The organism is Aromatoleum anaerobium (assembly GCF_012910705.2).
Classification (GTDB): Bacteria; Pseudomonadota; Gammaproteobacteria; order Burkholderiales; family Rhodocyclaceae; genus Aromatoleum; species Aromatoleum anaerobium.
Window position 1 is genome coordinate 1 of record NZ_WTVG02000040.1, and the last position, 57671, is coordinate 57671.

The window sequence follows — 57671 nt, forward strand, 5'->3', positions numbered from 1 at the left end:
ACCGGGCAGTCGGCGCAGCCCGCGTAGGGTGGAAAAGCGCAGCGCCTTCCACCACTCCGGCGCCTGCACATGCACTGTCGCAATGCTTGGCGGATAACGCCTTCGGCTCATCCGCCCTTGCGGTGTGCGCTTGCGTCAAGCTGAGTCTCAAGTTCTAAAATCGGTCGCCAAACGTGCGCCGGGTATACTCCGCCCCCATGCCAAACCGCCCGCCCCCCTTCACGCATCCGCTCAACCTCGCCAAGTGGCTCGCTTTCGCGCTGTTCGCCGCGCTCGCGGCGTGGCGGATCGTCACGCTGAACCTCGCCGACCACTACACCGACGCCGGTGAAACGGTGGCCGCGACCGAACTGCCCGGCGTCGAACATCCGGTCGCGCTGACCCGCGAGGCGCGGCAGCTGCTCGACGCCGACCCGCAAGGGGGGGTCGCGCTGCTGCAGCGGGCGGTGCGCGCCGATCCGACTTACGGCTTGTCGTACGCGTTGCTGGGCGCGTTGTGGGAAAAGGCCGGCGACGAGCAGCATGCGAGGAGCGCGATCGACGCGGCAGTGGCCTTCGCGCCGGCGAAGGTGGATGTGCGCCTGATCGCGGCCGGGTTCGAGCTCGGGCGCAACGAGCTCGCCGCGGCACTGCGTCACTCGAGCGTAGCGCTGGCGCGCCGCAGCAGCCTGCACGCATCGACGTTCCCGGAACTGCTGCGCATCGCGGACGAACCCGCCAATCGCGCGGCGTTTTCGGCGCTGCTCGCGGAACCCGTGGCGTGGTGGCCGGCGTTCGTCGCTTTCGTGGCGAACAAGGGCGAGCGGCTGGAAACGGTGATGGCGCTGTATTCGCTGTCGGAACAGAGCGCGGCGAATTCGCTGCAGGGCCACGGCTTGGCGGCGGTGCTGCGGCGCTTGCAGCGCGAAGGCCTGTGGCTCGATGCGCGGCTGGCGTGGATGAGCGCGCTGCCGGTGGAGCAGCTCGAAGGAATGGGCAATGTGTTCAACGGCGGCTTTGAACAGCCGCTCTCGGGCGTCGGCTTCGACTGGGTCAGCGCGAAGGCGGGCCACGTGCTGGTCGAGCCGCTGCCTACACCCGGCGCGACCGGTGGCGCAGCGCTGAACGTCGTGTTTCGCGGCCCGCGCGTGCGCTACCGCCACCTGAGCCAGCACCTGATGCTGGAACCGGGAAGCTACGTGCTGCGCGGCCGCGTGCGCCCCGACGGGCTGGAAGCGGAACCGGGACTGGCGTGGGCGGTTTCGTGCCTCGGCGCGCGCGAGCGGCAGATCGGTGTCACGGAGCATTTTTCCGGCCGCTCGGCGTGGCGGAAGTTCGAGACGGCCTTCACCGTTCCCGCCGCGGATTGCGCGGCACAGGTGCTGCGGCTGCAGCTCGGTGGCCGGGTCGCGCTGGATTTCGAAGCCAAGGGGCCGATCTGGTTTGATGACATCGTGATCGAACAACTTGACGGTCATTGATGAGCCGTGTACCTTTCTACAAAGTTTTGTTACATCGAATTCACCAAGAGGCCAAACAATGAAAAAGATCACCGGAATTGCCGCCGCAATCACCCTGGTTGGCACCGCGATGGGTGCCGCACACGCCGCCGAGCCGCTGCAGGTTGCCGCGCTGACGGCGGTCGACGGGAAAGTTCTGATCCACAAGGGCAAGGACTACACCATCGCCAAGGCCGGTTCCACGCTGGTCGAAGGCGACCGCGTCATCACGCTGAAAGGTTCGAAGGCCGACGTCGCGTTTACCGAAGGCTGCGTGACCAACCTCAAGGAAAACGCGGTGCTGGCGATCGGCGGCGTGGATGTCTGCGCGACGGGTCCGCTGTCGGCGAACCCCGAACCGGTGAAGTATGCCGCCGCAATCGGCGCCCCGGGGGAGGCCGGCTCCGGACTCAAATCGGGCATCAGCCTGGCGGGCCTGAGTTCCGGCATGGGAGCAATCATCGGCGGCGGCGTGGTCTTGGCGGGCGCCACGGTCGGCATGAGCCGCGACGACGACAACAACGACGCCCCGATCAGCGGGCAATAAGCCGGGCGGCCTCGCGCCGCCGCCGGGCGAGCTTCCGAAGGGCTCCGCACAGCGCGGGGCCCTTTTCAATTGTGCAGGGGGAAAGCGCGCCGGGCGAGCGGACGGGTTTCAGCCCGCCCGCCCTGCCGGGTCAGTCCGAGGGCTTGTGGAACAGGCCGCTGATGAGCACGTCCTGGCCGCGCCGGGTGAGTTCCATGCGAATCGATCCGGCGAACACTTCCTCGCCGGCGTCGCCCCTGCGCCGGATCCGTACCAGGTAGCCGCCTTCGCCGCGCGCCGAGGCGCTGTCCGGCGACCAGCGCATGTCGAGGAGTTCGATGCGACGCGCCTGCGTAGACTCGAACAACTGCTCGTAGTCCTTGCGGATCTGCGCTTTGCGGCCGGTTTCGGAGCGTGCATCGTCGGTGAACAGCTTCATGAAGCGGTCGATGTCGCCGAGCTGGTAAGACGACGAGAACTGGCCCAGGACGCGCGCTGCGTCCGATACCGTCAGGCCCGCAGGAACGGGCGCTTCGGCCGGCGGGCTCGCGGGAGCAGGTGCCCCCACGGCGAGTGCGGGAATGATTTCGACTGGCGGGGGTTGCGTTTCCGGCTGCGGGAGCGGGCGCGGCGGCGGGGCTGCGACAGGCGCTGCGGCTACTTCGAGCGGTTTGTCGACGACGACCGGCGGACGCGCGGCGGGCATCGCCTTGGCCGGCACGGCTTCTGCCACCTTCGCCGGCACGGCTTCTGCCACCTTCGCCGGCGCCGCTGCGAGGGGGGCCTGCTGAACCGGGGCCTGCGGAACCGGGGCGGCACCTTCGGGGCGGACGACGGCGGCCGGGGCTTTCGACGCCGCCCGGGATGCGCCGATCGCGCCGGCAGGCGCGCGATTGAGATAGACGGCGAGGACGGCGACGAAGCCGACGAGCGCGACGCTGCCGAGCACGTACTGCGGGAAATTCCGCCGCACGGTCAGCGGCAGTTTTTCCGTCAGCGTGGGGGCGGCATCGGCGGCGCGTTTGCGTTCCGCCTGCGAGACGATCTTGATCGAGACGGACATCCGCGGCCGCGCCTGCATCCGCTCCAGGTCGTAGGCCGCGCGGCGGTGAGCGTCCCGCAGCACGTGGTGCGCGAGGTTGATCCGCGCCGAGAGTTTTTCCCGGTCGCTGTCGGCCCAGCCCTGACGATCGGGATGGAAAATGCCCATCATGACGCGGTAGTGCTCGCGCACCTGGTCGTCCGTCGCGTCCCGGTTCAGCCCGAGAGCGCGGTAATGGCCCGCTTCGTACGCCAGCAGTACATGCTCGACGAAGAACAGCGCCGCTCGCCGGTTCTCGTCGAGCCCGTGCTGCCTGCCGTCGCGAATCGCTTCGGCTGCCGCGCGCATGACGACGATCGTGTCCGCAGGCAGCGATCCGCCGCCGCGCACCAGTTCGCCGAAGCGCGTCGGCTCGGCGAACACGGCCAGCGCTAGCTCGGCGGCCCCCCCGCCGCCCTGCTGGTTGGCCGCGCTCATGCCGCGGAACGACTGCCTTCGGTGTCGCCGCCGTACTGGTAGTAGGAGTTGTAGTAGTAGCCCTGGGCGCCGCTGCGGGAGGCGATCTTCGTCAGCACGCCGCCGATGACGTGGGTCCGTGTGCTGCGCAGGCGCTTGAGCGCGCCGGCGAGGAAGTCCTTGCGCGTGCCACCCGCCTCGACGACGACGACGGTGGCATCGGTGATGCTGCCGAGCAGCGGCGCGTCGGCGAGGCCGAGCACCGGCGGGCCATCGACGATGACGCAGTCGAAACGGTCCTTGGCGACGTCGAGCAGCGCGACCATCTTGGCGCTGCCGAGGAGTTCCGCCGGGTTCGGCGGCAGCGGCCCGGACGTGATGACGAAGAGCTTGTCATAGGGCGTCGGCTGCGTGACGTCGACTGGCTTGGAGTCGCCCGCGAGGTAGTTCGTCAGCCCCGCCGTGTTGGGTATGCCGAGCTTGCGGTGCACCGAGGCCTTGCGCAGGTCGGCATCGACCAGCAGGACTTTCGCACCCATTTGCGACAGGTTGACCGCCAGCGCCAGCGCGGTGGTGCTCTTGCCTTCGCCCATCGACGCGCTGGTGACCATCAGCACTTTCGGTATCCCGTCCTGCGTCGAGAACTGCATCGCCGTTCGCAGCGAACGATAGGCTTCGGAGAAGGCCGAGCGCGGATCGTCGAGCTGGTCCAGCACGAGGTCGCGCGTGGCGTCGAGGCTCGGTTTGACCAGCGGCACCATGCCCAGCACCGGCAGGCCGAGCGCACGCTCCATGCTTTCGCCATCCTTGATCGTGTCGTCGAGATGCTCGAACAGCAGCGCCAGGCCGATGCCGCCGAACAGCCCGAGCATCGCGGCGATCAGCGCGTTGAGCAGCGTCTTGGGCTTGGACGGCTGGAGCGGGACTTCGGCCTTGTCGACGACCGACACGTTGTTCACGCCGACGCCGCCGGCGACGCCGACTTCCTTGTAGCGCTGCAGCAGGCCGTCGTACAGCTGGCGGTTGGTGTCGACTTCGCGCTTGAGGATGTTGTACTGGATGCTGCGGTCCTGCACGTTGAGCACGGTGCGCTTGCTCTCATCCATCTTCGCCTGCAGCATCGCCTCCTGCGCGCGCGCCGCCTGATAGGCGCTGCGGATGCCGCTGCGCACGTGGGCGAGTTCTTCGGCGATCTTGGCCTGCATCTCGTCGATCTGGCTCTGCAGCTGGACCATTTTCGGATAGCCGGGCTTGTAGATCTTGAGGTTTTCCTGGTACTCGGTTTCGAGCTTGGCCTTGTGCCCCTTGAACTCCTGGATCACCTTGTTTTCGAGCACCTGCGGGATGCCTTCGACGCTGCCGCTTTCGAGCTGCTGGTACAGCGCCTCGGCGCGGATGCGCTCCTGCTGCGCCTTGGCCAGCGCGGTGGTGAACTCCTGCATCACCTGGGTGTCGACGCTCGCTTCCTGCTCGCCGCCGCGGACGATCTGTTCCTCGCGCGCGAACGCGACGAGTTCCTTCTCGGTTTCGCCGAGCTTCACCTTGAGCTGCTGCAGCCGCTCTTCGAGGAACACTTTGGCGAACGACGACGCGTCCATGCGCCGCTCGAGGTTCACATTGATGAAGGCTTCCGAGATGGCGTTGACGATGCGGCTCGCGAGCACCGGGTCGGGGCTGTCGAAATGGATCTTGACGAGTCGCGAATTGCGCACCGGCTCGATCGTCAGGCTTGCCTGGAAAGCCTGGGTCAGCTTGAGCATGCGCACCTGTTCGGCGTCGCCTTCGACGGGTTCTTCTTCCTCGCCTGCGAAAAGCCCCTTGATGCTGGCGATCAGCGACGGATTGGCCCCCGCGAACAGCGGGTGGTCGCCGAGGTTGAGCTGGTCGATGACGCGCTGCGCGAGCGAGCGGCTTTTCAGCAGCTCGTACTGCGTCTCGTAGAAGTCCTTGGTGTCGCCCTGCATTTCGTTGGGCGTGACGCCCTGGTATTCGAGCACCTTGGCTTCCTGGCGCTCGATCTGCAGCGTGAGGCTGGCGCGGTAGATCGGCGTCATCAGGAAGGTCGCGGTCAGCACCGAGACCATGACGATGACGAAGAACGTGATCACCGTCCATTTGCGCTTGACGATGGTGTCCCAGATCGCGCGCAGGTCGATCGTGTCGTCGTCGTCCTCCTCGATATGGGAACGCCATTCGGTGGGGTGTGCGAGCGCAGTGCTTTCACGGCGCTCGATCAGCGCGTTGCGGCGCGGGACTTCCTGCCCGCGCTCGTCGCCGGCGTCCGGCTTTTCTGTGTTATCCATCATTTCCGGGGATTTTTTTGCGAATTTTTTGGAAGCGTGCGGAAGACTAGCGGACGGTGCCGAAGCCGATGAAGCCGCGCAGGGTGCCGGTCACGCTTTTGACCATCGACCGGGCCGTCGAGCTGCCGACCACAACGACGTCGTTGCCCTGGATGAGCGGGTCATCGACTTTGCCGGAGCGCACGGCTTCGAGGTCGAACACCAGCTGCTCCTTGTTGCCGTCGGTGAGCGTGCGAAAGATGCTGACCTGGTTGACGTCGGCGATCTCGCTGACGCCGGCAGCCAGCGCGATCGCCTGCAGCAGCGACGTGCGCCCGGACAGCGGAAAGATGCCCGGCTTGGTGACTTCGCCTTCGACGGTCACGCGCTGGCTGACGAACTCCTTGATGAAGATCGTGACCTGCGGATCCTGCAGGCAGCACTCGGTGAGGCGCCGCGCGATCTCCTCCTCGACGACGCGGGCGCTCAGCCCCGCGGCCTGGACCTGTCCGATCAGCGGCAGTCCGATGAGGCCGCGCGCATTGACGCGCACCGTGCGCGACAGGTCCTCGACCTGGAAGACGGTGATTTCGAGCAGGTCGTACGGCCCGATGTAGTAATCGTCGAACAGGGGGCCGGGGTCGTCGAGCGCGGTGCCCGCTGACGGGAGGACCGACGCCACGGGCGCTGGTGTTGACGGCGCCTGGGCGTGAAGGGGGGACGACAAAATCATTGCGCAGGACAACATCACGCCTGCAAGGTAAACACGCATTTACAACCACTCCCCGGACGACGGAGCCGAGACTCTAGGGCAAGAGCCTGCGGCCGGCGCGGAAAAATCTGACGTTTTCGACAAGGCAGGCTAATGCCGTCGAAACAGCCGGTTGAAGAAGCCGGGACGCGCATTCGCCGAAGAATGGCGGATTTGCGGCAACGGCGGCAGTTTCTCGGGCGAGAGGTCGCGGAGTATACCCGCGGGCCGGACCTCGACCAAATTATATGCTTCATGGGTACCGACCAGACGTTCGGCCGCCGCGCGCCCTTCCGCGAGCAGCGGCGGGCGGCGCCGTGCGCTGTGGGCGTCGGTCGCGAGAATATGCACGAGGCCTTCGTCGAGCATGCGCTCGCCCCAGTATTTCGCCTCCTTGCCGAAGCGCCCGGTTAGGCTGCCGGAAGTCACCTGCATCCACGCTCCCGAGCGGACGAGTTCGCCGAACATCGGGTAGTGGTTGTCGATCCACGTCAGCCGTTCCGGGTGGGTCACGACGGGGACGTAGCCGGACGCGAGCAGGTTGAAGACGAATTCCTCGAAGCGCGGCGGCGCGACGTGATGCGGCGGCTCAAGGAGAAAATAACGGCTGTCGCCCAGCCGCGGCACGCTGCCCGCCTTGAGCCGCGACAGCAGCTCCGGCGCGACGTGCGCGTCGGCGCCGCAGGTCAGCCGCAGGGGGATTCCGGCGGCGTCGATTTCCTGCTGCAGCGCATCGATCGCCGCGGCGATGCCGGCGCTGTCGTTGTCGAACATGCCGGGATAGATATGCGGCGTGCACGCCACGGTGGTGATGCCATCGGCCGCGGCGATGCGCGCCATGTCGAGCGCGGTCGCAAGGTCGGTCGCCCCGTCGTCGATACCCGGAAGCATGTGGCAGTGCAGGTCGATCATGCCGCGCGGGAGTCGAAAAAAATACGGGGAAGGATGCGGAGATGGAGACGGACGTAGAAACGGATGCGGAAAAGCCGGGTGGTGCGAGGGAAGAGACTCGAACTCTCACGCCTTGCGGCGCTGGAACCTAAATCCAGTGCGTCTACCAATTCCGCCACCCTCGCCCGCCAGGCGCTCGAACGACGCCCGGAGCGCGGATTATACATAGAAGGGGGGATACCAAACGTTACATCGACGCTACATTCTCAGGCGCTCGCCGTAGCCCGTCATCTCCAGGTAGCCGCGCCCGATCTCGCGGCCGTTTTCGACGAGGCGCACCGCACCTTCCCAGTAAACGGCGCCGGTCGTGCGGCGGCTGTCGAGCTCCTGGTCGTCCATCAGCGGCTGCAGCTGCAGGCGGCGGCCGTCGATGTCGAGCTGCCATTCGACCGGGTATTCGGTGCCGGTGCGCGGCGAGCGCCAGCGCCGCCCGGGGATGAACGTGACCTGTGCGGGAGCGAGCGCGCGCGCAGGCTCGTTGCCGCGGCGCAGCGTGCCGGCGGTCCACGTCGCTTCGCCGGTGGCGGTGCGCATGCGAAACGCCATCAGCGCGCCGCCGTCGGCGAGGTTGATGCCGATCCAGTCCCAGCCGCGCGCCTTTTCCGGCAGGTAAGCGCTCGACCATTCGTGGTCCAGCCACGCGTGGCCGGTGACGCGGTGCGTCTTGCCCCGCACGCGCAGGGTGCCGCTCACGCCGAGCTGCGGACGGCTGTAGTAATAGCTCGCGTGTCGCGGGTCGGGCGCTTTCTGGCTGAAGCCGTCCTGGCCGTTGGGCAGCGGCGGACCGGCGGGATCGAAGCGCAGGTCGTAGGCGAAGCTGTCGGCGTCGACCGAAGCGCGGTAATGGTCCTGCGACCATTCGAGCGCCCACTCGCCGATCCACGCGCGGGTGTGCCCGGTGGCGGCGCCGGCAAGCGGGTCGAGCGCGCGTTCGCCGCGTTCGGCGTGCAGCAGCCGGCCTTCGGCCGGATCGGCAACCGCGGCGTGCGCGAGGATCAGCTGGCGCGGCGCGAAGCGGCTCGGGTTGTCCTCGCCGATGCGCGTGCGCACGCGAAAGAACGTGACCTGGAAGCCGCGCTCGACGCCGTCCTCGTCGGTGACCCAGCCAGTCACGTACCACCACTCGGTGCGGTAATCGGGGTGCGCGCCGTGGTCGGCGGGAAACTGCAGCGGGCGGCCGGCGACGACCGGCGGATAGCCGGGCGGATCGCTCTCGTTATTGCTCCCGCTCGGCGCCGGCGGCGCCGCCGGCAGGCCCGACCCGAGGCACAGCAGCGCCGCGGCAAAATAGGCGCGCATCACCAGTCCTCCCGCACTGCGAGCACCGCTGACTGGCGCATCGCCTGGTAACCCGACAGCCGCGCGGCGACGGCCGCGAGCAGCACCAGCGTGACGGCGAACGCGGCCAACGCCGCCAGCGGCAGCCGGATGTCCATGCTCCAGTGAAAGCTCTGGCGATTGACGACTTCGACCAGCACCAGCGCGACCGCGCCGCCCGCCGCCAGGCCGACCGCGACGCCGACCGCCGCGCCGAGCGCGCCTTCGAGCGCGAGCAGCCGGCCGATGTCGCGCCGCGTGAGCCCGAGGTGGCGCAGCATGCCGAATTCCTTGCGCCGCGCGGTCGCGAGCGCGGCAAAGCTGGTGCTGACGCCAAAGAGACCGATCAGGATCGCGACGGCTTCCATCAGGTAGGTGACAAGGAAGGTGCGGTCGAAAACCGCCAGCGTCGTCGCGCGGATCTCGCCCGGCGCGGCGAGTTCGAAGTTCCGTCCGACGAACTGCGCCTGCAGCGCCGCGGCGACCGTTTCCGCCTGCACGCCGGGAGCGACGCGGATCGCGACGTTGTTCGAGCGGGAATCATTGGTCAGCGCCCGGTAGTCGGCGAGCTCGACGAGCACGGCGCCGTGCTGCCGCGCATAGTCGCGCCACACACCGGCGACGCGGAAGCGGTGCGGCGCGCCGCCGAACGGCAGCGACAGCGTGTCGCCGACGGCGAGGCGGAAAAGATCGGCCATCGCTTCGGACACCCACGCGGGCGGCAGGCCATCGGCTCCGCGCACGCTGGCGGCGTCGCCTTCGACGAGCGGCACCGGGGCGCCCTCGGCGACGGGGCGGGCGATCAGCGTCACCGGAAACTGCGCCTCGTCGAGACGCAGCGTGTCGAAACGCACCGGCTGCACTGACGAGACGCCGGGAGTCGCGGCCACCTGGGCGATGACTTCGGGCGTCAGGAACGCGCTCGCGCCCGACGAGGACGCGCGCAGGTAGAGATCCGCGGGCAGCACGTCGGACAGCCAGTCGTCGACCGAGGTGCGGAATGAACTCACCATGATCGCCATCGCGGCGGCGAGCGCGACGCTGGCGACGACGCCGGCTCCGGCGACCACGACCTGCCCGGGCGCGGCGGCGAGCCGGGCGTGCGCGAGGCGCAGCAGGACGAAACGCCCGCCGTCGAGGGCGCGCATCGCGAGCCGCACGACGGCCGGCAGGACCAGCACCGAGCCGGCGAGGATCAGCGCGATCGCCGCGTAGCCGAACACCGGGATGCCGCCGAGCGGCGGCAGCAGGCACAGCAGCAGCGCGAGCCCCAGCGACGCGAGCGCGGCCGGCCCGCGCGGGCGCGCCCGCAACACCTCGACGTCGTCGCTGGCGCGCAAGGCGCGGGCCGGCGCGACGCGGCTCGCTTCGCGCGCCGGCAGCCACGCCCCCGCGACACCGGCCGCGACGCCGAGCACGAGGTAGACCGCGGTGGCAAGCGGTTCGAAGCGCAGGCCGGGTTCGACGCCCTCGAAATAGCCGGCGCCGAGGTCCGCGCCGACGATCGAGAACGCGAGCGCGCTCAGCGCGTAGCCGAGCGCGACGCCGACCAGCCCGCCGACGAACCCGAGCAGCGCGCCTTCGGCGAGCAGGCCGCGCAGCAAGGTACGGCGGTCGAGGCCGAGCGCGCGCAGGAGCGCGAGCTCCTGGCGCCGGCGCACGACCGACAGCAGCTGCGTCGAGAACACGAGGAAGCCGCCCGTCAGCAGCGCGATCGCGGCGAGCATCGTGAGGTTCACGCGGTACGCGCGCGACAGCCCGGCGACCTGCGACGCGGCGGCTTCGGGGGCGAGCAGTTCGACGCCGGGCGGCAGCAGCGGACGCAGCCGCTCGATCGCCGCAGCGCGGTCGACGCCTTGCGCAAGGCGCAGATCGATGCGCGTGACGCGCCCGACCTGGTCGAACAGCCGCTGCGCGGCAGCGATGTCCATGACCGCAAGGCGCTGGCCGCGGCCGGCGCCGGGGACGCTGCCGAGGATGCGCAGGTGTTCTTCGCGCGGACCGGCGAGCACCGCGAGCGTGCCGCCCGTGCCCGGTCCGAGCGCGGCCTGCGCAGCGGGGCTGAGGAATACCCCGTCCGCGGCGAAGATGCCGAATTCGCCGGCAACTTCCGCCTCGGGCACCGGCATCAGCGCGGGCTGGACGCGCCGCACGCGCAGCGCGTCGACGCCGAACACGCGCAAGGAATCGTCGCGCTGCGGCAACGACGCCTCGACTTCGAGGATCGGGCTCGCGTCGGCCACTTCGGGGCGCTGCGCGAGCAGGACGTAGAGCGCGTCGTCGAATCCGGTGCGCGGGCCCATCACCTGCAGGTCCGCTTCGCCGGCGACGAGGCGCATGCCGCGGCCGAATTCGTCGAGTGCCGCGCCGTGGATCAGCTGCACCGCGAGGCCGAGCGCGACGCCGAGCGCGATCGCGAGCAAGGACAGCGCAGTCGCGAGCCGCCGCCGGGCGAGGCTCGCCAGGAACACGTGGCGCAGCCCGGCGTTCATTGGCGCTTCCTGGGACGGCCCGGCGAAGCGCTCACGCGGCCACCGCCTCCTCGGCGAGACCGGTCGCGGTCAGGCGCAGCACGCGGTCGGTACGCGCGGCCGCGGCGCGGGAATGCGTGACGAGGATGCCGATCGCGCCGGCGCTGCGGATACTGCCGAGCAGCAGCTCGAGGACGTCGGCGGCGCGCTCGGCGTCGAGGTTGCCGGTCGGCTCGTCGGCGAGCACCAGCGTCGGGCGATGCACCAGCGCGCGGGCGATCGCGACGCGCTGCATCTCGCCGCCGGACAAATGCCGCGGCCAGTCGTCGGCGCGGTCCCCAAGCCCGACCTGCGCGAGCATCGCTGTCGCCCGCTGCTGCGCCTCGGCAGCGGCGCAGTCGAGCAGCCACAGCGGCAACGCGACATTCTGCGCGAGCGTCAGGTGCGGCAGCAGGTGAAAAGCCTGGAACACGAAACCGTAGCTGCGCCGCCGCAGCCGGGCGAAGGCGTCGTCGTCGAGCGCGACGAGCTCAGTGCCGTCGAGCCGGATGCTGCCCGCATCGACGGCTTCGAGCCCGGCGATGCAGTTCAGGAGCGTCGACTTGCCGACGCCGGATTCCCCCATGATCGCGACGCACTCGCCGGGCGCGAGCCGCAGCGACACGTGCGAGAAAAGCGCCCGTCCGGCTTGCCCGTCGAAGCGTTTCGCCAGGCCGTCGAGTTCCAGCATCGATTCAACGCCCCCTCATTGACAAAAATGCCGCACAGCTCCACTCCCGCCCCCATCCCGGGACACGCCGCTCGCATGCAGCCCCGAACAATAATCCGAACGGCGGTGCTTGTCGCCCTGCTGTCGCGGTTGATGCGGCAGGCAGCGCAGGGGCCAATCGAACAAATAGGCGCCGAACAAATGGGTGCCGAACACCGGAAGGCGCCACGCTGATCGCGTATACTCCCGGCGCCCCGCCATGCCCGTCGATCACTACGAGAACTTTCCTGTCGCGTCGCTGCTGCTTCCGGCCCGTTTGCGCGAGCCGGTGGAAGCCATTTACGCGTTTGCCCGCAGCGCTGACGACATCGCCGACGAAGGCGACGCGCCGGCGATTGCACGGCTCGCGCGGCTCGACGACTACCGCCTCGAACTCGACGCGATCGGGCGCGGCGCGCCGCCCCGCGATGCCGGGCTCGCGCCGATGTTCGACCGCCTCGCCCGCAACATCCGCACCCACGCGCTGCCGCTGCCGCTGTTCCGCGATCTCCTCGACGCCTTCGGCCAGGACGTCGGCAAGACGCGCTACGCCGACTTCGCCGAGCTGGCCGATTATTGCCGCCGCTCGGCGAACCCGGTCGGGCGCCTGCTGCTGCATCTCTACGGCGCGGCAACGGCGGACAACCTGCGGCTGTCGGACAAGATCTGCACCAGCCTGCAGCTGATCAACTTCTGGCAGGACGTCGCGGTCGACTGGGCGAAGCGCCGCATCTACGTGCCGCAGGACGACCTCGCGCGCTTCGGCGTCGGCGAGGCGGACATCGACGCCGGCCGCTGCGACGAGCGGTGGCGCGCGTTGTTGACGTTCGAGGTGCAGCGCGCGCGCACGACGATGCTCGAAGGCGCGCCGCTCGCACGCCGCCTGCCCGGACGCATCGGCTGGGAGCTGCGCCTGATGGTCGCCGGCGGGCTGCGCATCCTCGAACTGATCGAAGCGGCGGACTACGACGTGTTCCGCCGCCGCCCGACGCTCGGCCGCAGCGACTGGCCGCGGCTCGCGTGGCGCGCGCTGCGATATGAAGGAACCGGATAACCGCCCATGACCCCTCACGAGTACTGCCAGGACAAGGCCGCAAAAAGCGGCTCCAGCTTCTATTACAGCTTCCTGTTCCTGCCGCCCGAACGGCGGCAGGCGATCATCGCGCTGTATGCGTTCTGCCGCGAGGTCGACGACGTCGTCGATGAATGCAACGACGTGCAGATCGCACAGAACACGCTCGACTGGTGGCGCCAGGAGATCGCGCGGGTGTATGCCGGCGACCCGAGCCATCCGGTCGGCCTCGCGCTGAAGGACGTGCTTGCCCGCTTCAATCTGCCGCGCGAGCAGATGTTCGAGGTCATCGACGGCATGGAGATGGACCTGCGGCAGACGCGCTACCTCGATTTCAAGGGGCTGCAGCTGTACTGCTACCGCGCGGCGAGCGTCGTCGGCCTGCTCGCGGCCGAGATCTTCGGCTACCAGGACCGCCAGACGCTGAAGTACGCGCACGACCTGGGCATCGCGCTGCAGCTCACGAACATCATCCGCGACGTCGGCGAGGACGCGCGGCGCGGGCGGATCTATCTGCCGATCGAGGACCTGCAGCGCTTCAAGGTGCCGGCGAGCCAGATCCTCGAAGGACACGGCGGCGACAACTTCCGCGCGCTGATGCAATTCCAGGCCGAACGGGCGCGCAAGTTCTACGACCAGGCGTTCCAGCACCTGCCCGCGGTCGATCGCAAGGCCCAGCGGCCCGGCCTGGTGATGGCGGCGATCTATCGCACGCTGCTCGACGAGATCGCGCGCGACGGCTTCCAGGTGCTCGACCGGCGCACGTCGCTGACACCGGTGAGGAAGATCTGGATCGCCGGCTCGACGTGGGTCCGGGCGTGACGCGCAGCGCGGGCGAACCGGCGACGGCCGCGGCGTGACGCAGCCCGTCGCGATCGTCGGCGCCGGCTACGCGGGCCTCGCGTGCGCGGTCGAGCTCGCGCGGCGGCATGTGCCGGTGACGGTGTTCGAGCGTTCGCACACCTTGGGCGGGCGCGCGCGGGTCGTCGCGAAGGACGGCTGGCGCGTCGATAACGGCCAACACATCCTGATCGGCGCGTACACCGAACTCACGCGCCTGCTGCGCCTGACCGGCGGCTCGCCGAAACTGCTCGAACACCTGCCGCTGACGCTGCACACCCCCGGCCACCTGCACCTGCAGGCGGCCCGGCTGCCGGCGCCGCTGCATCTGGCGGTCGGCCTGCTCCGCGCGACCGGGCTGGGCTGGGCGGACCGGCTCGCGATGCTGCGGCTGATGCGCTTCCTCAAAAAACAGCGTTTCCGCGTCGACGCGCAGTTGACGGTCGAGCGGCTGCTGCACGACACGCGCCAGCCGGAGCGGCTGTCGCGCCTGGTGTGGGAGCCGCTGTGCGTCGCGGCACTGAACACGCCGGTCGCCGAGGCGTCGGCGCAGGTCTTCGCGAGCGTCCTGCGCGACAGTCTCGCGGCGGGAGCTTCGGCAAGCGAGCTGCTGATCCCGCGCGTCGACCTGTCGGAACTCTTCCCGGTGCCGGCGGCGCGCTATCTGGCCGTGCGGCGCGGCAAGCTGCGCACCGGCACCGCGGTCGAGGCGATCCGCCCCGTCGCCGGCGGCGGATTCCGCCTCGAAGGCGATCCGGCCGACCAGCGCTACGCGCACGTCGTCGTCGCCGCCGCGCCGCATCACGCCGCGGCGCTGCTCGCCCCGCTCGATGGCTGCAGCCGGCTCGCAGCAAAGATCGACGCGCTGCCGAGCGAACCGATCACGACCGTGTACCTCGCGCTCGGCAAGCCGCTGCGGCTCGCGCACGTGATGATCGGCCTCGCCGACGGCCCCGCGCAGTGGGCTTTCGACCGCGGCCGGCTCGGCGGCCCGGCTGGCCTCATCGCCTGCGTGATCAGCGCGCACGGCGCACACGAGGCGCTGTCGCGCGAAGCGCTCGCACTCGCGGTGCATGCGCAGCTCGAACGCCAGTTGCAACGCCGCCTGCCCGCGGCCGAATGGTCGCAGGTCATCACCGAGAAACGCGCGACCTTCGCGTGCCGCCCGGGCCTCGCCCGCCCCGGCCCGCAGACGCCGATCGCCGGGCTGTGGCTCGCCGGCGACTATCTCGACCCGGACTATCCGGCTACGCTCGAATCGGCGGTGCGCTCGGGCGTCGACACCGCGGCGCGCGTATTGCAGGCGCTGGAGTCGCCGGCATCGCCACTAGGCGCGAAGCGCTAGGTTGCCGCCCCGAGCGCGATCGCGGGCTCGCTCAGCGCGCCGTTGTGCATCCGCAATATCCGCCCGCAGCGACGCGCCAGCGATTCGTCATGGGTCACGAGGATCAGCGTCGTACCCGCTTCGCGGTTCAGCGAAAAAATCAGCTCGATGATCGCCTCGCCGGTCGCGACGTCGAGGTTGCCGGTCGGCTCGTCGGCGAGCAGCAGCCGCGGGCTCGGCGCGAACGCGCGGGCGAGCGCGACGCGCTGCTGCTCGCCGCCGGAAAGATGCTTGGGGTAATGGCGCACGCGCGCGGCCAGCCCGACCCGCCCGAGCCACTGGCGCGCGATGGCGTCGGCATCGTCGGCGCCGGCGAGCTCGAGCGGCAACATGACATTTTCGAGCGCGGTCAGCGCCGGCAGCAGCTGGAACGACTGGAACACGAAGCCGACCGACTCGCCGCGCAACGCCGCGCGCGCATCCTCGTCGAGCGAGAAGATGTCGGTGCCCTGGATACGCACGGTGCCGGCGCTGGGAACATCGAGCCCGGCGAGCAATCCGAGCAGCGTGGATTTCCCGGAGCCGGACGCGCCGACGATCGCGACCGACTCGCCGGCGCCCACGCTGAACGAAACATCCTGCAGAATGCGCAGGCCCCCCGCGCCGTCGCCGAGCGGGACGCTTTTCGACAGGCCGGCGACCTCGATCACCGGAACGGAGAACTTTATGCTGTTGCGATCCATCGTGATCTTCTTCTTCGCAATAATGGTTTCGGGCGCCGCGCAGGCGGCAACGATACTGGTGTGGGGCGACAGCCTCTCGGCCGGCTACGGCCTGCGCCCGAAGCAGGACTGGCCTACCCTGCTGCAGACGCGCCTCGAACGCGAAGGGTTCCGCCACACGGTGATCAACGGCAGCGTCAGCGGCGAGACGTCCTCGGGCGGACGCTCGCGACTGCCGGCCGCGCTCGACCGCCACGCGCCGGACCTGCTGATCCTCGAACTCGGCGCCAACGACGGCCTGCGCGGACTGCCACCACGCCTGCTGGCCGAGAACCTCGCGGCGATGATCGAGGTCGCGCGCAGCCGCGGCGCCCGCGTGCTGCTGGTCGGCATGCAGATGCCGCCGAACTACGGCCCGGCCTACACGCAGCGCTTCGAACAGACTTTCGCCGACGTCGCCCGCAAGCACAAGGTGCCGCTAGTGCCTTTCCTGCTCGACGGCTTCGCCGACCGGCACGAGCTGTTCCAGTCCGACGGCATCCACCCGACCGCCGAAGCTCAGGAGCTCATCGTCGACACCGTCTGGAAGCAGCTCGTGTCGATGCTGAAGGGATAGCCGCTGCGCGCGGCCCGGGGTCGCACCGCGCCCCTCACACGATCCGCAGCAGCGGTTCGCCCGCCTCCATCCGGCCGATGACGCGGCCGTCGCTGCCCTGCTCCGCCCGGATCGCCGCGAGCACCTCGTCCACGGTGCCGGGCGTGCAGGCGATCAGGAGCCCGCCGCTGGTCTGCGGATCGGTGATGAGCTTGCGCTGCCACTCCGGCGCTTCGGGCGCGAAGCGGATCGATTCGCCGTAGCTCGCCCAGTTGCGCGTCGAGGCGCCGGTCGCGATGCCGTCGCGCACGAGCCGCAGCGCCGCTTCGATCGTCGGCAGCTCGTCGAACGCCACGCTCGCTGCGAGGCTCGAGCCGCGGCAGATTTCGAGCAGGTGGCCGGCCAGCCCGAAGCCGGTGACATCGGTCACCGCATGCACGCCGGCCATACCGGCCAGGCGCATCCCGACCCGGTTCAAGAGCGTCGTCCAGTGCAGCATCGCGGCATAGTCGGCATCTTTGATCAGGCCTTTCTTGAGCCCGGCCGACAGGATGCCGATGCCGAGCGGCTTGGTCAGGATCAGCACGTCGCCGGCCTGCGCGCCGGCGTTGGTCTTGACCTGGGCGGGGTCGACAACGCCCAGGCCGACGAGCCCGTAGATCGGTTCGAGGACGTCGATCGAATGCCCGCCGGCGATCGGGATGCCGGCGTCGCGGCACACCGACGCGCCGCCTTCGAGGATGCGGCCGATGACTTCGGGCGGCAGCTTGTCGATCGGCATGCCGACGATCGCGAGCGCCATGATCGGGCGCCCGCCCATCGCGTAGACGTCGGACAGCGCGTTGGTCGCGGCGATGCGGCCGAAATCATACGGGTCGTCGACGATCGGCGTGAAGAAGTCGGTCGTCGCGACGATCGCCTGGCGGTCGTTGAGGCGATACACCGCGGCGTCGTCGGCGGTCTCGGTGCCGACCAGCAGATCCGGCGGGACCAGGCCCGCCGGGGCGTGCGCGAGCAGCTTCGACAGCACGGCGGGAGCGATTTTGCAGCCGCATCCGCCGCCGTGGGAGAATTGCGTGAGTTTGATCTGATCCATGGATTCCAGGGGGAGAAACGGTTGCCCGGCGCAGGCCGGAGCACCGCGACAACGCATGAAAAAAGGCATCGCGACCGTAGCACAGCTGTCCGCCTTTGACGAGGTCATCGACGCCCGCAGCCCGGCCGAATTCGACGAAGACCGCATTCCCGGCGCGATCAGCTGCCCGGTGCTCGACAACGCCCAGCGTGTCGTCGTCGGCACGATCTACAAGCAACAGTCCGCGTTCGAGGCGCGGCGCATCGGCGCGGCGATGGTCGCCGAGAACATCGCGCATCACCTGAAAACCCGCTTCCACGATAAACCGAAGAACTGGCGGCCGCTGGTGTATTGCTGGCGCGGCGGCCAGCGCAGCGGCGCGTTCGTCACCTGGCTGCGGCTGATCGGCTGGGATGCGTGCCAGCTCGAAGGCGGCTACAAGACGTGGCGCCGGATGGTGGTCGCGGAACTCGAAGAACTCCCGGCGCGCTTCGACCTGCGCGTCGTGTGCGGGGCCACGGGCAGCGCCAAGACGCGCGTCCTCGACGCGCTGGCAAAGCTCGGCGCGCAGGTGCTCGATCTCGAGCATCTCGCCGCGCACAAGGGCTCCGTGCTCGGCGCGCTGCCGGACCGTCCGCAGCCGACGCAGAAATCGTTCGAAACCGAACTGTTCCGCACCCTGCACGCGCTCGACCCGGCGCGGCCGGTGTTCGTCGAGGCCGAAAGCCGCAAGATCGGCCGCATCCAGGTGCCCGAGGCGCTGATCCGGCAGATGCGCGCGAGCCCTTGCGTCGCGATCGAAGCCAGCCGCGAAGCGCGCCTCGAGTTCCTCGTGCGCGACTACGCGTACCTCGGCGACGACATCGCCGACCTGCAGAAGAAAATCGACTTCCTCAAGGGCCTGCAGAGCAACGAGACGCTGGAACGCTGGAAGACCCTTGCCGCGGCGCACGACCTGCCGACGCTTTTCGCCGAGTTCATCGAGCTGCACTACGATCCGCTCTACCACCGCTCGCAGAACAGGAATTTCACCCGCTTTCCGAGCGCGCCGATCTTCACGAGCGACGACCTGTCGCCGGCCGGGATCGAGGCGCTGGCACGGCGCATACTCGCTGCCGCCGCGGCGCAGCCCGAAGCGCTTACTCGGGTGGCCGATCCGGCAACACCGTGAGGCCCTGCCCCTTGACGGCGCACACGCGCTGCACGACCGCCGGCCGCGGCCGGGCGACTTCGCCCTGCTCGAAGGCGACGATCGTGTAATCGCCGGCGAGGCGTTCGAGCAGTTCGCCGGGGCGCAGCAGAAATTCGGGGTTGGCGGGCCTGCCGAAGCGCTCGTTGCCGAGCATGAAGGTTTCGTAAATCAGCACGCCGTCCGCGGCGAGGCAGTCGAGCAGCAGTCCGAGACGCGGCCGGTAGAGATAATTGGTCACGACGATCGCGTCGAAGCACGCCGTCCCGTAAGGCCAGTCTCCGCCTTCGAGGTCCGCCTGGGTGACGCTGACGCGCGGCTCGCCGGCGAACGTCGCCAGCGCCGCCACGTCCCGGTCCACCGCCTCGACTTCCCATCCATGGCGGGCCAGCCAGCGCGCATGCCGGCCATGGCCGCACGCGAAATCGAGCACGCGGCCGCCGACGGGGATCAGTGGCGCAAAGCGCGCGACCCACGCCGAAGGATCGGCAACGGCTGAATCAGGGAAGGTTGTCATCGGTTTCCTTTGTGTCGTTTTCCGGTGCGGGCGGCATGGATTCTAGCCGGCCCCCCGAGGCATGACGAGGCCTCTTCGGCGACGACGCCGGTAGCGCGTTCACAACCCGTTTCGGGCAGTCGACTCGGCCGCCCGTCCGGCTTATGCGTAACAATTCAGAGCAATGGCACGCCGAGTCCCCGCCCCGGCAGGTAAGATCCCCTGAAAAGCGCGGGCCACCCGTGGTTCCGACCCCGACTCACTCCGACGAAAACGCTGTGAAAACGTCTCATGAGTCTTTTCAGGCGTGGGCGCATCGACTTGCCGGGGCGGCACTCGCGGCGGCGCTGATGACTTCCTCCCCACTGCTGGCCCACCCGCCACTGTTCGCCTCCGCGTTGCCGCTGGTCGCGCCGCTCGCAGGCCTGCTCCTGGTTCTCGTCGCGCTGTTCGCCTGGCATGTTTTCCGGCGCCGGCCGGCGGCCCGCGAGGCGTCCCGCGTCGCCGGCTTCGATTCCGCCGAACTCGTCGAACTGCTCGACCTGTCGTCGGACTGGCAATGGAAGACCGATGCGCAGCACCGCTATGTTCACATCACCGCGGGCCTGCAGGAGCACTCGCGGATCGACCCGCTCGAATTCCTCGGCCGCACGCCTTGGGAACTCGACTCCGGGGAGGCCCTCGCGCACAGGGACGCATGCCAGGCGAGCCTTGCGCAGCAGGCACCGCTGAACCTGACGCTGTGCCGCCACGACAATACCGGGAGGCGCCGCTATCTCGAACTGGTCGGGCGCCCGCTCTACCACGACGGAAGCTTCGCCGGCTACCACGGCATCGGGCGGGACATCACGCACCGGGTCGAGTCCGACCAGTCGCTGCGCGAGAACCAGGTGCGCTATCGCGAGCTGATCGAGTCGGTCAACGAGATCATCTTCCGCACCGATGAAAGCGGCCGGCTGACATTCCTGAACCGGGGCTGGGAAACGATCACCGGCTACACGCTGAAGGAGAGCCTCGACACCGCGCTGGTGGATCACTTCCACCCCGACGATCGCACCGCGGCTTGGCACCAGATATCGCTGGTTTTCCGGCAGGAGATCCCGGCGTGGAGCGCCCAATTGCGGCTGCTGACGCAAAACGGCGAGATACGCTGGGTCGAGGCGACCGCGCATCGCGTGGACCGCGGCAACGAAGACGGCACGGCGCCGCGCGGCTTGGCGGGAACGCTGTTCGATATCTCGGCGCGCAAGATCGCCGAGATGACGCTGCGCAATATCAACCGGGAACTCGAGGCCCGGGTCCGCGCCCGCACCGCCGAGCTGGAAGCGTCGAACCGCGAGCTCGAGGCGTTTTCGTATTCGGTGTCCCACGACCTGCGCGCACCGCTGCGCGCGATCGACGGGTTCGCCCGCATCCTCGAGGAAGAACTCGGCGACGGCCTCGAGCCGGACGCACGGGAGCATATCGGGCGCATCCGCAAGGCCGGCATGCGCATGTCGCACCTCATCGACGACCTGATCAAGCTCGCGCAGCTGGCGCGCCACTCGCTGCAGAGGGAAACATTCGATCTGTCGGAACTCGCGATCCAGATCATCGACGAGCTGCGCCGGAACGAGCCGGACCGGCGCGTCGAGGTGGAGATAACGAGGGACCTGCTGGTGACGGCCGACCGCGGACTGATGCAGCTCGCGCTCCAGAACCTGCTCGGCAACGCGTGGAAGTTTTCTTCACGCAACGCGGTCGCGCACATCTCGCTGACGGCGAAGCGCGATCTGGGCCAGCGCGTGTTCTGCATCACGGACGACGGCGTCGGCTTCGACATGACCTTCGCCAGCAACCTGTTCCGCGCCTTTCATCGCCTGCACCGCAGCACCGATTTTCCCGGCTCCGGGATAGGCCTCGCGACGACCTACCGCATCATCGAGCGCCACGGCGGGCAGATCTGGGCGAAATCGAAGCCCGGCGAGGGCGCAAGCTTCTATTTCACGCTCGGCCGATGAATGCCCCCGCCATCGGATGCGCCGCCCCGGGTTGCGGCAAGTCCCGATCGGAATGCCTTGCCACTTATGGCACAATGGCTCATGGTGCACTGCAGTAAGCTTGCACTCGGCTCAGATTCGACCAGACTGTAACGACTGCAATTCCGGTACTCATCGAAGCGTGGCCAACGAAGGTTTCCAAGGCCTCGTCACCCACGGCCAGCGGTTACGGACCCTGCATCCAGGCGATAAAAATGAAAGAGAAGCACTACCTCAGTCCCCTGCTCGAACCCAAATCGGTCGGCGTGATCGGCGCGAGCCAGCGTGAAGCATCCCTGGGCAACGTGGTGATCCGCAACATGCAGAACGCGGGTTTCCGCGGCCGGCTGTTCGCCGTCAACCCCAAGCACGAATCCGTGCTCGGCGTGCCCTGCTACAAATCGGTCGAGGACGTGCCGCACCGCCTCGACCTCGTGGTCATCGCAGTGCGCGCCGACCAGGTGCTATCGATCGTCGAGAGCTGCGGTCGCGCCGGCGTGAAGGCGGTCATCATCATGTCGACCGGATTCTCCGAGACCGGCGCGCGCGGCGCGCTGCTCGAACGCCACGTCGTCGAGGCCGCGCGCCGCTACCGCATTCGCCTGCTCGGCCCGAACTGCCTCGGCATCATGCGTCCGGTGCTGGGCCTGAACGCGACGTTCGCGCATGTCAGCGCGATCAAGGGCACGATCGGCCTGATCTCACAGTCCGGGGCGCTGTGCACGTCGATCCTGGACTGGGCGGAACCGAACAACATCGGCTTCTCGGCGGTCGTCTCGCTCGGCTCGTCGAGCGACATCGACTTCGGCGAAGTGCTCGAATACATGATCTCGGACCCGCGCACCGAGAGCATCATCATGTATGTCGAAGGCATCCGCGACGCGCGCCGCTTCATGAGCGCGCTGCGCGGCGCGGCGCGCGTCAAGCCGGTGCTGCTGATCAAGGTGGGGCGCCACCCGGACGTGTCGCGCGCGATCCGCTCGCACTCGGGCTCGATGAGCGGCAACGATGCGGTCTTCGATGCTGCACTGCGGCGAGCCGGCGTCATCCGGCTGTACAACATGGGGCAGCTGTTCGCCGCGGCGAACGCGCTGTTCTCGCACTTCCGCCCGCGCGGCAACCGCCTGGCGATCGTCACCAACGGCGGCGGGCCGGGCGTGATGGCGGCCGACCGCGCGGCCGACCTGGATATCCCGCTTTCCGAGTTCTCGGACGGCACGATGGAAAAGCTCAACGCCGCGCTGCCGGCCGGATGGTCGCACGGCAACCCGGTGGACATCCTCGGCGACGCGGACGTCGAGCGTTATCGCAAGGCCGTTCAGGCGGTGCTCGAAGGGCCGAACGTCGACGGCGTGCTGGTGATGCTGACGCCGCAGGCCAACACCGATCCGACGGCGGTCGCCGAGGCGGTCGTCGAGCTCGAGAAGACCGCCGACAAGCCGGTCGTGACGTGCTGGATGGGCGAGCAGCTGGTCGGCCCCGGGCGCAAGGTTTTCGAAGCCGCCGGCATCCCGACTTTCCGCACCCCGGAGCCGGCGGTCGAGCTGTTCAGCCACCTGTCGGCGTACTACCGCAACCAGAAGCTGCTGATGCAGACGCCGGCGTCGCTGTCGCACCTCAATCCGCCGAGCGTCGAGAGCGCGCGGCTGGTCATCGAGACCGCGCTGGCCGAGCGCCGCAAGGTGCTCAACTCGATGGAATCGAAGGCGCTGCTCGCCGCGTTCCGCATCCCGATCGCGCAGACCGTGGTCGCGCGCTCGGCGACCGAGGCGATGGTGCTCGCCGAGGAAATCGGCCTGCCGGTGGTGATGAAGATCGACTCGCCGTCGATCATCCACAAGGCTGACTCCGGCGGCGTGCGGCTCAATCTCGGCAGCCTCGCGGCGGTGCGCACCGCGTACCAGGAAATCCTCGAGGAAGTGCGCAAGAACAAGCCCGCGGCGACGATCAACGGCGTCGCGATCGAGCCGATGATCCTCAAGCGCAACGGCCGGGAACTCGTCGTCGGCGTCAGGCGCGACGCGGTGTTCGGCCCGGTGATCACTTTCGGCGAAGGCGGCAACCGCGTGGTCGCGAACCGCGACATGGAAATCGCGCTGCCGCCGCTGAACCACTACCTCGTGCGCGACCTGATCAAGTCGTCGCGCGTGTCGGTGCTGCTCGGCGAATTCCGCAACATGCCGCCGGTGAATATGGAGTCGCTGGAGTTCGTGCTGCTGCGCGTCTCCGAGATGGTGTGCGAACTGCCGTGGATCACCGAGCTCGAGATCAATCCGCTGATCGTCGACGAGAACGGCGCCGTCGCCGTCGACGCGCGCGTGACGGTCGAGAACGTCTCGCCGTCGGTCGACCGCTACGCGCACATGGCGATCCATCCGTATCCGTCGCAGCTCATCACGAAGTGGACGAGTGTCGACGGCGTCGAGGTCACGATCCGGCCGATCAAGCCGGAAGACGCGGAGCTCGAAGTCGAGTTCGTGCGCACGCTGTCGGCCGAGACGAAGTACTACCGCTTCATGAACACGATGCGCGAGCTGCCGCCGGCGATGGTCGCGCGGCTGACGCAGATCGACTACGACCGCGAGATGGCGTTCCTCGCGACGATCCAGGAAGGCGGCAAGGAAGTCGAGATCGGCGTGTGCCGCTATGCGGTGAATCCGGACGGCGAATCCTGCGAATTCGCCATTGTCGTCGCCGACGCCTGGCAGCGCCACGGCCTCGCGCGCAAGCTGATGGGGATCCTCATCGAGACGGCGCGCAACAAGGGCATCATGTACATGAACGGCGTATTCCTCGCGAACAACGAGCGGATGCTGAAGTTCGTGCAGGGGCTCGGCTTCACGCTGTCGAACGATCCGGAAGACAGCACCGTCAAGATCGGCGTGCTCCCGCTGCAGGACTGACCCCCCGAGACTCTCCCTCTCCCCCCAGGACCGATCCCACCTTACCCGCTCATGACCGCATCCATCGAAACACGCACCTTCCACGATCAACCCGCGCTCGTCCTGCGCACGCCGGGCGGCGCGCAGGCGGTCGTCTCGCTGTTCGGCGCCCAGGTGCTGTCCTGGACACCGGCCGGCGGCAGCGAGTGGCTGTACCTCAGTCCGCAGGCACGGCACGACGGCAGCACGGCGATTCGCGGCGGCATCCCGGTATGCTTTCCGCAGTTCGCCACGCTCGGCAAGCTGCCGAAGAACGGCCTCGTGCGCACCCGGCCTTGGAGCCTTGGCGAGCAGCGCAGCGGCGACGACTTCGCGCTGGTGACGCTGACGACGAGCGAAGACGATGCGAGCTACGCGGCGTGGCCGCAGCGCTTCTCCGCCGAGGTGACGGTGATCATCGAAAACGAACGCCTCGGCGTCGAGTTCGAAGTCGAGAACACCGGCCACGCGTCGTTTGCGTTCACCGCCGCGCTGCACACCTACTTGCGCGTGCGCGAAGTCGAGAACGCGCGCCTCGAGGGCCTGCACGGCCACGAATACCGCGACGCCGCGGACAACGACCGGATCAAGCGCGACAGCGGCGAGGCGCTCGTCGTCGAAGCCGAGACCGACCGCGTCTATCACGACGTGCAGCGCCCGTTGCTGCTGCGCGATGGCTGGCGCAGCCTCGGCATCAATGTCGAAGGCTTTCCGGACGTCGTGGTGTGGAACCCGTGGGAACAGCGCTGCGCGCAACTGCCCGACATGCCGGCCAACGGCTTCCGGCACATGCTGTGCGTCGAAGCCGCGGCCGCGCGCCGCAGGATCGAGCTCGACGCCGGCGAGCAGTGGTACGGACGGCAAACCCTGATCGCGCTGTGACCGCGGCACGACGCTCCGCCGTTCGGCGCTGACGCGGCGCGCCGGCGCTTGCGGCGGTGCGGCCGGTTGTTGCACCATCGCATCCTTTGCCCGGCGGCCGCTTGCCGCCTTCTCGGCCATTATTCCCTCATGCTCCCGCCCATCGAACACCGCATCGCCACCGAACTCGCCGCCCAGCCCCGCCAGGTCATCGCCGCGATCGCCCTGCTCGACGAAGGCGCGACCGTGCCTTTCATCGCCCGCTACCGCAAGGAAGTCACCGGCGGGCTCGACGACACGCAGCTGCGCATGCTCGACGAACGCCTCGGCTACCTGCGCGAGCTCGAAGATCGCCGCGCCACCGTGCTGGCGTCGATCGCCGAGCAGGGCAAGCTGACCGACGCGCTGCACGTGCAGATCGCGAGCGCCGAGACCAAGCAGCGCCTCGAGGACCTGTACCTGCCGTACAAGCAGAAGCGCCGCACGAAAGCGCAGATCGCGCGCGAGGCCGGCATCGAGCCGCTGGCGCTCGCGCTGCTCGGCGACCCGACGCTGACGCCGGAAAGCGAAGCGCAGGGTTATTTGAACGCCGACGCGGGCTTCGCCGACACCAAGAGCGTGCTCGACGGCGCGCGCCAGATCCTCATCGAGCGCTTCGCCGAAGACGCCGAGCTGCTCGGCACGCTGCGCACCTGGCTGCAGGAACACGGCCAGGTGAGCTCGGGCGTCGTCGAAGGAAAGGAGAACGACGGCGCGAAGTTCCGCGACTGGTTCGACTTCCGCGAGCCGATCGCCGCGCTGCCCTCGCACCGCGCGCTGGCGCTCTTGCGCGGACGCAACGAAGGGGTGCTGCGCCTCGCGTTGACCGTCGACCAGCCGGACCCGGACGCGCCACACCCGTGCGAAGGACGCATCGCCGCCCGCTTCGGCGTGCGCGACCAGGGCCGTGCGGCCGACAAGTGGCTGCGCGAGACGGTGCGCTGGGCGTGGAACGTGAAGATTTCGCTGCACCTCGAACTCGAGCTGATGAATGCGCTGCGCGAGCGCGCCGAGGAAGAGGCGATCCGCGTCTTCGCGCGCAATCTGAAAGACCTGCTGCTCGCCGCACCGGCCGGCGCGCGCACGACGATGGGTCTCGATCCGGGCATCCGCACCGGTGTCAAGGTCGCCGTCATCGACGCCACCGGCAAGCTCGTCGACACCGCGACGATCTACCCGTTCGAGCCGCGCCGCGATCGCGACGGTTCGCTCGCGACGCTCGCCGCGCTGGCGAAGAAGCACGCCGTCGAGCTCGTCGCGATCGGCAACGGCACCGCATCGCGCGACACCGACAAGCTCGTCGCCGACCTGATGGAGGCGGCCCCACAACTGCGGCTGACGCGCGTCACGGTGTCCGAAGCGGGCGCGTCGGTGTATTCGGCGTCGGAACTCGCGGCGCGCGAGTTCCCGGATCTCGACGTGTCGCTGCGCGGCGCGGTGTCGATCGCGCGGCGCCTGCAGGATCCGCTCGCCGAGCTGGTCAAGATCGACCCGAAGTCGATCGGCGTCGGCCAGTACCAGCACGACGTCAACCAGTCGCGGCTGGCGAAGAGCCTCGACGCGGTCGTCGAGGATTGCGTCAACGCCGTCGGCGTCGATGTGAATACCGCGTCGCCGGCGCTGCTCTCGCGCATTTCGGGGCTCAACGCGACGCTGGCCGGCAACATTGTCGAACATCGCAACGCGAACGGCCCGTTCCGCAGCCGCGACGCGCTCAAGGGCGTGCCGCGCCTGGGGCCGAAGACTTTCGAGCTGGCGGCCGGCTTCCTGCGCATCCCGAGCGGCGACAATCCGCTCGATGCCTCCGCGGTGCACCCCGAGGCATACCCGGTCGTCGAGCGCATCCTCGCGCGCGTGGCGAAGAGCGTGCGCGAGCTGATGGGCAATCCGGCGTTCGTCAAGGCGCTTCGTCCGGCCGAATTCACCGACGAGCGCTTCGGCCTGCCGACGGTCCAGGACATCCTCGCCGAGTTGGAAAAACCCGGCCGCGACCCGCGCCCCGAATTCCGCACCGCGACCTTCCGCGAAGGGGTCGAGACGCTGAAGGATCTCGCCCCCGGGATGATGCTCGAAGGCACGGTGACGAACGTCACGAACTTCGGCGCGTTCGTCGACATCGGCGTGCACCAGGACGGACTCGTGCATATCTCGGCGCTCGCCGACCGCTTCGTCAAGGACCCGCACAGCGTCGTCAAGGCCGGACAGGTCGTGAGAGTGAAGGTGCTGGAGGTCGACCTGCCGCGCAAGCGCATCGCGCTGACGATGCGCATGAGCGACGAGCCGCCGGCCGCCGCGGGCGTCACCGCCAGCGACACGGGCGCGCGCGGCAGGCACGACGGCGGGTCGCGCCCGGAACGGAACAGTGTGCGCGGCCACGGTCGCAACGAAGGACGCAGCGAAGGACGCAACGACGGGCGCGGCACTGCCGGCGGCGCGATGGCCGACGCGCTCGCTCGCGCGCTGCGCAAGTAGAATGAGAATGCGCAATAACAGGAATCCCTGCATGACTCCCAATCCGAGCTACGTCCGCGGTTTCCTGCTCGACGACCTCGACATCCGCGGCGCGGTGGTGCGTCTCGACGACGTCTGGAAAGCGCTGCAGGAAGGGCGCGACTACCCCGCCGAAGTGGCGCGCCTGCTCGGGGAAATGAGCGCCGTGTCCGCGCTGATCACCGCGAACCTGAAGCAGGCCGGCCGGCTGACGTTCCAGATCCAGGGCGAGCAGGCGCTCAGGCTGCTGGTCGTCGACTGCACCGAGACGCTGAACCTGCGCGCGTTCGCCGCAATCGACGGCGACATCCCCGCGGACGGCGGCCTGAAGGATCTGATCGGCGACGGCATCCTGCAGCTCACGCTCGACATCCCCGCGCTCGACCAGCCTTACCGCAGCCTCGTGCCGCTCGAGGGCGACAGCATCGCGGCGACCTTCGAACACTACCTGATGCAGTCCGAGCAGCAGCCCGCCGGCATCTGGCTCGCATGCAACGAGGATGCAGCCGCCGCCTTGTTCCTGCAGAAGCTGCCCGGCGCTGACGCGCGCGACGAGGACGGCTGGACGCGCGCCCACCTGCTGGCCCAGACCGTGCAGCCCGACGAGCTGCTGACGCTCGCGCCGGAAACCCTGCTCGGGCGGCTGTTCGCCGAAGAGAACGTCCGCCTGTTCGACGCCCGCCCGGTGACGCACGACTGGCCCGCCGACCGCGACAAGGTCATCGGCATGCTGCGCAGCCTCGGCGAAGCGGAAGTCAGGCGGATCATCGAGGAACATGGCGAGCTGGTCGTGCGCGACGACCTGTCCAACCACGACTACCGCTTCGAGCTCGCCGAGATCGATGCCCTTTTCGCATCGCATCCCGAACCGGGCACGCCGCCGTCGACACTGCACTGACGAGGCGTTCCCGCAGACGGCCGGAGCGGCCCTGCGCCGCCCGCGCGAAGGCTTTGCACGAGGCACGAGCGGCATATCCCGCCAGCCTTGCCCGAATCCCTGCCGCTCAGTAGACTCCCAGCCTTTCAGCGACCTATCTCGCCCATGCCCGCGTCCTCCCCTGCCATCCGCCCGATCGAGTTCCGCAACGCCAGCCTCGGCGCGACCATCGCGGTGCTGCGCGAAGCCGAACCGGCCCGCCTCGCGGATGCGCTGCACATGATGCTCGGCGGGATGCCGGATTTCTTCAGCGGCGATGCGACCGTGCTCGACTTTGCCGATCTCGCCGAACTGCCCGCGCGTATCGACTGGACCGGGCTGATGAGCCTGCTGCGCCGCTACCAGCTGCAGCCGGTCGGCGTGCGCAATCTTCCGCCCGAGCTTGCCGCGGCAGCGCGCCAGGCAGGGCTGGCGATCCTCGACGGCGCCGAGCTGCGCGACCGCCAGAACGGGCAGTCTGCGGCGCTTCGCCCTGCCCCGGCCCCGGCACCCGCCCCGGCGCCGCAGACTGCCCCGCCGCCTCCCGCCCCGGAGCCCCGGGCGGCGACCTTGTTCGTCGACCGCCCGCTGCGCTCGGGCCAGCAGGTCTATGCGCGCGGCGGCGACCTGGTGCTGTTCGCCGGGATGAGCAACGGCGCCGAAGTCATCGCCGACGGCAGCATCCACTGCTACGGCCCGCTGCGCGGGCGCGCGATCGCCGGCGCGCAGGGCGACGCTTCGGCACGTATCGTGTCGACCAACTTCGGCCCGGAGATCGTCTCGATCGCCGGCATTTTCCGCACTTTCGAACAAGGCATTCCGGAAGCGGTCGCCGGGCGCGCCGCGCTTGTCCGGCTGGTCGCGAGCGGATCCGACTACAAGCTTGGCATCGAACCGCTGCAGCTCGATTGAGCGCGGCTCCATCTCTAGAAAAGGGTATACCGTGACTCGAGTCGTCGTCGTGACATCAGGCAAAGGTGGCGTGGGCAAGACCACCACCAGCGCGGCATTTTCTTCCGGGCTCGCACTGCGCGGCTTCAAGACCGCGGTAATCGACTTCGACGTCGGCCTGCGCAACCTCGACCTGATCATGGGCTGCGAGCGCCGCGTCGTGTATGACCTCATCAACGTCATCAACGGCGAGGCGAAGCTCAACCAGGCGCTGATCAAGGACAAGCACTGCGACAATCTGTTCGTGCTGCCGGCCTCGCAGACGCGCGACAAGGACGCGCTGACCGAGGAAGGTGTCGAGAAAGTGCTGAAGGAACTCGAGCACATGGGCTTCGACTACGTCGTCTGCGATTCGCCCGCCGGCATCGAGCGCGGCGCCGTGCTGGCATTGACCTTCGCCGACGAGGCGATCATCACGACGAACCCGGAAGTCTCGTCGGTGCGCGACTCGGACCGCATCCTCGGCATCCTGCAGTCGAAGTCGCGCCGCGCCGCCGAAAGCGACGAGCCGATCAAGGAGCACCTGCTCGTCACGCGCTATTCGCCCAAGCGCGTCGAAGAGGGTGAAATGCTGTCGTACAAGGATGTCCAGGAGCTGCTGCGGGTGCCGCTGATCGGCGTCATCCCGGAATCGGAATCGGTGCTGCAGGCGTCCAACCAGGGCCTGCCGGCGATTCACCTGAAAGGCACCGACGTCGCCGAGGCCTATTCCGACGTCGTCGCCCGCTTCCTCGGCGACGAACGCCAACTGCGCTTCGTCAATTACGAAAAGCCGGGGCTGATCAAGCGCCTCTTCGGAGGCAGGTGAGATGTCCTTCCTTGCCCGCCTCTTCGGCGAGAAGAAGAAGACCGCGGAGATCGCGAAGAACCGCCTGTCGCTGCTGATCGCCCACGAGCGCAGCGAGGGCGTGCCAAAAGCGGACTTCCTGCCGGCGCTGCAGCGGGAGCTGATCGAGGTCATCTCGAAGTACGTCTCGGTCAATTCGGACGACATCAAGGTGCATCTCGACAAGCAGGACAACTACGAAGTCCTGGAAGTCAACATCGTCCTTCCCGAGCAGAATCAGGGCCGCTAGCAGAATCACGGCCGCTGTTCCCGCCCGGGCCGGCGGCGAAGGATCAAGCCGCGAGCAGCAACTCCACCGGCACGCCGACGCGCACGTTGCCCCAGTGCCGCCCGGCGATCATGATCGGCATCGCGATGTCGCACAGGATGTCGCCGGTATCGCGCAGGAAGGTCTGCAGCAGCACCGCCTCGGTGTTCCGCGCGGAACGCAACTCGGCCGGCCGGTCGAACTTCCGGCACGTGCGGTTGCCGCCGAGGTCGATGTCCGGATTGCCGGTCAGCGGGCGCGAGTACTTGAGGTTGTGGGCAGCCAGGTAGCTGTCGGTGTTCACCGCCACCGCGGCGGCGCAGCCCGGGATCGCCGCGAGGCAGTCTTCGAGCAGCTGCTGGCAGCGGCGACCGTACTCGTCGCCCCAGGACACCTTGAACTTCTGCGGCCGGGTGTTCGCCACCGGCTGATAGCGGCGGTCGAAGATATCGATGCCCGCACGCGCCATTTCGTCGAGTTGAGCCTGGATGCGGTCGCGGAAGATCCGCGCCTGGTCCATCGCGTGGTCGAACGCCCCCTGGCCGATGCGGAACCGCGACACGAGCTCCTGCACCGCTTCGGTGGCCCGCGAAAGCTCGACCGTGCACTGTTCGGATTCCGCCATGTTCGCCGCGACCGTGCCCGACACGTCGTGGATCGTCGTGACGTTTTCATGCACCTGCCCGTTCGTCGCCGACAGCTCCTCCATCGCCGTGGCGATCTGCAGCAGCTGTTCGCCGGTGGTCTCGAATTCGCCGACCATGAACTCAAAATGCTCGGCGGACTTCCCGACGACCTCGCGCGCCTGCAGCACATCGGCGTTGATGACGACGTTTTCCGCGCGGGTGGTCATGACGCGGCCGATCATCCCGTCGATGTTGTCGGTGATCTCCTCGGCGGCCCGGTTCACCCGTTCGGCGAGCTTTCTCACCTCGTCGGCGACGACTGCGAAGCCGCGCCCGGCTTCCCCGGCACGCGCGGCCTCGATCGCCGCGTTCAGCGCGAGGAGGTTCGTCTGGTCGGCGATCGCGCGGATCAGCGAAGCGATCTGCTTGACGCTCTCGGAGCGCTCCGACAGGTCGTCGACGGTGTGGTTGAAGTGCAGCACCTTCTCGCTGACCGCGTTGATCTTCCCCGCGATGTCCTGCATCTCGTGCAGCGAAGCGCGCGCGATCTCGAGGTTCTTCGTCGTCGACGCCGAAATGTTCTGTGCGCTCGCCGATACGCTCTCGATCGCCGCGGTCGACTCGGTGCTCGCGGCGAACACCACTTCGGTCATCGTCCCCTGCGTCTGCGCATCCTGCGCCGAACTCTCGACGTGGGCCCTGACCCTGACGGCGTCGCGCGCGATGCTCACGCTCCGGGTGCGGACTTCGCTGATGATGTGGCGCATCTTCGCCGCAAACCGGTTGTAGCTCATCGCGAGCTGGCGCAGTTCGTCGTGCGTCGCCAGCGGCAGGTTGCGCGAGAAGTCGCCTTCGCCCTGCGCGATCTCGTTGAGGATCCGCGTGATGACCCGCACCGGCCGCACGATGAGGTGGCGCATGTACAGGATCTGGCCGATGTTGACGCACAGCGCGATCGCCGTCAGCGCGAACATCAGGTACAGCCCGCCGTCGAGCGACGCCATGATCTTCTGCGCGGCCGCCTGCGCCACCTCGCCCGTCGCCAGCAACCCGCGGATCTGGTTCTGCTGATGGAGGTAGACGGCGAGGTAGAACAGGTCGATGAAGAAAAGCAGGAGAAAACTGCACAGCTTCTTCGTCAGCGAGTTCCAGAACGTCTTTTCAACCCATTCGTATAATTGCGAAAACATGGGAGTTCCCGTTTGCATGGCCCGATTGCCCTTACGGCATCATGCCCCGCGACTTGAGCCCCGGTTGCACGTTGCAGCAAATATTTCGCCGTGCGCCCGCCGGCCCGCGCCCATGCGGCACGCTCGACACGCTTCGCGGCCGGCGCCAATTTGCCCGCGCTCCGTCCACGTGCCACAATCACCGCTTTTATGCCCCTTGCCGATTCATGAGCGACCAGAACAACAATTCCGCCGCCTCGCAGGACGAGAATCACATCATTTCCGAGCGGCGCGAAAAGCTGGCCGCGTGGCGTGCCGACGGCCGAGCCTTCCCGAACGATTTCTCGCGCGAGAACATCGCCGGCAAGCTCGATGAAATCTACGGAGAAAAGGAGTCGCACGAGCTCGACGCGACGCCGGTCGAAGTGAAAGTGGCCGGGCGCATCATGCTCAAGCGCGTGATGGGCAAGGCGAGCTTCATCACGATCCAGGATCTCTCCGGACAGATCCAGCTGTACGTCACGCGCGACGCGGTCGGCGAGGACGTCTACGCCGACTTCAAGCACTGGGACAGCGGTGACATCGTCGGCGCCGTCGGCACGCTGTTCAAGACGCGCACCGGCGAGCTGTCGGTGAAGTGCACCGAGATCCGCCTGCTGACGAAGAGCCTGCGCCCGCTCCCGGACAAATTCCACGGCCTGACCGACGTCGAACAGAAATATCGCCAGCGCCACGTCGACCTGATCATGAACGAGCAGACGCGCTTCACGTTCGTCGCGCGCAGCCGCATGGTGCAGTCGATCCGCAACTACATGATCAGCCACGGCTTCCTCGAAGTCGAGACGCCGATGATGCATCCGATCCCGGGCGGCGCCGCGGCGAAGCCCTTCACGACGCACCACAACGCGCTCGACATGGAACTCTTCCTGCGCATCGCGCCGGAGCTGTACCTCAAGCGCCTCGTCGTCGGCGGCTTCGAGAAAGTCTTCGAGGTGAACCGCAACTTCCGCAACGAAGGCCTCTCCCCGCGCCACAATCCCGAATTCACGATGATGGAGTTCTACGAGGCCTACGCGAACTACAAGAGCCTGATGAACTTCACCGAAGGCCTGCTGCGCCAGGCCGCGCGCGAGGCGCTCGGCACCGAAGTGTTCGTCTACCAGGGACGCGAGCTCGACCTGTCGAAGCCGTTCGCGCGGCTGACGATCGTCGAGGCGATCCACCAGTACCACCCGGGCTTCTCGATCGCGCAGCTCAACGACGAAGCCTGGCTACGCGCCAAGCTGACCGACCTCAAGGCCAAGCTGCGCGACGGCGCGGGCCTCGGCACGCTGCAGCTGATGCTGTTCGAGGAGACCACCGAAGCCGAGCTGTGGGAACCGACGTTCATCATCGACTACCCCGCCGAGGTGTCGCCGCTCGCGCGCCGCAACGACGCGAACCCGGAGATCACCGAACGTTTCGAGCTCTTCATCGTCGGCCGCGAGATCGCCAACGGCTTCTCCGAGCTGAACGACCCGGAAGACCAGGCGGCGCGCTTCCTCGAGCAGGTCAAGGCGAAGGAGGCCGGCGACGAAGAGGCGATGTTCTACGACGCCGACTACATCCGCGCGCTCGAATACGGCCTGCCCCCGACCGGCGGCTGCGGCATCGGCATCGACCGCCTGGTGATGCTCCTGACCGACAGCCCGAGCATCCGCGACGTGATCCTGTTCCCGCAGATGCGCTCGGAGTGATCCCGGCCGCTCCGTCACACCGCAATCCGGGCGCCGCAAGGCGCCTTGTCGTTTCCGAGGCTATGCCCACCGTGCCCATCGACCCCGCCCGCCTGGCTTTCACCGACGACGGCACACCCTGCTCCGCAGCCTTCGGCGACGTCTATCACGCGCGCGGCAGCGGACTCGAACAGGCGCGCTTCGTCTTCATCGCCGGCAATGGCCTGCCCGAGCGCTGGCAGGGGCGCGAGCGCTTCACGATCCTCGAAACCGGTTTCGGTTTCGGGCTGAACTTTCTTGCGACCTGGGGGGCGTGGCGAGCCGATCGGCAGCGCTGCGAGCGCCTGCATTTCGTCTCGGTCGAACGCCATCCCTTCGCGCGGGAAGACCTCGCGACCTTGCGCGCGCGCTGGCCCGAGCTCGCCCCGCTGGCCGCCGAGCTGGCGGACAACTGGCCGACGCTGACATCCGGCGTGCACCGCCTGCATCTGGATGGCGGCCGCGTCGTGCTGACGCTGCTGCTCGGCGATGCACGCGAACTGCTGCCCCAGCTCGAATGCAGCGCCGACGCGTTCTTTCTCGACGGCTTCTCGCCAGCCTGCAACCCGGAACTCTGGTCCGCGGCGCTGCTCGGGGAACTCGGTCGACTGGCGGCACCCGATGCGACGCTCGCGACCTGGTCGGTGTGCGGCGACGTGCGCCGGGGACTCGCCGCGGCCGGCTTCGACTGCGAAAAAGCGCCCGGCTTCGGCGGCAAGCGCAAGATGTGCCGGGCGCGCCATCGCGGCGTCGGCACACGGCCCGCGCCAGCGGCCGCAGCCGCGGGGCATGCGCTGGTGATCGGTGCCGGGCTCGCCGGCAGCAGCACTGCGGAGCGGCTCGCGGCGCGCGGCTGGCGCGTCGACGTCATCGACGCGGCGGGCGGCCCCGGCGAGGGTGCGTCCGGCAACCTGACCGGCGTGCTGCGCCCGCTGCCGAGCCTCGACGACAACCGGCTGGCGCGCATCACGCGGGCCGGCGCACTGTATGGCCTGCATCACCTGCGCCAGCTGACCAAAGCCGGACTGCCGGTGCGCTGGGACGCGTGCGGGGTGCTGCATCTCGCGCGCGACCCGGTCCACGAAGGCAAGCAGCGCCGCGTCATCGAAGCTCATCGTCCGCCGCCCGACTACCTGCGTTTCGTCGAACGCGACGAAGCCTCCGCGCTCGCCGACTGGCCGCTGCCGGTTGGTGGGTGGTGGTTTCCGCAGGGAGCGTGGGTTTGTCCACCGAGCCTTTGCGCGGCGAACCTGATGACCCGTCCCGACCTCATCCGCTGTCACTTCGGACGCGCGATGCAGCGGCTCGAAGCGAGCGTCGATGGCTGGACCGCGTTCGACACCGACGGCAAGGCGATCGCCAGCGCCCCGGTCGCCGTGCTCGCGAACGGCGTCGGCATCCGCGCCGTGCCGCAGGCGGCGGCGCTCCCGGTGCGCAGCGCGCGCGGCCAGGTGACGCATCTCACCGCCGCGGCCGGCAGCTCGCCGAACGTCGTGGTATGCCGGCTCGGCTACGTCAGCCCGGCGCTCGACGGCGTGCGCAGCGCCGGGGCGACGTTCTCGGTCGATGACGACGAGCCGGCGCTGCGCGACGCGGACCAGCGCGAAAATCTCGCGAAGCTCGAATTCATCCTTCCCGGCTACGCCGCGGCGGTCGACACCGCGGGTCTCGCGGGGCGCGTCGGTTTCCGCCCTGCGTCCCCCGACCGCCTGCCGATGGTGGGTGAAGTTCCCGCCGTCCTGCGCGCCGACCGTGCCACGCCGCTGGCGCAGATTCCCCGCCACCCCGGGCTGTATGCGGTCGCCGGCTTCGGCGCGCGCGGCCTGGTGTGGGCGAGCCTTGCCGCCGAGCTGCTCGCCAGCCGCATCGCAGGCGAACCGCTGCCGCTCGAGCGCGAGCTCGTCGACGCCCTCGACCCCGCCCGTTACCTGCTGCGACCGGTACGCGGCATAACCCCGGAGGGATAATTTGCATCTATCATGAGTACACATGTTGCCGCCACAGCTACACGCTTTACGGTATTTGCGCCCCCTCCCCCCATGCGTAAGATCGGGCCGACTTGAAACTACTCGAAAAAACAGCAGGCCGATTTCCCGAGCTGCCGGCACAGGCGGCGTGACGCCCCGGAATCATGATGTCCAGATGAAGGTACGCGCGATGGAATTATCGAGCCGCATGATGACCGACCTGCGGGTCGGACCGATCCGGGTGGAGGAGACAACCGGATTCCGGATGCCCGCGCTGCGGGCTTCCCTGAAATCAGCGTTTATTTCGTTTGCCCGCACCGGAAGCATGAAGCGTGAACGCGCCCGTGCAGCCGAGTGCGGCGGGAGTGCAGGATGACTGGTGGAAGACGAGCCGGCTCTCCTGTAACCGACGCAGCGCAACAGTTCGAAAAGTGGGTACTTGATGACCGGGAATAATCGGGCGGCGCGGATCGCTCCCGCGAATGTGGACGCCGCCCTCGTCGACAGCACCGACCAGATGCTGGGCCTGCTGAGCTGCGACGGCACGCTGTTGCGGGCAAACCGGAGCCTCGTTGCGTTCTTCGACATCCCGGCGGACGAAATCGTCGGGAAGCCTCTATGGTCGGCTCCGGGCTGGGAAAGGTGGGGGATCGGCACGCTGAACATCAAGCGCGCGGTCAGGGAAGCCGCGGCGGGCAAGGCGAGCCACCTGGTCGGGGTCCTTTCCGGCCAGTCGCACATCGGACACAGCGTCGAGCTCGATCTCGAACGCATCGCGGAACATTTCGGCCTCCAGCCGTCGATCGCGTTGATGGGCCGGTTCGACGCCATCGGGAAACAGCTTTCCAGCGCCCGGTCGCTTCGCCTTTCCCAGCTTTACGGCGCAATCTCGGACACCAACAAGGCGGTGATGCGCAGCTCGAAGCCCGAGGACGTGTATCGCGCGGTGTGCGACGCCTGCATCCGCCACTGCGGTTTCAAGCTCGCGTGGATCGGGCTTCACGACCCGCTGAGCGGTTACATCGTCCCGGTCGAGGCCGCAGGCCCCGCTGCTTCCTACGTGGACGGCATCAGGACAGGGGCGAGTCCCGGCAGCATGGAGCGCTATGCCCCCGCTGACCCGACGGGCCGCGACCTGGTGGCGTCGATCGTGCCGGACATCGCGGCAGATCCCGACCTCGCTGCGTGGCATGCCGCCGCAGCCGCTCACGGTCTGGCGTGCCTCGTTTCCCTGCCCCTGCAGCGCAACGGCGCGCTGTTCGGCACGCTAAACGTCTACGGCGGCAAGGCGCATCGTTTCGACGACGAGGCGGTCGCGCTGCTCGAAGAGATGGCGGACAACGTTTCCTTCGCGCTCGACCATTTCGACCGCGAGGCGCTGCGCTGCCACACCGAGGCCGCGTTGCGGGCAAGCGAGGCACGCCTGCAGGAAGCACAGGCGGTAGGCCGGATCGGCGACTGGGAACTCGAGCGCGAAACCGGCGCGATGACGTGGTCACCCGAGCTCTTCCATCTCTTCGAACGCCCGCTGGAGATGGGCGCGCCGGACCTCGACGAGGCCCTCGCCTACTATGAGCCGGATACGCGTGAACAAACCCGCGCCCGCTTCCGCCACGCGATGGAGACCGGCGAGCGCTGCGAACTCGAACAGACGATCATCCTTCCGTCCGGCGCGGTGCGTCACCACACAACCCAGATCGTCCCGCTGAAGGACGCCGACAGGTGGGTGTACAAGCTGTTCGGAACCGTCCAGGACATCACCGAGCGCATGCTCACCGAACAGCAGCTTCGCCGCAAGACGCTCGAAATCGAGGATCTCTATCAGAACGCGCCGTGCGGCTACCAGTCGATCGACGCCGACGGCGTCATCATCCGCATCAACGACACCGCGCTGAACTGGCTCGGCTACGCGCGCGAGGAGGTCGTCGGCAGGATGAGGGTGACCGACATCCTGAGTCCCGACAGCCAGCCGGTCTTTCTGGATCAGTTCCTGCGCCTGAAGCAGACCGGCCTCTTGCAGAGCCTGGAGCTCGAACTGATCCGCAGCGACGGATCGAGGCTGCCGGTGCAGGTCGACTCGACGGCGATCCTCGATGCCGACGGCCACTTCGTTGCGACCCGCACGATGCTGTCGGACAACTCGGCGCGCAAGCAGCTCGAGATCGAGCGCGCCGCACATGAAGCGCGCCTCGCCGAACTGTCGCGTCACATGGTCGACGTGCAGGAAAACGAACGGCGCAAACTGGCCGGTGAACTCCACGACCGCGCGAGCCCGAACCTCGCCGCGCTGCAGCTGACGCTGTCGAACCTCGCGTGCGCGCTGCCGGCGTCGGTGTTGGCCGAACTGGAACCGATGCTCGGCGACGCCCAGGCCCTCCTGATCGACACCGCCGCCGGCATTCGGGAGATCTGCACGAACCTTCGCCCGGCGACGCTCGACTACGCCGGCCTGATCCCGGCGCTGCAGGATTACGCGCAACAATTCGCGCGCAGGACCGGCACCTCCATACGCCTCGACCTGGCGCCCCTCAAGACCCAGCTTCTGCCGAACGTTCAGTCGCTACTGTTCCGCATCGCCCAGGAAGCGCTCACGAACTGCGCCAAGCATGCCGATGCGGGAACGATCCACCTCCAGCTGGCGGAAACCGACGACGCCCTCATCATGAAGATTTCCGACGACGGGGTCGGCTTCGATTCCTGTCTGCTGGGCGAAAGCGGCTCCAGGCCCGGGCTCGGTCTCATCACGATGAAGGAACGGGCAGAGTTCGCAGGCGGCCGCTTCACCATCACATCAAACCCTGTATCCGGGACGGAAATCACCGTGACATTCGACCTTCATGCACTGAACACCCTGTGGAAAACACGCCAGCATCCTTCGCGCCGCGCGAGCGATCGTCTGCTCCAGGCAGGACCGGGGCTCCTATGACGATCCGCATCGTACTGGCCGACGACCACCAGATGTTTCGCCACGCGCTGCGCGCGATGCTCGAGAAGGAACCGGGAATCCGCATCGTCGGCGAAGCGAGCAACGGCGACGAACTGATCGACCTCGTCAGCCACCAGCCGGTCGACATCGCCTGCGTCGATATCGGCATGCCGGGGATGAACGGCATCGAGGCGACGCGGCGCCTGCTGGCGATCCGCCCGCACGTGCGCGTGATCGGGCTCTCGGCATTCTCCGACCGCCAGTTTGTCCTCGACCTGCTCAACGCCGGCGCGACCGGCTACGTGACCAAGGCCGAGGCCGGCGACGAGCTGTTGCGCGCGATCCACACCGTGCAGCAGTCGAAGACCTACCTCTGCCCGGATGTCGCCGCGACGGTCACCAGCGCCCTGCTCGACAACGCGCCGAAGGACATCTCGGCGCCCCGCATCACCGCGCGCGAGCGCCAGGTGCTGCAGCTGATCGCCGAAGGCTACACGTCCACCCGCATCGCCGACCGGCTGCACCTGGCGCCCTCAACCGTCGAAGTGCACCGCCGCAACATCATGCGCAAGCTCGATCTGCACAGCGTCGCCGAACTGACGAAGTACGCGATTCGCAGCGGGATAACGACCGTTTCGGGCTGACTCGGGCTGACTGGAGATGGTTTTGCGCAGACTACCGGTTTTCAGGGACGCCAAACACGCCGATCTCCGTATATCCCCAAAGTGGGTTAGCAAGTAGCATTCCTCCTGCCCGTAGTGATCGTCGTCTTATGCATCTGGATTCAGTAGGCTATAGTGGCGGGACCAGGTGGTGAAAGAAGGGAACCAGCCTCCCGAAGCTTTTGACACCGGGCAACGGAGCTCGCTTCGGCGAGATCGGAACGCATATGTTTTCAGGAATTAAAATATGAATACTCTTCCTTCCGTACAGAAACTGACGCAGGCAGCGAACGGCAACCTCCAGGCTTTCCAGTCGTTCGCCGACATCGTCCTGAATGCGTCCGAGCGGCTCGTCGCGCTCAACATCGAGGCCGCCCGCACGCTGTGCAGCACCGCGACCGCGAATGCCGCGCCGCTGACCGCCAGCAATGACATGCGCGACCAGATCGCGGCGCGCATGGGTACGCAAGGCAAGATGTTCGAACAGGCCGCGGAATACTTCCGCAGCTTCAACGAGCTCTGCGCCAAGACCCAGAGCGAGGTCGCAGAGCTCAATACGCAGCGCCTGAACGAAGTGTCGGAGTCGGTGCATGAACTGCTCGACAGCGTCGCCAAGGCGGGCCCGAGCGGTGCAGCCGATCTCGTCGCCGCGATGAAGAAAGCGATGAGCAATGCCAGCGCCACCTGCGAGAACATGATCAAGACGACCCGCGACGTCACCGAGTCGAACCTCGCTGCCGCCAGCAACGCCCTGCAGCCGATGGTGACCGCGACGACGAAGCAAACGCGCAAGGTCGCCTGACCGGCAGCCGGAAAGCAGAAAGAAATCCTCCGCAAGTCCCCGGGAACTCCCGGGTTGGGTGCGAAATGAACCCCTCCCCGCGAAACCGCTCAGGCGGCGCGGGGATTTTTTTGTTTCGCCCCGGTGCCTGCCGGCGTTGGTAACCGGCCGCGAGGGACGCCCTGCTCCGGAGTTGGAGCAGGGGGATCCAGCAGTAAGCCGCTCCGGTCAGATGTAGCGACCGATTCGCTTCAGCACCCGCTCACGCCCGAGGACTTCGAGCACGGCGTCGATCGCCGGCGTCTGTGCGACGCCCAGCGCGGCAACGCGCAGCGGAATCGCGACTTGCGGCATTTTCAGGCCGTGCTCGGCCATGGTGTCCTTGATCGCCTGGTTCAACGCCGGTTTTTCCCACGCCACGTCGGCAAGACGCGCTTTCAGGCTCGCGAGCGCCGCCCTGGCCGCGTCGGTCAGATGCTGCGCGAGCAATTCGTCGGACGGGTGGACCTCGACGCAATAAAGTTCGGCCGCATCCGCGAGCTCGTTCAGGTTCGCGACCCGCTCCTTGTACAGCGCGACGACCGATTCGAGCTGCGGCCCGGCTTCCGGGTCGACGCTGCGCCGCGCGAGCCGGCTGGCGACGTCGGCCGCGAGCCTGGCGTCGTCGCTGTGCTTGATGTAGTGCGCGTTGAGCCAGTTGAGCTTCTCGGTGTTGAACTGCGCCGCCGAGGGCGTGATATGGTCGAGATCGAACCAATCGACGAACTGTTCGCGCGTGAAGATCTCGTCGTCGCCATGGCTCCAGCCGAGACGCGCGAGGTAGTTGATGACCGCCTCGGGCAGGTAGCCGTCGTCGTGATACTGCATCACGCTGACTGCACCGTGACGCTTCGACAGCTTCGTGCCGTCGTCGCCGAGGATCATCGACAGGTGCGCGTACAGCGGCACTTCGGCGCCGAGCGCGCGCAGGATGTTGATCTGGCGCGGCGTGTTGTTCACATGGTCGTCGCCGCGGATCACGTGCGTGATGCCCATGTCGCGGTCATCGACGACGACGCAGAAATTGTAGGTCGGCGTGCCGTCGGCGCGCGCGATCACGAGGTCGTCGAGTTCGGCATTCGCAATCTCGATGCGCCCTTTCACGAGGTCGTCCCACGCGACGACGCCCTCGACGGGGTTGCGAAAACGCACGACCGGCTCGACGCCGGCGGGCGGCGCGGGCAGCACCTTGCCCGGCTCGGGCCGCCAGCGCCCGTCATAACGCGGCTTTTCGCCGCGCGCGCGCTGCTCCTCGCGCATGCGGTCGAGTTCCTCCGTGGATGCGTAGCAGTGGTAGGCGGTGCCGGCGGCGAGCATCTCGCTGATCACCGCCTTGTAGCGGTCCATGCGCTGCATCTGGTAGAACGGCCCTTCGTCGGCGTCGAGCCCGAGCCAGCTCATGCCATCGAGGATCGCCTGCACCGCCGCGGGCGTCGAGCGCGCGACGTCGGTGTCCTCGATACGCAGGATGAAGGTTCCGCCATGCCGGCGGGCGAATGCCCACGAGAACAGGGCGGTACGCGCCCCGCCGATGTGGAGGTAGCCGGTCGGGCTCGGGGCGAAACGGGTGCGAACGTTGGAAGCCATGGGGATAGGGGCGCGGAGCCGGGTCGAAAGTTCTGGATTCTACGCTTTCGCCCTGATGTCCCCCGGTCAGGATGGGGATACGGGGGGCGAAGCACAAAAACAAAAACCCCGAAGCCGGGCAGCTTCAGGGTCGTGTCTGGTGGGCGGTACTGGGATCGAACCAGTGACCCCTGCCGTGTGAAGGCAGTGCTCTACCGCTGAGCTAACCGCCCCGGGGGCTGCGGTGTCTTCGCCAGAAACTGGTGGGCGGTACTGGGATCGAACCAGTGACCCCTGCCGTGTGAAGGCAGTGCTCTACCGCTGAGCTAACCGCCCTGTCGGCGAAGAGCGCGAATTGTAGAAGGAGCCCCCAGCCGCGTCAAGGCGGCAATCGCGGCAAGCCCAAACCCCCCGTCCCGTCACGGGCCCCGGCTACGCCGCCTTCGACAGCGCCGGACGGCGCGCCTCCATTTTCTCCGCAACCGGGCGCAGGTCGCACTTCTCCTCGACGAGCTTCGGAAAAAGTTGCTCTTCTTCCTCTTTCACGTGGTGCCTGACGTACTCGCCGAGCACCGTGACCCTGGCATCGAACAGTTCGTCGTCGGGGCCTATCGACTCGATCTGCGCGATCAGGTCCTTGGCGGTGGCATGCTCGACTTTTGCCTCGTCGAGCAGATCACCGAACTTCCCGGGGTCGATTTCCCGCACGGCCGGGTAGAACAGTTCTTCCTCGAGGGTCGCGTGGATCGTCAGCTCGTTACAGACGGTACGTGCGATCTCGGCCTTCTCGTCGCTCGTCTTCGCCTTCTCGAAGTCGCCGAAGAGCTTGTTGACCTTGCGGTGATCCTCGAGCAGGGCGCCGAGGGCGTCCTTGAGGCCGGTGGGCAGGCTCGACTTGTTCATGATGTTTTCCTCGCTGAATTGATGGAGCGGCCGGAAGGCCGCGGGGGAGTGACCCGGAAGGCCGTCGCCAGAAGTCCGGACCGGCGCGGTGGCCCGCGGATGATCCGGGGGCCGGTCGAGCAAGGGACGGGCCCGTCCTGGCGCAATGCTGACCCTGTCATATCGGCTTGGCGACCATCAGGTAAAAGATACCGACGAATGCAAGAAATGCCGGCACGCCGAGCGCGAACCACACGCGGAACAGTCGCCAGTAGCGGGGCGGCAGCAACGGCCGGGCATTCTGCGCTGCTTCGGCGGCGACATCGCGCAGGCGGATCTGGATCACGACGACGGGAAGCCAGCACGCGACCGCGAGCACGTACAGCACGAGCGACCAGGCAATCCAGCGGCTGTCGAGCGGGACGTCCGCCAGCGCTGTCAGCCAGAAGCCGGTCAGCGGCTGCAGCACGACCGTGGTGCCGGTGAACAGCCAGTCGCCGACGACGACGCTGCGCGTGACCGACGCGACGACCAGCGGATCGCGCTCGAGGCTCGCGCGCAGCAGGTAGAACGCGCTGCCGATGCCGGTGCCGAACAGCACCGTCGACGACAGGACGTGCAGCCACTTGACGATCAGGTATTGGTATTCCATCGGCGCGGTTCCAGTTCGTACAGCAGCCAGATTGCCGCGAGCATCGGCAGGTTCTTCGACACCGGACCATAGGGGTGCAGCCAGAACTCGGGGAGCTTCCAGCTGATGATCGCCGTATAAGCGAGGATCAGGCCCGCCTGTACGACGAGCACCGCCGCGCGATGACGCCCCGCGAGCATCAGCATGCCGATCGCGAGGTCGAGCAGCGCGGCGCCATACAACGCCGCCGGGCGCAGCGCTTCCGGCACGCCGGCCCGGGCGAGCAGCGCATGGCTCTCGGCGACCGGGAAAACGCCGAGCGACACGATGCCGGTCAGGATCCAGACGAACGCAAGGCTCGCGCGCAGCACCGGCAGCAACCATTGCAGCTGCACGCCGAGGCGCGCCGCGCCGGCCTCGCGAGGCGGGATGAAGTCCTCGACCCGGCGCGGTTCGCGGTCGAGCAGTCGGCGCATCATTGACGGGTCGGCGGTGTTGCCCCGGCGCAGCATCGCGAGCGTGTCGACGTCGAGCAGCGCGCCGGGCAGCATCGAGGCGACTTTGGCCGCACTGTCGGTCAGCACATCGGGCACCGGGATGAAACGGGGCGGACGCGCGATGCCGAGCGCCCTGCGCAGCGCCGCGAGAAACTCGCGCAGCGTCAGCGCATGCGGGCCGACCGCGGCGATGCGCGGGTTTTCCGGCAGTTCGCCGTCGACGAGCCGCACGACGAGTTCGACCAGGTCGTCGATATGCACCGGCTGCACCCGCTGGTCGCCGCGCCCCGGCAGCGGAATCAGCGGCAGCGAGGCGAGCACGCCGAAAAGCCGTGCGCTCGTGCCGCCGGCCCCATACACCAGCGAAGGCTGCACGATCGCGGCCGAAACGGGCAGCCCGAGCAGCACTTCGTCGGCGGCGCGCTTGCTCAGGTGGTAGCCGCTTTGCGCGTGCTCGTCCGCCCCGAGCGCCGAGATCTGGATCACCCGCTTGACCCGGGCTTGCGCGCACGCCGCGAACAGCGCCGCCGGCGCCTGCCGATGCAGCAGGTCGAAAGTCTGCCCGCCCTGTTCGCGCAAAATGCCTACTGCGTTGATGACGACGTCGATGCCGTTGAGCAGCGGCAGCCAGTCGGCGCTGCGCGTCGCGCGCATGAAATCGACCGCGGCATAGTCGAACGCGCCAGCGGTCGCGCGGGCGCGGGCACGGGCGCGTACCGGGTCGCGCACGGCGAGGGTCAGCCGGTGGCCTTCGCGTGCGAGCCGGGTGACGAAATGGCTGCCGAGAAAGCCGGTTCCGCCGGTGATCAGGATCTTCATCGCGCTTCTCCTGCACGCGGGCTCCGCGCTTGCATGCGCCTGGCGCAAAGACCGGGCCCCGCCCTCTTCCACCATCCAGACTGACGGAGCTAACCATGACCGACTGGCTGCGCGTGCTTCGCCGTGCCCTTGTTTCCGGCAGCGGTGCCGGGCTCGTCTCGCTGGTCGCGCTCGCCTGCGGCGGCCAGCGCGACTGTCGCAGCGTGTTCGCGCCGGTCAATGCGGTCAGCCACTGGATCTGGCGCGGCGCGGCGCTGCGCCAGCAGAGACCTTCCCTGCGATATACGCTCCCGGGCGCCGGCATCCATCATGCGATGTCGATCCTGTGGGCGCTGCTGTTCGAGGAACGCATTGCCCATGCGGGATCGCGGCTCGGCGCATGGCGCACGATGGCCACGGCGCTCGGCGTGTCGGCGACAGCCTGCTTCGTCGATCTGCGCCTGACGCCGGAACGGCTGACGCCCGGATTCGAGCGCCGCCTGAGTCCCGAATCGCTGAGCGCGGTTTATCTCGCGTTCGCGCTGGGGCTCGCGCTGCCCTCCTTCATCGGGATGCTGCGCCGCGGCCTGCGGCGTCGATAGCGGGCCTTCGGCGCCGCTGGCTGGGCACCGCAATTGCTTGGCCCTACGACACGGTGGAGCTGCGCGACAACGGGAAACACGATGAAGAGGGAACCGATCGAGGATGTTGCAGCGTTCATGAAGCAGCATGGCCTCGTGCTGGTGACCGCCGAGTCCTGCACTGCGGGGTTGATCGCGGCGCGTCTCGCGGACATCCCGGGCGCCGGCGCGCTGCTCGACTGCGCTTACGTGGTCTATTCGTGCGAGGCGAAGGAGCAGTGCCTCGGCGTGAAGCGGGAGACGATCGAACGCTTCAACCTGACCAGCGAAGAAGTGGCGCGCGAGATGGCCGCAGGAGCGCTGAAAAAAAGCGCCGCGAACCTCGCGATCGCGAACACCGGCGTGGCCGAAGCGGTCGACGATGAAACTCCGGCCGGAACGCAGTGCTTTGCGTGGGCGTTCCGCACCGGCAAAAACGACGACGCCGACGATGCGGCGAGAGTGATATTCAGCGAAACGCGCCGTTTTTCCGGTGGTCGCAACGAAGTCAGGGATGCGGGCGCACACTATGCCCTGATGCGCGTGCCGCATTATTTCGCCCGCCTGCGCGAATCGTCCTGAGCCCCGCCGCGGGGCCTGCGGGCGCGAGGCGGGCCCGACTAGCATTCACCGGACGGCGGGAGGCCCGATCATGCAAAATTCACCGCTGCACCACTTCGATTTCAGGTTCGTGCTGCTCGAAGGCATCCATGCGACTGCGGTCGAGACGCTCGGCGCGAACGGTTACTCGCGCGTCGACGCGCGTCCCGGGGCGCTGGCAGGCGACGAACTCATCCACGCGATTGCCGACGCGGACTTCGTCGGCATCCGCTCGCGCACTCGGCTGACTGAGGAAGTGCTGAGGCACGCGCCGAAATTGCTCGGCATCGGCTGCTTCTGCATCGGCACGAATCAGGTCGACCTCGAGGCGGCGGCGCTGCTCGGCATCCCGGTGTTCAACGCGCCGTTCTCCAATACCCGCAGCGTGGCCGAGCTGGTGCTCGCCGAGATCGTCATGCTGATGCGCGGCATTCCGGAGAAAAACGCGCTGCTGCACCGCGGCGGATGGATGAAAAGCGCGAGCAATTCATGGGAGATCCGCGGCAAGACGCTCGGCATCGTCGGCTATGGCCATATCGGCACGCAGGTCGGCGTGCTCGCCGAGCACTTCGGCATGAAGGTCGTGTACCACGACATCGAGGCCAAGCTGTCGCTCGGCAATGCGCACCAGGTGGGGTCGCTCGAAGAGCTGCTGGCGGCGTCGGATGTCGTCAGCCTGCACGTGCCCGAAACTCCGGCGACGCGGAACATGATGGACGCGACCCGCCTCGCCGCGACGAAGGCGGGCAGTTTCCTCATCAACGCGTCGCGCGGCACGGTCGTGGATATCGACGCCCTCGCCGACGCGCTCGCTTCCGGCCATCTGCTCGGCGCGGCCATCGACGTGTTCCCGGCCGAACCGAAGTCCAACGACGAACCTTTCGTCTCTCCGCTGCTGCGCTTCGACAACGTCATCCTGACCCCGCACATCGGCGGCTCGACGGCCGAGGCGCAGGCCAACATCGGGCGCGAGGTCGCGGCCAAGCTGGCGCGCTATGCGAACAACGGATCGACCGTTTCGGCGGTGAATTTCCCCGAGGTGTCGCTGCCCGCGCACGAAGGCCAGTGCCGCGTGCTGCACATCCACCACAACGTGCCGGGCATGCTTGCGCGCATCAACGACCGGATTTCGAAAGCCGGGCTCAACATCGTCGCGCAGTACCTGCAGACGACCCAGCACGTCGGCTACGTCGTCATCGACGTCGAGGCCGAAGCGCGCCAGGTGGCGTTCGACGAACTCAACGCGATCGACGGGACGATACGCTGCCGCCTGATCTGCTAAGTTTTTCGTCGCAGCAGTAAAACGCGAGCGCCCGCATCCCGGCCCCCCAGACGTCGATAACGATCTGGGGTTTTCCGTAATGGATGAACGCCGCGATGCTCAGCGTCCCTTCGCCGGCGCGATGTTCTGGTTGATGTGGAAGAGGTTGTCCGGGTCATAGGCCGCCTTCACCGCCGCGAGCCGCTCGTAGTTGGCGCCATAGTTTGCCGGCGCGCGTTGATCGTCGTCGCCGGACATGAAGTTGACGTAGCCCCCCTCGCCGCCCGAGTGGGGATGAATCGCGGCGTAGTAGTCCCTCACCCACTTGATGTTGGCGTCGTTGTCGGCAGGGTCCGACCAGACTCCGACGATCACCGGGGCAAAACTCTTGTCCCGGTGCCCGAACGCGGTCTCGTTGGCGCCGACCCGTTGCGCCGCACCGTTGATCGGATGCAGATGCATGCTCGAGCTGATGGTCGGCGTCTTCCTGCCATGCTCGATGTGCGCCGCGATCGCCGCGTCGCTGAGCTCGCGGATGAAGTCCGCTTTCCAGTAATGCTGCATCCCTTTCGGCACGAGGCCGTCGAAGGCGCTCTGCAGGGCCGGGAAGGGCATGACGCCGACCTGCTCCGCCTTCACTTCGGCAGCGTCGCGCAGGGGCTTGAGGACTCGCTCGGCCTCCGCGTGCGGGCCGTTCCAGCACGTGACCAGCACACAGAACAGGTCCCCGACCCGCTCCGCGGGGATGAAGGGCAGCGGCGGCGCGATCTGCCAGCCGAAGAAGCAGCCGAGCTGTTCGGGCGCCGTCGCGATGAACTCGCGGTAGCACTGCAGCACCGCGGCGGCATCGTCGAAGTCGTAGAACAGCGGCCCGCCGACGATGTCGCCGACCTCGTGGAGCTGAAACTCGAAGCTGGTGACGACGCCGAAGTTGCCGCCGCCGCCGCGCAGGGCCCAGAACAGGTCTTCGTTCTGGTAATCGCTCGCGGTGACCTGCCGGCCATCGGCAAGCACGACGTCGGCCGCCAGCAGGTTGTCGATGGAAAGCCCCACGCCGCGCGTCAGGTAGCCGATGCCGCCACCCAGCGTCAGGCCCCCCACGCCGGTCGTCGAGATGATCCCGCCGGGTGCGGCCAGGCCGAACGGGTAGGTCGCATGGTCCACATCGCCCCAGGTCGCGCCGCCGCCGACCCGGGCGACCTTCTTCACCGGATCGACGCGCACGTACTTCATCCGCGACAGGTCGATGACGAGGCCGTCATCCACCGTGCCGAAGCCGGGAACGCTGTGGCCGCCACCGCGAATGGCGAGGTCGAGGCCGCCGTCGCGGGCGGCACGGACCACGGCCATCACGTCGGCCGAATCCGCGCACTGGATCACGGCGTGGGGCCTGCGGTCGTGCATGGCGTTGTAGACGGCGCGCGCGTCGTCGTAGTCGGAATCCGCAGGGGTGATGACGCGACCGCGTACCGCTTCGGTCAGTGTCTTGATCGTGTCGCTCATGGCGTGCTCCTCCGTTTCACCAGGGTGCGCAGAGGATGCGCCCGCGGGCGTTCCCGAAGCGTTCCCGACCTGCCCGGCTTTGTTCTCCATAGCCGACGTTCGCCGAAGCAGCAACTGATGAAAACCGACTGCACGCTGCGGCCCGGACCAGGTTTTGGCAAAAAGCGGTCAGTTGATCCGCCTGGGCCATTTTCTGGCGGTATGGAAAACGCGCAGAACTTCCACGGTACCGCCTCGCACGCGATAAGGGAGGATGTACGGGAAACGGGTCACGACAAGTTCTCTCGTTCCGGCAATGCGGCCCGGGCGCCCCATATTGGGGTGATCCGCGAGCATTGCGGCACTATTTCGCATGTGCCGAACGAACTCCGCCGCCACGCGCGGGTTGTCTTCCGCGATGTAGGCCGCTTCGTCGTCCAGGTTCTCCAGAGCACGACGCAGCCACTTAACCGGCATACTTTTTCATGACCGCATCGACTTCATCATCGGATGCGAAATCATTGGCATCCGCTTCCTTGAGCGCCTGTTGTATTTCACCGATTTGCCAGCTCTCAAGTTCAAGATATTGCCGAATGGCTTCACCAGCCAGGTAAGACTTGGAGCGGTGGGTCGCGTCAGCCAGTCTGTCGAGCTGTTCCTTCATCTCCGCCGGAATGCGCAAGGTCAGTGTCGTGGTTTCCATCGTCGTACCTTGTGTTGCCATGTACACAACTGAATACTAGCACGAAAAATTGGGAGAAAAGGACTTTGAAGAACACCCCCGGCACGGCCCGGATCGAAGACGACAAGGCGCTCAAGCCGGTGATCGCAGCGCGCGAAGCTCCAGCCAGCCAGCCCCTTGCGCGCGGGCGATCTCGACGGCACGGCGCAAGGAAACGGCGGCGGCTTCGCTTTCCCCGCTGCGATAGGCCAGCTCGCCGTCGACGCGCCACAGTTCGGCCTCGAGATAGCGCTGGTTGCAGCGCTGTGTCCATGCGAGCGCCTCGCGGGTGGCGGCGCGTCCCTCGCGGAACTCGCCAAGCATGCCGCGCGCCCGGCCGAGGAGAAGGAGGGTGTAGGTCAGATGAAGCGTTTCGCCTTCGGCACGCGAGCGGGCCACCGCGCGCAGGATCGTCTCGAGGCCCGCGGCCGATCCCGCGCACACGTCGAGCCAGCCCCGGAGGGCATCCAGGACGACCGCGAGGTAGCGGTCCGAAAAGCGCTTCCATAGACGGTCCGCGTCCGCGAGAAGCTCGGCGAGGCGGGCGAGATCCTCGGCTTCGGCCGCGATGATCGCCGCGTAAGTGGTGACGTACCCCAAAGTCATCAGATGATCGAGGCCGGCGGCGATCGCGAGCGCCGATCGGGCGGTCTCGTCGGCGCGGCCGGGATCTCCGGCCCACAGCTCGACCCAGGCCCGCCGCACGAGGCACACCGCCTTCGGGTCCTGGGCGTACAAGGCCAGATGCTCGTCGCGATGGGAAACGTCGTAGGCCTCGACCGCGCCATCGAGCCAGTGGCGGGCGCTGGTCAGATCGCCGCGCCAGAACGCGCTCACGCCGAGGAGATAGCGGCCTTCGGTCCGGGCGACCGGATCATGACTCTCATGCTCGAGCAGCGCCCGCGCGAGTTCATCGCAGTCGTCGAAGCGGCAGCCCTGCAGCCGGGCGAGGCCGAGACCACGGAGGATCGGCGGCGCCACGGGTCGGCGAAGCTTGCGGCACAGCGACAGGGCGCGCTCGTAGAGTTGGTGCGCCCCCCTGGAGCCGTACCCGTCGAGGGCAACAAGCGGGGACCCGAGGGCGATCCGGAGGTCGAGTTCGAGCGCGTCGCGCTCGGCTGACGGTGGCAATTCGGCGAGCAGCGCGAGCGCGCGCTGAAACAGGGTGACCGCTTCGTCGACGGCCGACACCGCCACTGCCCGGGCCCCCGCCGCGCGATAGGCGTCGATGGCCGGTTCGACCATGCCGGCCTGGTCGTAGTGGGCGGCCAGCTGCGGGCTCGCCGCGTCGAGGTCTTTGTGGCGCCCGACCGCGATCGCCGCGGCGACGGCGCGATGGAGCTGGCGTCGACGCGCCGGGCTGACCATCTCCAGCGCGACGGCGCGAAGCTTGTCGTGAGTGAAATCGTACGTCAGCCCCTGTTCGCGAATGATCCGGCGACGCCAGAGTTCGTCGACGTGATCAACGAGCTCGTGCTCATCGGTCCCGGTGGCCGAGGCCAGCAGACCGACCGAGAAGGGCCGGCCGATGACGGCCGCCACTTCGGCGAGTTGCCGAGCGCCGTCAGTGAGTTGGCCCAGTCGGGCGCGCAGCACCGCCCGCATCGTCGGGGTGAGCACTGCCTGACCGCCGTCTGCCGAGATCCCGGCTCGGAGCGCTTCGATGACAAAGAGGGGATTGCCTTCCGTCTCGCGCCACAGTCGTGCCGCCAGCTTTGGGTCGAGCGTGGCCTCGGCGCGCAGCTGGGCAGCGAGCGTCACAGTGGTGGTTTCGTCGAGTCGGTCGAGTGGCACGGTGGTCATTGCCTGATCGTGGCCCAAGGCGTCGACGAGCCCAACGAGGGGATGCTGCGGTGGAAGCTCCTCCCAGCGCACGGTACCGACGATCAGGACCGGTGCCGTCTGTCCGGCACGGACAACGAACCCGATCAACTCGATGGTTTCGGCGTCACACCACTGCAGATCGTCGATGATCAACAAGCGCGGCCGATCGCCGGCGACAATCGCCCGGCCCACCGCGTCGAACAGCCGATGGCGCTGGGCCGGATCGCCCGACCGGCGCCGTTCAGACGGCCGGGAAGCGTCGCGGAGCTCGGGCAGCAAACGCGCGAGCTCGGCCCGCCAGACCGCGTCGAGCGTGTCGAGGTGGCTTCGGATGGCGTCCGACCGGAGCAGGTCGATGACGGGACCCCATGGCAGTCTGCCCGCAGCCTCGTAGGCACGCGCCGCGGCCACTCCGTGCCCCTCTGCCCGAACGTGGCGGCCGAGTTCGAGGGCGAGACGGGATTTTCCGATTCCCGCTTCCCCGGTCACCAGCACGAAATGTGTCCCCCTCTCCCGCGCGGCGTTCCATGCCGCGACAAGCTGCTTCCATTCGAGCTCGCGGCCGACGAAAGGCGATTCGGCGACGGGCAGGTCCTTGCCCCGCACTTCGTCGCGGTCGAGCGTGCCGGCCCGGAGCTGTCGGTACAGCGACCCGATCCCCTCGCCCGGTGCCACCCCGAGCTCGCGCTCGAGCACCTCCGCGTAGCGGTGGTAGGCGCGCAACGCCGCGGCTCGATCGCCAAGCGCGAGGTGTGCTGTCATCTGAAATCGAACGGCCGCTTCGTCGGTCGGCTCCAGGCCGATGATGCGTTGGGCATGCCTGAGCGTGGCTTCGTGGTCGCCGCGCCCCGCCGCCTCTTCGGTCAGCCGCACGAAGGCCCGATACGCCTCGGCGCGAAGTGTCGCTCGCTCATCAACGACACAGTCGTCATAACAGGCGGGAAGGAGATCGCCCCCATAGAGGCGCGCGGCGAGCGCGAAAGCACCGGCCGCCACGGCATCCCGGAACCTCAGCACATCGACCTCGCTCGGCCCGGTCGCGATCCACCGCACCGTCTCGTGGTCGATGTCGACGAACTCGCCGCTCTCGGGAAGGGCATGACGGAAGTCGTGGAGCAGCTTTCTGAGGTTGGTGCGCGCCTGCGCTTCGTCGGAGTCGGGCCACAGCTCGAACGCGAGTCGTGCGCGGTGCTGCGGGCTTCGCCGCAACGCGATCAACGCCAGAAACCGTTGCAGGCGAAGCGAGTCGAAGGCGCGCAGACGCCGACCGTCCAGGATGATCTCGACCGCACCGAGAAGTCGGATCTGTAACCGCGCCGGCCGCTCGCCACCGACCCCGCTCGTGGCACTCGCCATAGGGCTCCTCTGGCTGCGCTCGCCCTGTCCGGTCGCGGACCTTCCCGGCTCACGGGCTTTCGTTCTTCCCCTTGTCGTCCCGCCCGCCAGTTTCCCCGGTCTTCGGCGCGACCGGGTCGCGTTTCGGGGACACGGCCGGCGGATCGCTCGCCGGGAAACTCTCTTCGCTCGACTCGTCGATAAGATCCTCGACATGCGAATCCTTCGGCTTGTGCACCGAAGGATCGGTGTACGGTTTCTGTGGGGTGGTGGTCATGGAAATCTCCTTGTTGAACACGATCACGGACGCCCCCATACGACGCCGGGCCGGGCGGGGGGTTCCACGGCCAAACCGGACGGATGGAATGGCTCAGGGACGGTCGTTCCCTTCGGTGTCGGTCCAGATTTCGATCTGGCGCAGCACCGAAAGCACGATCCACGTGATCACGGTCGCGGCGATCGCAACGCCGAAACGTCCCAGCCCGATCGTCACGCCGATCGCGGACGTCATCCATATCCCTGCGGCAGTCGTCAGTCCGCGGATGTTGTTTTCCCGTTCGCGTTTCAGGATCGCGCCCGCGCCGAGGAAACCGATGCCGGTAACCAAGCCCTGGATGACGCGCGACAGGCCGGAGCTGTCCATGCCTCCCTCCACCGCCGCGATGACGAACAGCGTCGAGCCGGACGCGACGAGGATATGCGTGCGCAATCCGGCGGCCTTTCCCGCGCGTTCGCGCTGCATGCCGATGACGGCGCCGCACAGCAGCGCGACCATCAGGCGCAACACCGGCCTGACGAGTTCATGAAACCCGCCCAGCCCGGCAGTGAGTTCGGCGAGGATCGTATCCAAGACGGCCTCCGTGGCCCCGCGGATGCGCGGCGCGCGGAAGGCGTGCAGCCCGCATGCATGTGGCACGCACCGACGAGCAATTGCGGTGCCTCGCGCCGTCGTCGCCCGGAGGCGTCCTCAACGCGTCCTCAACGCGGCCGCAGCAGTGACGGCGGCTCCGGCTCGGGCGGGCGTGGCGCCAGCCGCAGGGTCTCGCGCTCCGCCTCGCGCGCTTCCCGCGCCAGCGCCCGCAAGCACAGCGCGACGGTGCCGGCGAACACCTCGTCGTAGCACGGAAACGCGCCGCTCGCCGCGACGACGATGCCGTCGAGGCACACGCCACCGGCGAGCAGCGTGTCGCCGGTGCGCAGCAGGTGCGGGAACTGCTGCTGCACGACGCGGCCGTCCCTGCCGGTTGTCCAGCTCAGCCGCGCCTTGGCGCGCGCGAACGCGGCGTAGTCGGCGTCCCACGCGGCGCGATCGCCGAACGCGTGCTCGTGCAGAATCGCCTCCTCGAACGACGCGGTGCCGGGCGCTCGGGCCGGGTCCATGACGACGACGTGGAGAAAACCGCTGCCGACGACGCTGCGGTCACGCATCGCGTGCTCGATCATCGGGGCCGCCAGGGCGATCGCCCGGCGGGCCGCGGCAGGCGTGAGGTAGTGGCTGCCGGCGCCAGGGGCGGCGGGCGCATCTTCATTCAGTGTCGTCATGTCGGGCTGCTCCGGGGTGGGTTTCGGGGAAAGCGCTCGGGCTGCCGCCAAGCGCGAAAGTCATGGCGGCGGTTCGAGGGCCGGTGGCGCAGGCGAAGGCGAAGGAGAATCGGCGCGCCGTCCGGCAAGGTTCGCGATCACGGCGACGAGCTCGTCGCCGTCGACGGGCTTGGCGATGCACACCTGGAACCCGGCGAGCATCGCGCGCATGCGGTGATCACCGCGATAGGCGCTCAGCGCGATCGCGGGCAGACGGTCGGCGAGGCCGAACTCGTGCTCCACCTCGAAGCGGCGCAGCTGCCGGATCACCTCGTAGCCGTCCTCGTCGCCGAGCGCGACATCGCAGACCAGGATGTCCGGCCACCTGGAACGCGGCAGCGCGAACAGCCACTGGAGCGCCGCGGCGCCGGACGGGTTGGAACGCGACAACGCGCCGTGCCGGTTCAGCAGCGCCTCGAGCTGCGCCCGTATTTCGGCGTTGTCATCGACGACCAGCACGTTGATTCCTGAAATCGACGGCACCGCGAGCGCCGGGGTGCCCACGACAGGCGCTGCGCCGCCGTCCGCTGCGGCGACGCCGAGCGCTGGCGCCCCCCGCAGCGGAAACTCGACGATCGCCCGCACGTCCCCGTCCGGGTCACGCCGCAGCTCGATCGTGCCGTGGTGCTGCTCGACGATCGCGCGGATCGTCGTCAGGTCGAGCGGCGGCACCCCGGCGGCTGGCGGAGGTTCGGCGTCGGCCGTCTTTCCGGCGTGAATGAAGCTCACGCGCAGGCGCTCACCGACGCGCTCGATGCGCCACTCGGCGCGTCCTCCCGGCGACGTGGAGGCGATCGCGTTCTCGGCCAGCGCCCACATCACCTGCTGCAGCAGCCCCGGATCGCCGGTGATGCGCACCGGGTCGGCGGTAATCGTGCTGTAGAAGCCGATGCCGCGCGCGTCGATCGCGGCGCGCAGGCCATCGACGACGCCGGCGAGCAGCGCGACGAGGTTGATCTGCTGCGTCGCAAGGCCCCGTTCGGCGCGCTCGACTTCCTGCTGCTGGCGCTGCAGTTGCCACAGCTGCGCGTAGATCCCGCCCTGGCGCAACAGGTGGTCGTGCGAGCCGCGCTCGACGACACGGCCGTGTTCGAGCACGAGGATCTCGTCCGCGTCGACGACCGTCGACAGGCGGTGCGCGATGATCAGCGTCGTGCGCGTCTTCGCCAGCCGGTCGAGCTCGTCCTGGATCGCCCGCTCGGAGCGCGTGTCGAGCGCCGACGTCGCTTCGTCGAACACCAGGATCGGCGGATTCTTGAGGATCGCGCGCGCGATCGCGATGCGCTGCTTTTCGCCCCCCGACAGCATCACTCCGCGTTCACCGACTTCGGTGTCGTACTGGTTCGGCAACGCCGAGATGAAATCGTGCACGTGGGCGGCCTTCGCCGCGTCGATCACCTCGGCGAGCGACGCGCCGGGGCGCCCGTAGGCGATGTTGTACGCGACAGTGTCGTTGAACAGGATCGTGTCCTGCGGCACGATGCCGAGCGCCGCGCGCAGGCTGCGCAGCGAGACCTCGCGGATGTCGACGCCGTCGATGAGGATGCGCCCGCCGCCGACCTCGTAGAAGCGGAACAGCAGCCGCGCCAGCGTCGATTTGCCCGAACCGCTGCCGCCGACGACCGCCACCGTGCCGCCGGGCGAGATCGTGAAGCTCACGTCCCGCAGGATCTGCCGGTTCGGCTCGTAGCCAAAGTCGAGGTGCTCGAAGCGCACCTCGCCGCGCGAAACCGCGAGGTCCGCCGCCTGCGCGATTTCGCCGATTTCGGGCTTCTGTTCGAGCAGGCGCAGCATTTTCTCGGCGTTGACCGCCGCGTCGCGGGTCTGGCGAAAGACGAAACCGAGCGAGTTCAGCGGCAGGCAGATCTGGATCACGTAGGCGTTGACCAGCACCAGGTCGCCAACCGACATCGAGCCCTGCACGACGTTCTGCGCCGCGAGCAGCATCACGCTGGCGACGCCGACCGCGATGATCGCGCTCTGGCCGATATGCAGCATCGACAACGCCTTCTGGTTCTTGACGCCGACGTCGACCCAGTCGTCGAGGATGGTGCCGAAGCGCCGCTGCTCGTAGCGCTCGTTGGTGTAGTACTTGACCGTCTCGTGGTTCAGCAGGCTGTCGACGAGCCGCCCGTTGGCGCTCGAATCGAGCTCGTTGAGCGCGCGCTGGTAGATCGCCCGGCGCTCGGTGAACAGCACCGTGAAGCTCGCATAGACGAGAAAGGTCGCGAGGATGACGCCGGTGAACCAGTCGCTGTAGTTCAGCGTCATGATCACGATCACCGCGATGATCTCGACCATCGTCGGCAGGATCGTGAACAGCCCGACACCCAGTAAAAAACCGATCCCCGCCGTGCCGCGCTCGACGTCGCGCGTGACGCCGCCCATGCGGCGCTTGGCATGGAAACGCGAGCTGAGGCGGTGCAGGTGCTGGAACACGTCGAGGAGGAATCCCGACACCGTCTTCTGCGTGACGCGCACAAACACGACGTCGCGCACTTCGCTGAAGAACGTGCCGAGAAAGCGCAGCAGCGCGTAGCCGAGCAGGAGGAAAACCGGCAGAACGGCGACCGGTGCATCGCCCAGGCTGTCGATGATCGCTTTCAGCGCCAGCGGCACCGAGACCGCGGCGAGCTTCGCGAGGACGACCAGGCCGAGCGCAGCCGCAGTGCGCTGCGGATAGCGGAGCACCGCTGCCGACAGCAGGCGCAGGACGAAGCCGCGCGTCGAGGGCGGCGAGGAAGCTCTCATCGGGGCTACGGTCGCCTGCTTGGCGCCCCGCGCTGAGGGAGGCCGATCGTTCGGCAAAAAACAGGGCCGGGGCGAAATTCCGCCGCCGGCCCTGGCCCTCAGGCAGGGGTCAGTGGCTCGGAGGCTGCCAGTAGTTCCGCTGGCCGTAATAGGCGTGTATTTCACTCGCCCACGTGGTGTCGGCCATGCTCGGCCAGTGGTCCTTGTCGAACCCCGGAGCGTTCTTCAGCCGTTCGGCGTCCACGTCGAGGATGAAGCACTTGCGGTCCGTGTCGAGCGTCAAGGCGCCCCACGGGATCGCAAAGAGCTTGCGGCCGAGGCCGAGAAAACCGCCCGTGGACAGCACCGCGTACGCGACCCGGCCGCTTTGCACGTCGATCATGACCTCCTTGATGTTGCCCAGGTCTTCCCCGGCGCGATTGACGACGTCGTCGCCTTCCAGCGTGCTCGCCGCCATGACCTCGGGGCCGGGTCCGCTGTGGTCTTCATTTCCCGAGCCGACGATGTCGGCGTGTTGGGTGCTAGTGGTGGTGGTAGTGCCGGTAGTGGTGGTGCCGGGAGGATTGATGCTTG

General features: G+C 67.9%; 48 protein-coding genes and 3 tRNA genes (1 of these 51 running past the window's edge). 24 read left to right on the top strand and 27 right to left on the bottom strand.

Translation table 11 applies throughout. The features are described from left to right. The first annotated feature begins 197 nt into the window (after positions 1–197). The gene (locus GO606_RS15580) at positions 198–1460 is read left to right on the top strand and encodes a tetratricopeptide repeat protein (protein ID WP_169119239.1); all 1263 of its coding nucleotides are present in this window, start codon (positions 198–200) and stop codon (positions 1458–1460) included. Positions 1461–1518: 58 nt separating this feature from the next. Continuing rightward, positions 1519–2025, top strand: a complete 507-nt coding sequence (locus GO606_RS15585) for a hypothetical protein (RefSeq protein ID WP_169119238.1) — start codon at positions 1519–1521, stop codon at positions 2023–2025. 130 nt (positions 2026–2155) lie between these two features. On the opposite strand, the gene GO606_RS15590 is transcribed toward GO606_RS15585, so the two are convergent. The 8 genes from GO606_RS15590 to GO606_RS15625 form a co-directional block, all read right to left on the bottom strand. Then, positions 2156–3523 (bottom strand): DnaJ domain-containing protein, encoded by a 1368-nt coding sequence (locus GO606_RS15590; protein WP_169119237.1) that lies wholly within the window; start codon positions 3521–3523, stop codon positions 2156–2158. Continuing rightward, on the bottom strand, positions 3520–5808 hold the full coding sequence (locus GO606_RS15595) for a GumC family protein (RefSeq protein ID WP_246979648.1): 2289 nt from the start codon (positions 5806–5808) through the stop codon (positions 3520–3522). The genes GO606_RS15590 and GO606_RS15595 overlap by 4 nt, the downstream gene beginning before the upstream one ends. A gap of 43 nt (positions 5809–5851) precedes the next feature. After that, positions 5852–6466: a polysaccharide biosynthesis/export family protein gene (locus GO606_RS15600; protein ID WP_169119235.1), complete on the bottom strand. Its 615-nt coding sequence runs from the start codon at positions 6464–6466 to the stop codon at positions 5852–5854. Positions 6467–6646: 180 nt separating this feature from the next. Beyond that, positions 6647–7447, bottom strand: coding sequence for a tyrosine-protein phosphatase (locus tag GO606_RS15605; protein ID WP_169119234.1), 801 nt, complete (start codon positions 7445–7447; stop codon positions 6647–6649). A 79-nt stretch (positions 7448–7526) separates the two neighbouring features. Further along, a tRNA-Leu gene (locus tag GO606_RS15610) sits at positions 7527–7611 on the bottom strand. A gap of 73 nt (positions 7612–7684) precedes the next feature. Continuing rightward, positions 7685–8785: a lipocalin-like domain-containing protein gene (locus GO606_RS15615; protein ID WP_169119233.1), complete on the bottom strand. Its 1101-nt coding sequence runs from the start codon at positions 8783–8785 to the stop codon at positions 7685–7687. After that, positions 8785–11295 carry an FtsX-like permease family protein gene (locus tag GO606_RS15620; protein WP_169119232.1) on the bottom strand — a complete coding sequence of 837 codons (2511 nt, stop codon included), beginning with the start codon at positions 11293–11295 and terminating at the stop codon, positions 8785–8787. Before GO606_RS15620 ends, GO606_RS15615 begins: the two co-directional genes overlap by 1 nt. A 31-nt stretch (positions 11296–11326) precedes the next feature. Then, positions 11327–12004, bottom strand: a complete 678-nt coding sequence (locus tag GO606_RS15625; protein ID WP_169119231.1) for an ABC transporter ATP-binding protein — start codon at positions 12002–12004, stop codon at positions 11327–11329. Positions 12005–12242: 238 nt separating this feature from the next. Here GO606_RS15625 and hpnC point away from each other — a divergent pair, with 238 nt between their 5' ends. Genes hpnC through hpnE form a run of 3 tightly spaced genes read left to right on the top strand, consistent with a single transcriptional unit; the run spans position 12243 to position 15279 of the window. Beyond that, entirely contained in the window at positions 12243–13076 is an 834-nt protein-coding gene (hpnC, locus tag GO606_RS15630) for a squalene synthase HpnC (RefSeq protein ID WP_169119230.1), read from the top strand. Positions 13077–13082: 6 nt separating this feature from the next. Then, positions 13083–13916, top strand: a complete 834-nt coding sequence (gene hpnD, locus GO606_RS15635; protein ID WP_169119229.1) for a presqualene diphosphate synthase HpnD — start codon at positions 13083–13085, stop codon at positions 13914–13916. A gap of 34 nt (positions 13917–13950) precedes the next feature. Continuing rightward, entirely contained in the window at positions 13951–15279 is a 1329-nt protein-coding gene (gene hpnE / locus GO606_RS15640; protein ID WP_169119228.1) for a hydroxysqualene dehydroxylase HpnE, read from the top strand. Here the strand turns inward: hpnE and GO606_RS15645 are convergent. Further along, positions 15276–16001 carry an ABC transporter ATP-binding protein gene (locus GO606_RS15645; RefSeq protein WP_169119227.1) on the bottom strand — a complete coding sequence of 242 codons (726 nt, stop codon included), beginning with the start codon at positions 15999–16001 and terminating at the stop codon, positions 15276–15278. The genes hpnE and GO606_RS15645 overlap by 4 nt on opposite strands. Between GO606_RS15645 and GO606_RS15650 the strand changes: the two genes are divergently transcribed. Then, on the top strand, positions 15985–16596 hold the full coding sequence (locus tag GO606_RS15650; protein ID WP_169119226.1) for an arylesterase: 612 nt from the start codon (positions 15985–15987) through the stop codon (positions 16594–16596). The genes GO606_RS15645 and GO606_RS15650 overlap by 17 nt on opposite strands. Before the next feature lie 34 nt (positions 16597–16630). On the opposite strand, the gene selD is transcribed toward GO606_RS15650, so the two are convergent. Beyond that, a complete protein-coding gene (gene selD, locus GO606_RS15655) occupies positions 16631–17671 on the bottom strand; it encodes a selenide, water dikinase SelD (protein WP_169119225.1) in 1041 nt (346 codons plus the stop codon). 55 nt (positions 17672–17726) lie between these two features. Here selD and mnmH point away from each other — a divergent pair, with 55 nt between their 5' ends. Then, positions 17727–18821 carry a tRNA 2-selenouridine(34) synthase MnmH gene (gene mnmH, locus GO606_RS15660; RefSeq protein WP_011239667.1) on the top strand — a complete coding sequence of 365 codons (1095 nt, stop codon included), beginning with the start codon at positions 17727–17729 and terminating at the stop codon, positions 18819–18821. Here mnmH and GO606_RS15665 read toward each other — a convergent pair. Continuing rightward, the gene (locus GO606_RS15665) at positions 18790–19356 is read right to left on the bottom strand and encodes a class I SAM-dependent methyltransferase (RefSeq protein ID WP_169119224.1); all 567 of its coding nucleotides are present in this window, start codon (positions 19354–19356) and stop codon (positions 18790–18792) included. The two genes, mnmH and GO606_RS15665, sit on opposite strands and share 32 nt — an antisense overlap. 329 nt (positions 19357–19685) lie before the next feature. On the opposite strand from GO606_RS15665, the gene GO606_RS15670 reads away from it, so the two are divergent. From GO606_RS15670 to minE, 8 genes are all read left to right on the top strand, one after another. After that, positions 19686–21335, top strand: coding sequence for a sensor histidine kinase (locus tag GO606_RS15670; RefSeq protein WP_246979649.1), 1650 nt, complete (start codon positions 19686–19688; stop codon positions 21333–21335). Between the two features lie 233 nt (positions 21336–21568). Further along, the gene (locus tag GO606_RS15675) at positions 21569–24256 is read left to right on the top strand and encodes a bifunctional acetate--CoA ligase family protein/GNAT family N-acetyltransferase (RefSeq protein WP_169119222.1); all 2688 of its coding nucleotides are present in this window, start codon (positions 21569–21571) and stop codon (positions 24254–24256) included. Between the two features lie 51 nt (positions 24257–24307). Then, the gene (locus GO606_RS15680; RefSeq protein ID WP_169119221.1) at positions 24308–25156 is read left to right on the top strand and encodes a D-hexose-6-phosphate mutarotase; all 849 of its coding nucleotides are present in this window, start codon (positions 24308–24310) and stop codon (positions 25154–25156) included. A gap of 129 nt (positions 25157–25285) precedes the next feature. Continuing rightward, on the top strand, positions 25286–27646 hold the full coding sequence (locus GO606_RS15685) for a Tex family protein (RefSeq protein WP_169119220.1): 2361 nt from the start codon (positions 25286–25288) through the stop codon (positions 27644–27646). A 31-nt stretch (positions 27647–27677) separates the two neighbouring features. Further along, positions 27678–28562, top strand: a complete 885-nt coding sequence (gene hslO, locus GO606_RS15690) for an Hsp33 family molecular chaperone HslO (protein WP_169119219.1) — start codon at positions 27678–27680, stop codon at positions 28560–28562. A gap of 144 nt (positions 28563–28706) precedes the next feature. Continuing rightward, positions 28707–29492 (top strand): septum site-determining protein MinC, encoded by a 786-nt coding sequence (gene minC, locus GO606_RS15695; protein ID WP_246979651.1) that lies wholly within the window; start codon positions 28707–28709, stop codon positions 29490–29492. Positions 29493–29523: 31 nt separating this feature from the next. After that, positions 29524–30339: a septum site-determining protein MinD gene (gene minD / locus GO606_RS15700; protein ID WP_169118660.1), complete on the top strand. Its 816-nt coding sequence runs from the start codon at positions 29524–29526 to the stop codon at positions 30337–30339. A gap of 1 nt (position 30340) precedes the next feature. Continuing rightward, positions 30341–30607 carry a cell division topological specificity factor MinE gene (minE, locus tag GO606_RS15705; protein ID WP_169118661.1) on the top strand — a complete coding sequence of 89 codons (267 nt, stop codon included), beginning with the start codon at positions 30341–30343 and terminating at the stop codon, positions 30605–30607. Positions 30608–30650: 43 nt separating this feature from the next. On the opposite strand, the gene GO606_RS15710 is transcribed toward minE, so the two are convergent. Continuing rightward, on the bottom strand, positions 30651–32441 hold the full coding sequence (locus GO606_RS15710; RefSeq protein WP_169118662.1) for a methyl-accepting chemotaxis protein: 1791 nt from the start codon (positions 32439–32441) through the stop codon (positions 30651–30653). A 206-nt stretch (positions 32442–32647) separates the two neighbouring features. On the opposite strand from GO606_RS15710, the gene lysS reads away from it, so the two are divergent. From lysS to GO606_RS15740, 6 genes are all read left to right on the top strand, one after another. Beyond that, the gene (gene lysS, locus GO606_RS15715) at positions 32648–34156 is read left to right on the top strand and encodes a lysine--tRNA ligase (protein ID WP_169118663.1); all 1509 of its coding nucleotides are present in this window, start codon (positions 32648–32650) and stop codon (positions 34154–34156) included. 71 nt (positions 34157–34227) lie between these two features. After that, positions 34228–36141, top strand: a complete 1914-nt coding sequence (mnmC, locus tag GO606_RS15720) for a bifunctional tRNA (5-methylaminomethyl-2-thiouridine)(34)-methyltransferase MnmC2/FAD-dependent 5-carboxymethylaminomethyl-2-thiouridine(34) oxidoreductase MnmC1 (RefSeq protein ID WP_169118695.1) — start codon at positions 34228–34230, stop codon at positions 36139–36141. A gap of 175 nt (positions 36142–36316) precedes the next feature. Next, entirely contained in the window at positions 36317–36517 is a 201-nt protein-coding gene (locus tag GO606_RS15725) for a hypothetical protein (protein WP_169118664.1), read from the top strand. A 66-nt stretch (positions 36518–36583) separates the two neighbouring features. Then, positions 36584–39067 carry a PAS domain-containing protein gene (locus tag GO606_RS15730; protein ID WP_169118665.1) on the top strand — a complete coding sequence of 828 codons (2484 nt, stop codon included), beginning with the start codon at positions 36584–36586 and terminating at the stop codon, positions 39065–39067. Then, the gene (locus GO606_RS15735; protein ID WP_169118666.1) at positions 39064–39711 is read left to right on the top strand and encodes a response regulator; all 648 of its coding nucleotides are present in this window, start codon (positions 39064–39066) and stop codon (positions 39709–39711) included. Before GO606_RS15730 ends, GO606_RS15735 begins: the two co-directional genes overlap by 4 nt. A gap of 265 nt (positions 39712–39976) precedes the next feature. Continuing rightward, positions 39977–40531, top strand: coding sequence for a phasin family protein (locus tag GO606_RS15740; RefSeq protein WP_169118667.1), 555 nt, complete (start codon positions 39977–39979; stop codon positions 40529–40531). 207 nt (positions 40532–40738) lie between these two features. On the opposite strand, the gene gltX is transcribed toward GO606_RS15740, so the two are convergent. From gltX to GO606_RS15770, 6 genes are all read right to left on the bottom strand, one after another. Then, complete coding sequence (gene gltX, locus GO606_RS15745; protein WP_169118668.1) at positions 40739–42136, bottom strand: glutamate--tRNA ligase; 1398 nt, start codon at positions 42134–42136, stop codon at positions 40739–40741. A gap of 137 nt (positions 42137–42273) precedes the next feature. Next, positions 42274–42348 (bottom strand) — tRNA-Val (locus GO606_RS15750). A 28-nt stretch (positions 42349–42376) separates the two neighbouring features. Further along, positions 42377–42451: transfer RNA gene (locus GO606_RS15755), tRNA-Val, on the bottom strand. 96 nt (positions 42452–42547) lie between these two features. Next, positions 42548–43018: a hemerythrin domain-containing protein gene (locus GO606_RS15760; RefSeq protein WP_169118669.1), complete on the bottom strand. Its 471-nt coding sequence runs from the start codon at positions 43016–43018 to the stop codon at positions 42548–42550. 157 nt (positions 43019–43175) lie between these two features. Further along, positions 43176–43649 carry a DUF2269 family protein gene (locus GO606_RS15765; protein WP_169118670.1) on the bottom strand — a complete coding sequence of 158 codons (474 nt, stop codon included), beginning with the start codon at positions 43647–43649 and terminating at the stop codon, positions 43176–43178. After that, positions 43631–44944, bottom strand: a complete 1314-nt coding sequence (locus tag GO606_RS15770) for an SDR family oxidoreductase (RefSeq protein ID WP_169118671.1) — start codon at positions 44942–44944, stop codon at positions 43631–43633. Before GO606_RS15770 ends, GO606_RS15765 begins: the two co-directional genes overlap by 19 nt. A 95-nt stretch (positions 44945–45039) precedes the next feature. Here GO606_RS15770 and GO606_RS15775 point away from each other — a divergent pair, with 95 nt between their 5' ends. From GO606_RS15775 to serA, 3 genes are all read left to right on the top strand, one after another. Next, on the top strand, positions 45040–45525 hold the full coding sequence (locus GO606_RS15775; RefSeq protein WP_169118672.1) for a hypothetical protein: 486 nt from the start codon (positions 45040–45042) through the stop codon (positions 45523–45525). A gap of 81 nt (positions 45526–45606) precedes the next feature. Next, on the top strand, positions 45607–46125 hold the full coding sequence (locus GO606_RS15780) for a CinA family protein (protein ID WP_169118673.1): 519 nt from the start codon (positions 45607–45609) through the stop codon (positions 46123–46125). A gap of 70 nt (positions 46126–46195) precedes the next feature. Beyond that, positions 46196–47425, top strand: a complete 1230-nt coding sequence (serA, locus tag GO606_RS15785; protein ID WP_169118674.1) for a phosphoglycerate dehydrogenase — start codon at positions 46196–46198, stop codon at positions 47423–47425. Positions 47426–47524: 99 nt separating this feature from the next. Here serA and GO606_RS15790 read toward each other — a convergent pair whose 3' ends face one another. The 9 genes from GO606_RS15790 to GO606_RS15830 form a co-directional block, all read right to left on the bottom strand. Beyond that, positions 47525–48907, bottom strand: coding sequence for an FAD-binding oxidoreductase (locus GO606_RS15790; RefSeq protein ID WP_169118675.1), 1383 nt, complete (start codon positions 48905–48907; stop codon positions 47525–47527). Positions 48908–49075: 168 nt separating this feature from the next. Further along, on the bottom strand, positions 49076–49363 hold the full coding sequence (locus tag GO606_RS15795; protein WP_169118676.1) for a type II toxin-antitoxin system RelE/ParE family toxin: 288 nt from the start codon (positions 49361–49363) through the stop codon (positions 49076–49078). Then, positions 49353–49589: a CopG family ribbon-helix-helix protein gene (locus GO606_RS15800; RefSeq protein WP_169118677.1), complete on the bottom strand. Its 237-nt coding sequence runs from the start codon at positions 49587–49589 to the stop codon at positions 49353–49355. Before GO606_RS15800 ends, GO606_RS15795 begins: the two co-directional genes overlap by 11 nt. A gap of 111 nt (positions 49590–49700) precedes the next feature. Next, positions 49701–52787, bottom strand: coding sequence for an ATP-binding protein (locus tag GO606_RS15805; protein ID WP_169118678.1), 3087 nt, complete (start codon positions 52785–52787; stop codon positions 49701–49703). Positions 52788–52836: 49 nt separating this feature from the next. Further along, a complete protein-coding gene (locus GO606_RS15810) occupies positions 52837–53043 on the bottom strand; it encodes a hypothetical protein (protein ID WP_169118658.1) in 207 nt (68 codons plus the stop codon). Between the two features lie 93 nt (positions 53044–53136). Next, positions 53137–53616, bottom strand: a complete 480-nt coding sequence (locus tag GO606_RS15815) for an MgtC/SapB family protein (RefSeq protein ID WP_169118679.1) — start codon at positions 53614–53616, stop codon at positions 53137–53139. 128 nt (positions 53617–53744) lie between these two features. Continuing rightward, a complete protein-coding gene (locus tag GO606_RS15820; RefSeq protein ID WP_169118680.1) occupies positions 53745–54308 on the bottom strand; it encodes a hypothetical protein in 564 nt (187 codons plus the stop codon). A gap of 60 nt (positions 54309–54368) precedes the next feature. After that, positions 54369–57098 carry an ABC transporter transmembrane domain-containing protein gene (locus GO606_RS15825; RefSeq protein ID WP_169118681.1) on the bottom strand — a complete coding sequence of 910 codons (2730 nt, stop codon included), beginning with the start codon at positions 57096–57098 and terminating at the stop codon, positions 54369–54371. A 109-nt stretch (positions 57099–57207) separates the two neighbouring features. Next, positions 57208–57671 carry the 3' portion of a PRC-barrel domain-containing protein gene (locus tag GO606_RS15830; protein WP_169118682.1) on the bottom strand. 4 nt of this gene lie beyond the right edge of the window, so the window shows 464 of its 468 coding nt (coding positions 5–468); its start codon lies off the right edge, out of view — the gene reads right to left on this strand; its stop codon occupies positions 57208–57210.

Coding starts and splice junctions, on each gene's coding strand:
- GO606_RS15580 (WP_169119239.1), top strand. CDS start 198: ATGCCAAACCGCCCGCCCCCCTTCACGCATCCGCTCAACCTCGCCAAG.
- GO606_RS15585 (WP_169119238.1), top strand. CDS start 1,519: ATGAAAAAGATCACCGGAATTGCCGCCGCAATCACCCTGGTTGGCACC.
- GO606_RS15590 (WP_169119237.1), bottom strand. CDS start 3,523: ATGAGCGCGGCCAACCAGCAGGGCGGCGGGGGGGCCGCCGAGCTAGCG.
- GO606_RS15595 (WP_246979648.1), bottom strand. CDS start 5,808: ATGATGGATAACACAGAAAAGCCGGACGCCGGCGACGAGCGCGGGCAG.
- GO606_RS15605 (WP_169119234.1), bottom strand. CDS start 7,447: ATGATCGACCTGCACTGCCACATGCTTCCGGGTATCGACGACGGGGCG.
- GO606_RS15615 (WP_169119233.1), bottom strand. CDS start 8,785: ATGCGCGCCTATTTTGCCGCGGCGCTGCTGTGCCTCGGGTCGGGCCTG.
- GO606_RS15620 (WP_169119232.1), bottom strand. CDS start 11,295: ATGAACGCCGGGCTGCGCCACGTGTTCCTGGCGAGCCTCGCCCGGCGG.
- GO606_RS15625 (WP_169119231.1), bottom strand. CDS start 12,004: ATGCTGGAACTCGACGGCCTGGCGAAACGCTTCGACGGGCAAGCCGGA.
- hpnC (WP_169119230.1), top strand. CDS start 12,243: ATGCCCGTCGATCACTACGAGAACTTTCCTGTCGCGTCGCTGCTGCTT.
- hpnD (WP_169119229.1), top strand. CDS start 13,083: ATGACCCCTCACGAGTACTGCCAGGACAAGGCCGCAAAAAGCGGCTCC.
- GO606_RS15650 (WP_169119226.1), top strand. CDS start 15,985: ATGCTGTTGCGATCCATCGTGATCTTCTTCTTCGCAATAATGGTTTCG.
- GO606_RS15645 (WP_169119227.1), bottom strand. CDS start 16,001: ATGGATCGCAACAGCATAAAGTTCTCCGTTCCGGTGATCGAGGTCGCC.
- selD (WP_169119225.1), bottom strand. CDS start 17,671: ATGGATCAGATCAAACTCACGCAATTCTCCCACGGCGGCGGATGCGGC.
- mnmH (WP_011239667.1), top strand. CDS start 17,727: ATGAAAAAAGGCATCGCGACCGTAGCACAGCTGTCCGCCTTTGACGAG.
- GO606_RS15665 (WP_169119224.1), bottom strand. CDS start 19,356: ATGACAACCTTCCCTGATTCAGCCGTTGCCGATCCTTCGGCGTGGGTC.
- GO606_RS15670 (WP_246979649.1), top strand. CDS start 19,686: ATGACTTCCTCCCCACTGCTGGCCCACCCGCCACTGTTCGCCTCCGCG.
- GO606_RS15675 (WP_169119222.1), top strand. CDS start 21,569: ATGAAAGAGAAGCACTACCTCAGTCCCCTGCTCGAACCCAAATCGGTC.
- GO606_RS15680 (WP_169119221.1), top strand. CDS start 24,308: ATGACCGCATCCATCGAAACACGCACCTTCCACGATCAACCCGCGCTC.
- GO606_RS15685 (WP_169119220.1), top strand. CDS start 25,286: ATGCTCCCGCCCATCGAACACCGCATCGCCACCGAACTCGCCGCCCAG.
- hslO (WP_169119219.1), top strand. CDS start 27,678: ATGACTCCCAATCCGAGCTACGTCCGCGGTTTCCTGCTCGACGACCTC.
- minC (WP_246979651.1), top strand. CDS start 28,707: ATGCCCGCGTCCTCCCCTGCCATCCGCCCGATCGAGTTCCGCAACGCC.
- minE (WP_169118661.1), top strand. CDS start 30,341: ATGTCCTTCCTTGCCCGCCTCTTCGGCGAGAAGAAGAAGACCGCGGAG.
- GO606_RS15710 (WP_169118662.1), bottom strand. CDS start 32,441: ATGTTTTCGCAATTATACGAATGGGTTGAAAAGACGTTCTGGAACTCG.
- lysS (WP_169118663.1), top strand. CDS start 32,648: ATGAGCGACCAGAACAACAATTCCGCCGCCTCGCAGGACGAGAATCAC.
- GO606_RS15725 (WP_169118664.1), top strand. CDS start 36,317: ATGAAGGTACGCGCGATGGAATTATCGAGCCGCATGATGACCGACCTG.
- GO606_RS15730 (WP_169118665.1), top strand. CDS start 36,584: ATGACCGGGAATAATCGGGCGGCGCGGATCGCTCCCGCGAATGTGGAC.
- GO606_RS15735 (WP_169118666.1), top strand. CDS start 39,064: ATGACGATCCGCATCGTACTGGCCGACGACCACCAGATGTTTCGCCAC.
- GO606_RS15740 (WP_169118667.1), top strand. CDS start 39,977: ATGAATACTCTTCCTTCCGTACAGAAACTGACGCAGGCAGCGAACGGC.
- gltX (WP_169118668.1), bottom strand. CDS start 42,136: ATGGCTTCCAACGTTCGCACCCGTTTCGCCCCGAGCCCGACCGGCTAC.
- GO606_RS15760 (WP_169118669.1), bottom strand. CDS start 43,018: ATGAACAAGTCGAGCCTGCCCACCGGCCTCAAGGACGCCCTCGGCGCC.
- GO606_RS15765 (WP_169118670.1), bottom strand. CDS start 43,649: ATGGAATACCAATACCTGATCGTCAAGTGGCTGCACGTCCTGTCGTCG.
- GO606_RS15770 (WP_169118671.1), bottom strand. CDS start 44,944: ATGAAGATCCTGATCACCGGCGGAACCGGCTTTCTCGGCAGCCATTTC.
- GO606_RS15775 (WP_169118672.1), top strand. CDS start 45,040: ATGACCGACTGGCTGCGCGTGCTTCGCCGTGCCCTTGTTTCCGGCAGC.
- GO606_RS15780 (WP_169118673.1), top strand. CDS start 45,607: ATGAAGAGGGAACCGATCGAGGATGTTGCAGCGTTCATGAAGCAGCAT.
- serA (WP_169118674.1), top strand. CDS start 46,196: ATGCAAAATTCACCGCTGCACCACTTCGATTTCAGGTTCGTGCTGCTC.
- GO606_RS15790 (WP_169118675.1), bottom strand. CDS start 48,907: ATGAGCGACACGATCAAGACACTGACCGAAGCGGTACGCGGTCGCGTC.
- GO606_RS15795 (WP_169118676.1), bottom strand. CDS start 49,363: ATGCCGGTTAAGTGGCTGCGTCGTGCTCTGGAGAACCTGGACGACGAA.
- GO606_RS15800 (WP_169118677.1), bottom strand. CDS start 49,589: ATGGAAACCACGACACTGACCTTGCGCATTCCGGCGGAGATGAAGGAA.
- GO606_RS15805 (WP_169118678.1), bottom strand. CDS start 52,787: ATGGCGAGTGCCACGAGCGGGGTCGGTGGCGAGCGGCCGGCGCGGTTA.
- GO606_RS15810 (WP_169118658.1), bottom strand. CDS start 53,043: ATGACCACCACCCCACAGAAACCGTACACCGATCCTTCGGTGCACAAG.
- GO606_RS15820 (WP_169118680.1), bottom strand. CDS start 54,308: ATGACGACACTGAATGAAGATGCGCCCGCCGCCCCTGGCGCCGGCAGC.
- GO606_RS15825 (WP_169118681.1), bottom strand. CDS start 57,098: ATGAGAGCTTCCTCGCCGCCCTCGACGCGCGGCTTCGTCCTGCGCCTG.